General features: G+C 41.8%; 40 protein-coding genes. 6 read left to right on the top strand and 34 right to left on the bottom strand.

What is annotated here, in order from left to right:
- Positions 1 to 45: 45 nt before the first annotated feature.
- From U859_RS0119290 to U859_RS0119160, 26 genes are all read right to left on the bottom strand, one after another.
- Positions 46 to 345: a hypothetical protein gene (locus U859_RS0119290; RefSeq protein ID WP_025144960.1), complete on the bottom strand. Its 300-nt coding sequence runs from the start codon at positions 343 to 345 to the stop codon at positions 46 to 48.
- 11 nt (positions 346 to 356) lie between these two features.
- Complete coding sequence (locus U859_RS0119285; protein ID WP_025144959.1) at positions 357 to 617, bottom strand: DNA-binding protein; 261 nt, start codon at positions 615 to 617, stop codon at positions 357 to 359.
- Between the two features lie 58 nt (positions 618 to 675).
- A complete protein-coding gene (locus U859_RS0119280) occupies positions 676 to 987 on the bottom strand; it encodes a hypothetical protein (protein ID WP_162800000.1) in 312 nt (103 codons plus the stop codon).
- Complete coding sequence (locus tag U859_RS0119275; RefSeq protein ID WP_025144957.1) at positions 965 to 2,017, bottom strand: hypothetical protein; 1,053 nt, start codon at positions 2,015 to 2,017, stop codon at positions 965 to 967. Before U859_RS0119275 ends, U859_RS0119280 begins: the two co-directional genes overlap by 23 nt.
- A 26-nt stretch (positions 2,018 to 2,043) precedes the next feature.
- Positions 2,044 to 2,949, bottom strand: coding sequence for a hypothetical protein (locus tag U859_RS31255; protein ID WP_025144956.1), 906 nt, complete (start codon positions 2,947 to 2,949; stop codon positions 2,044 to 2,046).
- A 61-nt stretch (positions 2,950 to 3,010) separates the two neighbouring features.
- Positions 3,011 to 3,862, bottom strand: a complete 852-nt coding sequence (gene traN / locus U859_RS0119265) for a conjugative transposon protein TraN (protein WP_084153113.1) — start codon at positions 3,860 to 3,862, stop codon at positions 3,011 to 3,013.
- A 29-nt stretch (positions 3,863 to 3,891) separates the two neighbouring features.
- On the bottom strand, positions 3,892 to 5,178 hold the full coding sequence (gene traM / locus U859_RS0119260; protein WP_025144954.1) for a conjugative transposon protein TraM: 1,287 nt from the start codon (positions 5,176 to 5,178) through the stop codon (positions 3,892 to 3,894).
- A 2-nt stretch (positions 5,179 to 5,180) separates the two neighbouring features.
- Entirely contained in the window at positions 5,181 to 5,654 is a 474-nt protein-coding gene (locus U859_RS0119255) for a hypothetical protein (protein WP_025144953.1), read from the bottom strand.
- 2 nt (positions 5,655 to 5,656) lie between these two features.
- Positions 5,657 to 6,274, bottom strand: a complete 618-nt coding sequence (gene traK / locus U859_RS0119250; RefSeq protein WP_025144952.1) for a conjugative transposon protein TraK — start codon at positions 6,272 to 6,274, stop codon at positions 5,657 to 5,659.
- A gap of 37 nt (positions 6,275 to 6,311) precedes the next feature.
- The gene (traJ, locus tag U859_RS0119245) at positions 6,312 to 7,541 is read right to left on the bottom strand and encodes a conjugative transposon protein TraJ (protein ID WP_025144951.1); all 1,230 of its coding nucleotides are present in this window, start codon (positions 7,539 to 7,541) and stop codon (positions 6,312 to 6,314) included.
- Positions 7,542 to 7,550: 9 nt separating this feature from the next.
- On the bottom strand, positions 7,551 to 8,186 hold the full coding sequence (locus U859_RS0119240) for a hypothetical protein (protein ID WP_025144950.1): 636 nt from the start codon (positions 8,184 to 8,186) through the stop codon (positions 7,551 to 7,553).
- Position 8,187: 1 nt separating this feature from the next.
- Positions 8,188 to 8,838: a hypothetical protein gene (locus U859_RS0119235; RefSeq protein WP_025144949.1), complete on the bottom strand. Its 651-nt coding sequence runs from the start codon at positions 8,836 to 8,838 to the stop codon at positions 8,188 to 8,190.
- A gap of 20 nt (positions 8,839 to 8,858) precedes the next feature.
- On the bottom strand, positions 8,859 to 9,536 hold the full coding sequence (locus U859_RS0119230; RefSeq protein WP_025144948.1) for a hypothetical protein: 678 nt from the start codon (positions 9,534 to 9,536) through the stop codon (positions 8,859 to 8,861).
- A gap of 10 nt (positions 9,537 to 9,546) precedes the next feature.
- Positions 9,547 to 9,927, bottom strand: a complete 381-nt coding sequence (locus U859_RS0119225) for a hypothetical protein (RefSeq protein ID WP_025144947.1) — start codon at positions 9,925 to 9,927, stop codon at positions 9,547 to 9,549.
- Positions 9,928 to 9,932: 5 nt separating this feature from the next.
- On the bottom strand, positions 9,933 to 12,419 hold the full coding sequence (locus U859_RS0119220; protein ID WP_025144946.1) for a TraG family conjugative transposon ATPase: 2,487 nt from the start codon (positions 12,417 to 12,419) through the stop codon (positions 9,933 to 9,935).
- 34 nt (positions 12,420 to 12,453) lie between these two features.
- A complete protein-coding gene (locus U859_RS0119215; protein WP_025144945.1) occupies positions 12,454 to 13,680 on the bottom strand; it encodes a hypothetical protein in 1,227 nt (408 codons plus the stop codon).
- A gap of 17 nt (positions 13,681 to 13,697) precedes the next feature.
- The gene (locus tag U859_RS0119210; RefSeq protein ID WP_025144944.1) at positions 13,698 to 14,021 is read right to left on the bottom strand and encodes a DUF4133 domain-containing protein; all 324 of its coding nucleotides are present in this window, start codon (positions 14,019 to 14,021) and stop codon (positions 13,698 to 13,700) included.
- Positions 14,022 to 14,024: 3 nt separating this feature from the next.
- Positions 14,025 to 19,577 (bottom strand): helicase-related protein, encoded by a 5,553-nt coding sequence (locus tag U859_RS0119205; protein WP_025144943.1) that lies wholly within the window; start codon positions 19,575 to 19,577, stop codon positions 14,025 to 14,027.
- Positions 19,578 to 19,612: 35 nt separating this feature from the next.
- Complete coding sequence (locus U859_RS0119200; RefSeq protein WP_025144942.1) at positions 19,613 to 20,041, bottom strand: hypothetical protein; 429 nt, start codon at positions 20,039 to 20,041, stop codon at positions 19,613 to 19,615.
- Between the two features lie 13 nt (positions 20,042 to 20,054).
- On the bottom strand, positions 20,055 to 20,477 hold the full coding sequence (locus tag U859_RS0119195; protein ID WP_162799999.1) for a hypothetical protein: 423 nt from the start codon (positions 20,475 to 20,477) through the stop codon (positions 20,055 to 20,057).
- Between the two features lie 5 nt (positions 20,478 to 20,482).
- The gene (locus tag U859_RS0119190; protein ID WP_025144940.1) at positions 20,483 to 20,818 is read right to left on the bottom strand and encodes a DUF4134 domain-containing protein; all 336 of its coding nucleotides are present in this window, start codon (positions 20,816 to 20,818) and stop codon (positions 20,483 to 20,485) included.
- A 280-nt stretch (positions 20,819 to 21,098) separates the two neighbouring features.
- On the bottom strand, positions 21,099 to 21,548 hold the full coding sequence (locus U859_RS0119185; RefSeq protein ID WP_162799998.1) for a hypothetical protein: 450 nt from the start codon (positions 21,546 to 21,548) through the stop codon (positions 21,099 to 21,101).
- Between the two features lie 367 nt (positions 21,549 to 21,915).
- Positions 21,916 to 22,788 (bottom strand): RteC domain-containing protein, encoded by an 873-nt coding sequence (locus U859_RS0119175; RefSeq protein WP_025144938.1) that lies wholly within the window; start codon positions 22,786 to 22,788, stop codon positions 21,916 to 21,918.
- Between the two features lie 306 nt (positions 22,789 to 23,094).
- Positions 23,095 to 23,877 carry a hypothetical protein gene (locus tag U859_RS0119170; protein WP_025144937.1) on the bottom strand — a complete coding sequence of 261 codons (783 nt, stop codon included), beginning with the start codon at positions 23,875 to 23,877 and terminating at the stop codon, positions 23,095 to 23,097.
- A gap of 34 nt (positions 23,878 to 23,911) precedes the next feature.
- Entirely contained in the window at positions 23,912 to 24,619 is a 708-nt protein-coding gene (locus tag U859_RS0119165) for a LytR/AlgR family response regulator transcription factor (protein WP_025144936.1), read from the bottom strand.
- Positions 24,616 to 25,935 carry a sensor histidine kinase gene (locus U859_RS0119160; RefSeq protein ID WP_162799997.1) on the bottom strand — a complete coding sequence of 440 codons (1,320 nt, stop codon included), beginning with the start codon at positions 25,933 to 25,935 and terminating at the stop codon, positions 24,616 to 24,618. The genes U859_RS0119165 and U859_RS0119160 overlap by 4 nt, the downstream gene beginning before the upstream one ends.
- 291 nt (positions 25,936 to 26,226) lie before the next feature.
- On the opposite strand from U859_RS0119160, the gene U859_RS0119155 reads away from it, so the two are divergent.
- Positions 26,227 to 26,568, top strand: a complete 342-nt coding sequence (locus tag U859_RS0119155; RefSeq protein WP_025144934.1) for a hypothetical protein — start codon at positions 26,227 to 26,229, stop codon at positions 26,566 to 26,568.
- 36 nt (positions 26,569 to 26,604) lie between these two features.
- Here the strand turns inward: U859_RS0119155 and U859_RS0119150 are convergent, their stop codons facing one another.
- From U859_RS0119150 to U859_RS0119120, 6 genes are all read right to left on the bottom strand, one after another.
- Complete coding sequence (locus tag U859_RS0119150) at positions 26,605 to 28,107, bottom strand: TlpA family protein disulfide reductase (RefSeq protein ID WP_084153112.1); 1,503 nt, start codon at positions 28,105 to 28,107, stop codon at positions 26,605 to 26,607.
- 11 nt (positions 28,108 to 28,118) lie between these two features.
- Complete coding sequence (locus tag U859_RS0119145; RefSeq protein ID WP_162799996.1) at positions 28,119 to 29,519, bottom strand: RagB/SusD family nutrient uptake outer membrane protein; 1,401 nt, start codon at positions 29,517 to 29,519, stop codon at positions 28,119 to 28,121.
- Between the two features lie 10 nt (positions 29,520 to 29,529).
- Positions 29,530 to 33,150 carry a SusC/RagA family TonB-linked outer membrane protein gene (locus U859_RS0119140; RefSeq protein WP_025144931.1) on the bottom strand — a complete coding sequence of 1,207 codons (3,621 nt, stop codon included), beginning with the start codon at positions 33,148 to 33,150 and terminating at the stop codon, positions 29,530 to 29,532.
- A 178-nt stretch (positions 33,151 to 33,328) separates the two neighbouring features.
- A complete protein-coding gene (locus U859_RS0119130; protein WP_025144930.1) occupies positions 33,329 to 34,501 on the bottom strand; it encodes a FecR family protein in 1,173 nt (390 codons plus the stop codon).
- Positions 34,502 to 34,561: 60 nt separating this feature from the next.
- The gene (locus tag U859_RS0119125) at positions 34,562 to 35,212 is read right to left on the bottom strand and encodes an RNA polymerase sigma-70 factor (protein ID WP_051584736.1); all 651 of its coding nucleotides are present in this window, start codon (positions 35,210 to 35,212) and stop codon (positions 34,562 to 34,564) included.
- Between the two features lie 78 nt (positions 35,213 to 35,290).
- Entirely contained in the window at positions 35,291 to 35,662 is a 372-nt protein-coding gene (locus tag U859_RS0119120) for a hypothetical protein (RefSeq protein WP_025144928.1), read from the bottom strand.
- Positions 35,663 to 35,771: 109 nt separating this feature from the next.
- Here U859_RS0119120 and U859_RS31250 point away from each other — a divergent pair, with 109 nt between their 5' ends.
- The 5 genes from U859_RS31250 to U859_RS0119095 all read left to right on the top strand — a co-directional run bounded on the left by U859_RS31250 (position 35,772) and on the right by U859_RS0119095 (position 41,033).
- Positions 35,772 to 36,623: a LytTR family transcriptional regulator DNA-binding domain-containing protein gene (locus U859_RS31250; protein WP_025144927.1), complete on the top strand. Its 852-nt coding sequence runs from the start codon at positions 35,772 to 35,774 to the stop codon at positions 36,621 to 36,623.
- A gap of 553 nt (positions 36,624 to 37,176) precedes the next feature.
- A complete protein-coding gene (locus U859_RS0119110) occupies positions 37,177 to 38,568 on the top strand; it encodes a DASH family cryptochrome (RefSeq protein ID WP_029985963.1) in 1,392 nt (463 codons plus the stop codon).
- A 311-nt stretch (positions 38,569 to 38,879) separates the two neighbouring features.
- On the top strand, positions 38,880 to 39,890 hold the full coding sequence (locus U859_RS0119105; RefSeq protein WP_025144925.1) for a hypothetical protein: 1,011 nt from the start codon (positions 38,880 to 38,882) through the stop codon (positions 39,888 to 39,890).
- Positions 39,891 to 40,256: 366 nt separating this feature from the next.
- Entirely contained in the window at positions 40,257 to 40,517 is a 261-nt protein-coding gene (locus U859_RS0119100; protein ID WP_162799995.1) for a hypothetical protein, read from the top strand.
- A 78-nt stretch (positions 40,518 to 40,595) separates the two neighbouring features.
- Entirely contained in the window at positions 40,596 to 41,033 is a 438-nt protein-coding gene (locus tag U859_RS0119095; RefSeq protein ID WP_025144923.1) for a ferritin-like domain-containing protein, read from the top strand.
- Positions 41,034 to 41,152: 119 nt separating this feature from the next.
- Here the strand turns inward: U859_RS0119095 and U859_RS0119090 are convergent, their stop codons facing one another.
- Positions 41,153 to 41,746, bottom strand: coding sequence for a hypothetical protein (locus U859_RS0119090; protein WP_025144922.1), 594 nt, complete (start codon positions 41,744 to 41,746; stop codon positions 41,153 to 41,155).
- Positions 41,747 to 41,819: 73 nt separating this feature from the next.
- Positions 41,820 to 42,974 (bottom strand): RCC1 domain-containing protein, encoded by a 1,155-nt coding sequence (locus U859_RS0119085; RefSeq protein ID WP_025144921.1) that lies wholly within the window; start codon positions 42,972 to 42,974, stop codon positions 41,820 to 41,822.
- Positions 42,975 to 43,092: the final 118 nt, after the last annotated feature.

The raw sequence follows: 43,092 nt of genomic DNA, 5'->3' as shown, positions 1-43,092 counted from the left end.
GTTTTTTATTTTTTCAGTCATCAGTAACGTGTTACAGTTTTCAATTTACAGTATCAAATTTACCAGACTCCCATATCTTGGATGATAAGATGGCTGGTACCGGATATAACCCATCAGTATTAGTTCTTTTATATAACGGTGGTATGTTGCAATGCTATGAATATGCGCATGCTCCATTACCCGTTTTCGGCTAATGTTAATGGTCTTGACCATTCCTTCGGTAATACCGATTTGAAAAATGGCAAGGATCAATACCATATGTATTACCTTAATCTTTTTATCCCTGGTCATTATTGAAATGTACCTGAATAGTAAGGCTGTTTGATTTTCATTTCTTCCGCTCATCTCCTCCCGTATTAATCAAACAATTTTTCAATTTCTTTTATACTGTAATAATATACCCCAAGTATTTTCTTCGGCTTCACCGCACCGCTAATTCGGAGATTTTGAAGTGATCCAAATGAAATTTTGAGTAATTTCTTCACCTCTGCACTTTTTAACCATTGGTCGGCAATAGAAGTGGAAGGGTGGGCTACTGCTAAAAGCTCAGCTATATCCTGAACAATCTGCTGCCTGAATCTTTCCAGGTCTTCTTTGGTTATCGGTTCTCCGCACATAATCTCTTTCTCTATTTATAATTTCAAAATCTTGTAATCCACACTATCTATCAGAGATCTAATCCATTATAAAGCGGATCAAACTTGCTTTCCTTTTATAAAATGAAGGTTCATAGACCAGGTATCCATATTCATTTAATTCCCTTATCAGGCGGTGATAAGTATTACTGCTCGATATTTTGGCATACACCATTGCCTGCGCTGCAAAAATTTTCAACGTCTCCTCACCTCCCTGTTCCGACCATTTTTTTAACAGCACAGCAAATAATCCCAGATGCGCAATACAAATTCTTGGGTCATCCGATACCTTATCTAAAAAGCGGGAAAGAATATCTCCTGATACTATTTTAAGACTTGATTGCATGTCCATTTTTTCTACTACTTTTCTGTGCCTGGGATTTGCTCATATCCTGGTTGTGGGACTCTTTTATACTCTGAATATGTTTTCGAGGATTTAGCTCATTAGGTGAAATCTTTTTGTTACTGGCATTGTAAACTTCAATCTCCCTTTTCTGTGGATTTACCTGAAGCGAAAAAATTTGAGATGCATTTTGGATTATCACCTCGAACTCCAACCTTTCACCTTTTTGCAGACGTATCTTACAATCTTCAATATCCAATTTGGCTTCTTCCTTAAATGGAAGCTTCAATAGCGATTCTTTAAGATTAAAATGGCTATACTTGTCCGGGAAGGATTTAATTCTATAATTACCGTCAGCATCTTTATCCGTAAAATCAAGTGCCTGCCAACCGTTTACGGGATGACTGATATAGACTGCTCTTTCTGAAAGTAAGTGAAAAGCTTCTTCGCTATTGAACGTATAACCAGGTTCCACGTTAAAAGCATGTTCTTTTTTATCTTTTGTCTGCTCGTTGAAAAGTGTTGCCTTATACTGCTGGAAAATAAAGTTTTGATTTTCATCCTTACTGAATTGGAGCTGAAAATCCATCCTGTCCCGTTCATTAACATAAAAGGAAACAGGGAGGGAAAAATCTTTCCCCTCCTTCATTTTTGTTTCTGCTTCAGCAATAGAGTTTCCGAAGCCGGTTTTCGCCAGGGAGGTTCTCACCTCCTCTATGGCCATTTGTTTTGATTGGCTAACCCTGGCTTCTTCTTTCTGGAATTTAAATGAATTAATGATCCTGCCTATAAACCTGACAATTACATTAGGATACAGAATCCGCTCCAGATTTCTTCTTTCCTGTTTTAATAATTTCATCTGGAAAAGGTCATCCTCACTGAACCGGTTAAATCTTAAACTGATCCGATCCAGACTCGCAATTTGCTCCTTAATAAACAAAGAACTTTTAAGCACCTTTTCTGAAAAGATCCCCTCATTTGCATAACGGTGAGCCCTGCTCTGCCATTTCTTTAATTCTTTTTCCAGTAAATTTTCCATAGAAGTTGCTTAAATCAGTTAGTTGCTTAAACTTTAGGGCCAGACTTCTTTACTTTATTTTTCTTCTTGTGGCCTTCATCATCATCCGATGGTTCTCCGCTATCATCATTCTTTTTGGAAGCAGTATTTTTAGCCTTTGTTCCATCATCCGAAACCTCTCCTCTCTGGCTTTCAGATTGCTGCATATCCTTTCCGCTGGACTGTTGCCTTTTCATGTTCAGGCTAATTGGATTCATATTGGCATCGTAAAGATCAAGGGTCTTTGAGGCCGGGTTGGCTTTCACAGACATCTTTTCGGTTGTACCGTCCAGATGTTCATAGGTTACACTTTGAAGGTTTCCCCTGTAAAGTGAATCCACCAATTCTTTGGCATACTGCTCATTTTGCAGCTCCTTGATAGGGTATTGATCCAGCTCAGCTTTCATATCGAAACCGTAGATCTTTTTTATTGGGTAAGTTCCATCATCATTTGGGTTTTTAAAATCCAAAACCTGCCATGCATTATACTTTTGGTTCTTTAACTCATCATCTTTGTCTATTTTGACAAAGTTGTTATTGACAGCCCTTTCGCAGGCCATGTTGTAGGCTTCCTTAAGCGTGACCGTACTATTGATCCACTCGGGCTTCTGTTGATTATTGATGAACACAGGATCGGGATTTTTAACCTGGATTTTCATCCTGATCATTTCACCATTCTCTTTTTTGACTGCTACCTCATACGAATTGAAATAAAAGTCTTCTTTATGTTTCCGTAGGTAAGGTTTTGCAATAACCTCATCATTGCCGTATTTTTTCTGTAGCTCCATTGTAAAGTCAGGTTTCCCTTCTTTTACGGCATTCGCTATACCGGCCCGCAACTCTTCCTGTGGCAGATCGCCTAAGCCTGTGTATAAAAGCTTTTTTCCCAGTCTTGCTATTTTATGCTCTTCCATTTTTTAAATTTTACTTAGTGGACAATTCTTTCCTTAATTCCTATGATGAGTAGTTAAACCATTACTCGATTTTGCTGGATGCAAGGATGTGTTTGTTTTCGACCTTTAATTGCAGATGCCTTCCTCCTCCCTGCTCCATTAGCCTGATAGAAAGGAATTTTTTATCCGGAATGGTGAATTTGGATAGCGTGATCACAAAATTCTGATGGGACTTCCCTCTTATGATTTCCGCATTGCCGACCTGCTCTATTGGCTGGAGCTCTATTTCCTGGGAGGCGGTTCGCTTTGACTTCTTCTTATCCACAATAAAAAGACGTAAAGCATCCACATTGTAATCAATATTGGAATTATTGGTCAGGCCAAACTGGAAATACAGCTTGTCGTCTTTAATGTAAATGCCATCTACGGTGAAATCAAGATCGTAATCATACGTTTTGATATTTTTCATGATGGGCATTTTAGTGCTGAGCTGCTCCGTTATATCATATACCCTGGCCTCATTATCGCTCCTGTAGGTAAACAAAGCATCTGTTCCGGGATAGTTTTTATTACTGCCCACCTTAATATTCAATACCGGAGGCTGGTCTGAATAATTCAGCACATAGGAATAGAGTTTACCGTCCGCAGTAACCACCGTCAGGTTGGTTTCCGAAAAACCCTGTTTGGCAGCTTTTACCTGTAGCAGGTTTTCAACGCCCTTTGCAACCTGGACAAGCACATCTTTACTGCCCTTATCGACACTTTTAATAGCATAGGGAAAAAGCAGGTTGGTCGTTTTTGAATAGGTTACCAAAAGCGGCGAAGCCTGGATGGTATTTTGCTGTACACTAATAAGGGCCTGAGCCATTGCCTGCACATTTAAACATAAGAGGATAACTAACGATGTCCATACTGCACTTTTCTTTTTCATCATCGTTGTTTTTAAAGATTAAATAATTGATTTTACTGGTTGCCCTGTTTTTGCTTTTCATCACGGAGCAACACCTTATAGCCAGCTTTGAGCGTAACTTTAATAAGCCTGACTTTTTTACTGAAGAGTGATTTGGCGGCCTCTACCCCAGCTCCTGCAGCCTGCACACCAATGGAAGTACTCATCGAACCAAAGTTTACATCCTGGATGGCCCGGTCTGTAGATTCTTTAGCTACTTCCCTGGCAATAGCACCGGGTATATAGATCCCGTCAATACCATCAATATCTATTACGCTAAGGGCTACCGGGAATAAGGATTTTTTAAAACGGATACCGTCAATTTTAATCGCCAGCCGTTCCCCGTTGAGCGCTGCAGTGCCATAAATAAAATTGTTCTTTGGTATTAGCTTTCCGTTGATATAAATGTCGTCAAGAAGGCGCAACTTCACCGTTGATCCATTGACCAGGGTTTGATTTTCAGAAACCACCGCATCTATTGCATTCTGATCAATATCTGAATCCGGCTGTTCTTCGGTTGAGAAAAACCCATTACCTTCTGGCCCTGGTTTTACGGGAGCATTTTTCGGTCCTTCCAGCGAGGAAACAAATTGCCGTTTGCCGGGAAGCCCAACAGCAAATACCTGGCCTTTATGCTGCTCAGATGATTTCCTGATCTTTTCCTGCACCCGCTCGGGATATTGAAGATCAAGCACCTTTTCGAGCATCCCATCCAATTGCTGTGTTTCGGCATCTTCATCCGGGCTGCTTCCCTGCATCTGCTGCATCATTTTTTCCAACCGCTGCAGCGACTCATTGTCACCGGCAGGTGCGGCATTCCCATATTTATTTTGCGGTGCTGAAGCCATTTGCTGCTGATTCAGCAATTGGTCCAGTTGCTGCAACCTTTGATTGATCCTCATTTCATTCGGATCATTGTATCCGCCTCCAGCATACGGGCTGGTATTCATGGTAATTGATGATCCGGTACTTATCGGAGCCGGGAATGAAAGACCCACTGCTCCCGAATCGCTGCCGGAGGCTGATGTATTACCGCCATTATCCTGCTGGTCAGCTATCTTCAGGGAATCTTTTGCTGCCTGGTCATAAAAAGCCATTTTGTCCAGTCCCTTTTCTTCTTTCAGCCGGGCATCTGGCAATTTGTTATTGATACCCATATTCGCTTCTGTTGCTGCTGCCCGCTCCACCTTTCCCCCACCCATCGCCCAAAAGAACAGGGTAAGAAAAGGCAGTACCAGGACCGGCGCAATGAGCAGGAACTTTTTACGTTTTTCGGTTAACGCTTGTGTTTGATTTTCCATAATTATTGGTTTTTTAATTGTTGATAATACTTTTCTATCGTTACCAGGCTATCCATGAGGCCTGGCCTGGAGCGCAGCAGGCTGTCCCTTTTTAGCCGACCTTCAGCACTTGCGCCCAGGCTGTCCAGTGACATGCGAAATCCATGGATACGTTCATAGACTTTATCCGGTATCCCGCTTCTATGCTCTTCCCTGTAAATCCCTGAAGTCTGGGGAACTTTGATGGAATAGTTGGCGGGGGCAGCCTTTATATCGTTGGTAAAAGCTGAGATCGATACGTATCCAGATAACGCAACCATCAGTATCATAAAGCAGGTTAGCGCAATCCACCGGCTTTTTAAACCCATGCCATTGAACACATTGTTCATAACCCTCGCCCATCCTTGTTGGACCTGCTCCAGTTTCCTGGCAAGCAAGAGCGCAAGACGTCCCCCGCTAAGCGTGAGCTTTTCTTTTCTTTTTCGAGTCTTAAACATGATTATCGGCTTTGGGTGGTCAGGTCTTTATTTTCAAGGGTATGCCATTTCTCGATCAGGAATCCATGTGGATTATTATCACTCCTGGTGACGTTTCTCAAATAGCCTTCCGTGATCAGGGAGCGCAGGGTTGTTGTGGAGGGTCTTATGATTTCCTGTTTGCCATAAAAGCGGAAAGCAAAAGGATAGCTGTCTGTATTGACAGAAATACTATCCACAAGAACGCTTTGGCTAACATTGCCGGAAATGACGCTACTGTAGTAGTTACCTTCCTTTAAATTATCGTACTGTTTCTTCGCTGATTCGTCGGCCAGGTACAAGGCTTTGGTGACACCGGCAACAATAGCTTTTTCATCGGGTGCAAGGCTGAAAAAGAACTGATGGAAGGAACGGATGTGATCCCGGGCTTCTACCGGGATATTATCTTTCCGTTCCGCTCCATAGGCTTCGAGTGCCTTTCCATTAGCAAGCACGTAGATCCTGCTTTGCGCTTTGGTCACAATACGGTAACAGGTAAAGGACCAGTAAGCACCCAATGCAAGTACAATACCAAGCGCTATTATAAAAAAGCTGCGTGTCTGCCGGAAGGCAGTATCTATATTTTTTGTTTTGCTGAACATCATTATCACATTTTCTCTTCACTGTTGAAAAATTATTTTATTCTTTCGGTGCCGGGGTTCCGCTGAGCTTATCTGCCATGTAAGCACTGGTACGTCCAATGGCTGTTCCAACAGCTCCCGATTTACCTTCTGCGCTGGCACCTTCGTAGCCCCGTCCCATATCTTTACGAAAATTCCCTAATGCCTCTGCTGCACCTGCGGTTTTCTGAGCACCGTAATTGCCCATGCTGCTTGTTGATACCACAGCCAGGTTAGTTACTTTTTGCAGCATGGCACCGGCGCCCCCTGCGTTCACAATAGAATTGGCAACTGAAGGAACCGTGAAGTAGCCGATTATCCCGATAATCATAAATACCAGATAGCCGAGATCTGTGGAGCTAAAAAAGGTATCCCCGGTCTGATGAATCTGACTTAAATCCAGTTTGAGCATCTGCTCCTGTATTTTACCGATTATGGCCCCGAAAATGTTGGCTACGGGTAACCACAAAAACACATTCATATACCGGGCGATCCAGCTGGTGAGGGTGTGCTGGAAACCGTCGAAAACGGCAAGGCCAAACACAAGCGGCCCGAGTATTGCAAGTACAATAAGCTGGAAAGTCCGCAGGGTATTTATACATAATGCTGCTGCCTGGAAGAGGATCTGAAGGATTTCAGACATCCACTGTTTTACCGTATTGCGGAAATTATAGGATGCTTTTTCAAAGAAAAACTGCATGTCGCTTCCGATGGATTCAAATACGTTCTGGCTGGAAGGATCTTCATTCCCATGAGTGTATCGGTACCACCGGTCTTTATCACCTTCCTTATTTTCCCCTACATACATTTTCCAGGTTTCCGATTCCTTTACCTTTTTTTCTTTTTCCAGCAATAATGCAGCTACAGCCTGATCCGTGTTTTTAACCATAGCACTGGTCCCGGATACGGGCGGCTTCAAAATTCCATTGATAAGGCCCAGCACAGAGGGAAAGATCAATACACAAAAGCCCAAAACGAAAGGCCTGAATAAAGGATAAAAGTCTACAGGTTCTGCATTGGCGATATGTCGCCAGATGCGGGAAGCAATGTACCAGGTGGCGGCAAAACCTGCTATGCCTCGGCCAACACCTATCAGCTGACTGCAAAGGGGGATCATCTCATTGTACAGTTGGTCCAATACGTTTTGCAGACTTCCGATATTTTCGGCCATACCGCTCTGTGCGTGTCCGATCAGGGGCATGGCAATGCCCACTGCCACCATTAAGGCGGTTACAAATAAGTATTTCATAATGTTGCTCTATTTTATATCTGACATTTTACGAACACCCTCTATTTCTGAAAGTTGTTTCCGGCGCTGGATGACCAACATGGATGTGCTTGAATTAAAGCTCTTGAGAAAGGTGGTCTTATCTTCCATATCTGCATAGATCCGGTCAATTTCCCTGATCCTTTCGTCATCGCTCATCCTTAATTTATTCGCTGTCACCACATTGGCCAGGTCATCCAGGTTACGCAGGCTCTCTGAAGTCAGCCTGCCATAAACACCACTGATGTACTCAATCTCCTTCGGATTAAAGCATCCGGCAGTTTTAAAGCGGTTGAATGCGGACTTGTAAACTTTTACCAGCCGGACCTGGTAATTAATGATGCCTGCGACTTTATAATACTTCTGTACAGCCGGGCTAACCTGCAAAAGGCCGTCGAGAAAGAGTTCGTGCATATTAAAATTCCCCTCCGAAATATTTTTGATCGTCCCGTACCCATTACTGACAATAGTGTAACCCTTTTTCAGGTCTGTAAGAATGGATTTAAGCTGCGCCAATTTTTCAATGTTGAGCGCCAGCTGCGCTATCTCATCGGTCTGTGCATTGGCTTTTGAGATAAAACCCAAAAACATTATGACTACCCATAGCATGATTAAGTATTTTTTCATTTTAGTTTCCTTTTAAACCGTACCAGGTACGGATGTTATCAAGATCATTCTTTTCCTTGCTCCGTTGAACAGCAAGCGTGATAATAGAGGTGCTGAAGGCGTTTGCAAAATCAAGCTGACCAGTACTTTCCTTATACAATAGGTCTATGCGTTCGATCCGCTCATTGTCTTTCATCTCCAGCTGCCCGCTTTGTACTACCTGTTCCAGTTTTTCGACAGTCTGATTACAGTCTGCTTCCAGCCTTTGGAAAACACCATCAAAATATTTTTTTTCAAGGCTGCTGAAAATGCCGGACTGATTATATTCCCGCTTTATGCGATCTACCTTTTTTGCAATCAATTCCTGCTGCTCTAAAATATCCCGGCCTCTGGAATACCTGCCAACTTCCGGGTTAACCGTTTTCAAGGAATTGAAAAAATCAGAATGCAGACCGAAGTCGCCGTTTTTAATGGAGCTAATGGTATTCAGGCCTTTCTTTGAAATATCGTAACCCTTTTTCAGATAACCGCCATATACCTTTAGGGCAGCGATCTGTTCCAGCAGGTATTTTTTCTGGGTTTTCTTTTGCCGGAGCCATTCGTCGAATGTTTGTGCCCTGACCGCACCTGTACTCAAAAATACCAGGAGCAGTATTATTATTATTTTCTTCATTTCCTGTCGCCTAATATGGGTTATTGTAATCCGTACATTTTCTTGATCACTGCTATTTCTTCGGCCGACTTGCCCCGGCTTAGGCTAAGCATCGCGTTTTGCTTATTAAAAACCTGCAGGTCTGCATAATTCTGTTCCATTTTCTCAGCCGCCGCATTAATGATCTCAATGCGTTTCGCATCGGTCATCTGCGTTTTAAAGGAATTGGCTACAAGCATGATCTGGTCAATGTTTTTTAGGGTTTCACCCAAAATGCCATTAAAAACACTGCTCATGTATTCAATCTCCTTTAAAGTAAAGTGGCTATCGTTACGCAAAAGACCCCAGGCATGGTTATATTCCTTGATCAGCCGGCTTTGCTTGTTGGTAATATCTTTGATGCGCTGGTAATAGCTGATGATGCTTTTCACCTTTTTCAGTTCATCAAAGTACTTTTGATATAGCTCCTTTTGCTTATCGGTCCAGTCCGTGATCTGATCCAGCTTTAGTTTGGACATTTCATTTTCCAGTACCTTTTGGGTATTCTGCAACCAGATCACTTTGTTCTGCTGCCGCTGGATCTTTAGATCGATGGCTTTGATTACTTTTTTTGCTGCACCTTTTATCAGGTCCAGAATGGGGATCTGAGCCGATACTTTTACCGGCAGGAAAGCAACGATGAAGACAATTAGCGCAATCTTAAAAATTTTCTTTCTCATGGTTTTTGCTTTATTGTTCATCAAATTCTTCAACACGATAGCCGTAAGACATTTCCTGTTCTACAAAGATCTTTTTGCGTAAACTGTCGAAAATACAATACCGGTTACCACCTATCTCAATTAAATGCCCATTGGAATGCCAACCATAGGTCGCAAGCCAGGTGGCTTCAACAAAAGGGTCCTCATGTAAATAACCGCTTAGTGTTACCCGGTATAAGCTGCCCTCCTTCGTTATCTTTAAAGTCCTGACTCCTGAAGATGGCTCCAGTCCCCGGGAGACGTAAACGGTTTCTTTTTTTATGGAGTTTAATGCTGCTAAGTGGCCTGTAAAAAAAAGATTAACGATCTTGAGCACCTGCACAGCCCTTTCGATTAAATTTGGCTTTTTCATTGTTATTAAATTTGAGTGAATAATGGTTTTTGCGTTTTCATATCAGCGACCAACGCTGCTATACCTTTTTGAATACTTCCATATTTCTTAGTGTACTGCGCTACCAATACCTTTTCTTTCTCTTCTGTTGAATAAGCATAATACTCTTCAGGAGAAACTTCGGTGCGGTAGACCCTGCTTTGAATACCGGCAAGGCTGATGAAGACTTCTTTATATTTCAGACGGGGATCGTTGGCCTTATTTACAGAAAGAACCAGCGCCTTTTCCTTATCGGTCAAGCCGAGCAGCTCCTGTATCTGGTCGAACTTATTCTGGTACTTGCTTTGATCGAGCAGGATCTTACAATCTGAATTATTAATGATAGCCTGCTTAACTACAGGAGAAGAAATTATATCTTCTATATCCTGAGTGACTACCATTGCTTCCCCAAAGAACTTCCGGACCGTTTTAAAAAGGTATTTTATATATTCTGCAAACCCCTCCTTCATCAAAGCCTTCCAGGCCTCTTCGATAAGGATCAGCTTGCGTACACCTTTCAGCTTCCTCATCTTGTTAATGAAGACCTGCATTATGATAATCGTACAGACCGGAAAAAGAATTTTGTGCTCCTTTATCGCATCAATTTCAAATATTACCAGGCGCTCCTGTAACAGGTTCAGATTCTCTTTTGCGTTGAGCAAATAATCAAACTCACCTCCTTTGTAATAAGGGCGGAGGACATAAAGGAAATTATTTACATCAAAATCTTTCTCTTTTACGCCGTCTTTTTCCAGCGCCGGAACAAAGTCTTCTTTCAGGAACTCATAGAAGGTATCGAATCCCGGAAACAGGTCCGCATTATGATCCAGCTTTTCGTAGTAAAGCTGGATGGCATTACTGAGCGCTACATATTCACTCCTTTTGAAAGCCTCGTCCTCACTTTTCCAAAGCGCGACAAGTAAGGTCTTGATACTTTCTTTTGTTTCGGTATCCAGGCTGTCACCCTCACCAATAAAAAACGGATTAAATTTTATAGGGTTATCTTCAGAATAGGTGAAATAATAGCCCCCTACCAAATCACAGAGTCCTTTATAGCTATGACCGACATCTACAATAACAATATGGGTACCCTGTTCGTAATAGCTCCTGCAAAAATGGTTTGTCCAAAATGATTTCCCGGAGCCACTGGGGCCAATCAGAAATTTATTCCTGTTCGTGGTGATTCCCCGGAGCATCGGTTCATCACTAATATCCACATGTACAGGTTTTCCGGTAGGCCTGTCCCCTAAGCGAATGCCTACAGGACTGAGTGATGTACGGGAACCGGTTTCCTGATTGAAAAAGCAGGTAGCCTGTTCGGTAAACGTATCAAAGGAATCGTTCATCGGAAAATCGGCTTCGTTCCCGGGTATGCCAGCCCAGAATATCTGCGCTGCACCTGCAGTTTCCTGTTTGGCAACGGCATCCATTTTGGCAAGTGCCGAGCTGACCTGGTTTTTCAGGTCTTTCAGCTGGTCTTTGTCTTTGGTCCAGACCAGGATATTGAAATGCGCTTTTACCGGAAGCCTTTGTTCTCCTATGGCCTCGTTTAAAAAATCATTTGTTGCATCCCGGGATATACTATTTTCCCGGCTGTAAGCAGATAAAGACTGAAGCCTTAATCTTTTGCTTTCCAGTTTTTTGATGGTTTTCTGGGCATCATCAATAAATACATATTGATTGTAAATGTGGTTGCAGGGCAAAAGCTGCCCGAGCGGACTGGCAAAGCCAACGGAGAATTTTGTCTTATCCGTACTGTATTTATCGTAGTTGATCCTGCTGCCGCAAAGGGCAGGAAGATCTGCTGCGTCTCCCAAGGTATATAGCTGGCAATGTTGGTCACCCACCTGTATGTCACCTTTATTGAACTGGGTATCCTTAACAATAAATTGATCTGTTTCTTCAGCAAGAAAGCAATACCGTTCAATAATGCCCATTGTCCGTTCATCGCTGTAAAAATCGGCATCCTTCAGCCGTTTCATTTCCACAAAACCGCTATCCTGCATGATCTGCCGGAACTGTCCGCAGGCATCCAAAAAATCCTGAAGCATGGCAGCCTTAAGCGTCTGCTCAGGAACGATGCTCCGGCGCAGCAGGTTTGAAAACAACGAGCTGCCGTTTTTACGGCCTGCCGGTTTTTTGGTCAGGAAGATATAACAGCTGTGATCAAGGTAAGGGCGCTCGTTAAAAAAGCGGTCACTGCTCCTGGATAGAAAGCTGGTGTCTTCTTTTTTAAAATCGGGTTTGAATTTGGCGTCTATAAACCAGTCCTGTTTATGCAGTATGCTGTGTTTAGGTAATACCTTGATGGCTTTTACCCACGCCTGGTGGAACGCCTCATATTCACCATTCGATAAGGAAAATAGTTCCGGCAGCTCAACTTTAAAGCCTACCGTGATATCTCCCTGTTTGCTGAGCACACAATCGTGCTCGATGCCCATCATGGGCATTAAATCATCAATCCACTTTTCCATCTCACAATTCCTTAAATGATTTTCTTTTTGGACCTTATAATTTTGGCCCCTTATTTTTCTTTTCTTTAGCAGGCAGTTTTTCTTGTTCTATATCTATATCCAGCTTTTTCTCTTTCCGGTTAAACTCGATAATTTCCGGGATTGAAGTTTCAGACCAGGGTACTTCCCTGGCAATTGAATGTTGCGTGAGTCCATAACGCATTATTGTTTCCTCCAAATCCCAACCACCCATCCTTGCGTATCCCACCGGATCAAGGTACTCTTCCATGGGGATCTCGATAATGACAATATTGTTAGGTAACTCTATGATTTCCCTTAGATCAAGCTCACGGTATTCATGATTTACAGGATCATAAGAAACCCAATAGTACTTCCCATCCGCGGTGCTGTCATACGCTATATCGGGGAACTTTATTCCTTCAGAAAGGAAATCATCTTTTGGACGCAGGGCATCCATTTTTAAATCAACATAAAAAGGATGGCCCTTAATCTCAATGACCGGAAGAATTCCACTAAGCCGCTGCGCTAACGCATCCCTGTTTACTATTAACTCAAAATCGGTTTTATCCTTTATTTCTTCTATTGTCTTCCCGGTCTTCAGGGACATGCCTACCGGGTCAGAATCACCCATTGAAGGAATTTTTACTTCCTTTACATTATCACTATCGTCGCTTTCGATATTTTTTGTATCTAAATCAAAATCCAGAATATAATGGCTTCCCCTATAATACATTTCGCTATACTGGATTGAATTATTGGGTTTGTAGGCTTGCCGGATTTCTTCCTTCATCACATCCACGATAAATTCTGTTCTTTCTATATTGATCCTGGGCAATGTTCTCGGAAGCTGATTAATGGAGTCCGAAATATTATTTTCGGCAATATCAAGTCCCAGGATAGAGCTTTCAATGGGGATAATTTGTGCTACATGATACGTTATACCCGGGTCGATATTCTCAGGGTCACCATTATCTCCATGGAGTTGCTGCCAGGCCACTTCATCCAGATCGCGGTAAGCCGGAAGTACAAATTCTACAATATGTTCCGGTGGAAGATTTACCGTATTGTCCGGAAAAACAACCTGCTCCCGTTTTTCGAGATCATAATGTCCAACATACTCCCATTCATCATCCATCATAATCCTACAATCTTTGAGATCCACAATCTTAAGACCTTCTTCAACCGGGTGCAATAGCTGGTTTTTCAAATCTACCAGGTACACCGTTCCTGCTATATCAACTTTTACCTTTTCACGTTCCATCCTCACAAAAAATTACTTTATCTTTTATTCGCCGGTTTCCTAAAAACCTTTCTACTGTTACACTTCACTACTTTGGGTATGCTACGGGATGCCATAAGCTTCATCATCCCATGCTCGCCGTATTTATTGCTCATTCCGTAAACTTTATAAACCAGTCCAGACCCGGCGGTCAGGATGATCGCAATACAGATATACTGGTTGACGCCAATAATGTAAAGCGTGGCAAAGAGAACCAGCAGCCCAAGGATTCCGGCACCCAGATACCATATATATTGAGCCTTAAGCCCTTTAAACTCGATACTTTTGTTGATCCCTTTATTGATCGCATATACACTGGCCATCGGCTATAATTTTAGTTTTACTTTTCTTTCGTTTTTAATTGCCGGAACCTGTTCCTGTTCAAATTCCAACTCTTCATCAAGTTGATAATCCATAACTGGTAGAAACACGCCGGGCCCAATTTCCAACCCTTCATCCCATACAGCTTCTACATCAATTGGCGCCAGATTATCGTCAACTTTCACCATTGCATCTGCTTTTTGTTTCTCCCTTATATTTTCTTCAATTTCTTTGGAAAGTACAAGCAGCTGGGCTTTCATTTCTTTGAGCTCATCTTCTCTTTCAAAAGGCTTAGCAACGATTTCCTCTAGCATCGGAAGATTGCGCTCAGCATCGTCAATTTTCTTTTGGTATTGCTCTTTAATATTACTTACCCTGTCAATCGCATTGAGAAAATAACGGGCTGCCAGCTTTGGATTATCCAAATTAGGTATACCGTAATTATAGGTGTATTTGATACCGGATTTGGGGTTTTCTGCATACAGTGAATTTTCGTATTTACCATAAGTATTTTCCCTTTTAATAATCAGGTCAAAGCCATATAGGGTGCCTATTTTTTCGATCTTCGTTGCGACATCTACCTCAAGAATTCCGAATTGCTGATACAGCCGCAAGACCTGCTTGCCGATATCTTCGGATTCAGTGCTTTTTACCCCGATGATCCGGACCGGGTTGAGCTTTATACCATCTTTATCGAATTGAAGTGCCTTTTTGTATTGTACCTCATCGGCAGTAAGCAACTCGAGAGTCCTCGCATTTTTCTCCTGCTCCTGCATTAGAAAATCTATCTGATAGCGTGACCGGGAAACATCCCTGAAATGAGCAGTTTTAAGGCTTTCCATAACAGCTACTTTTTTCTCCAGCTTGCTTTTCTCCAACAAGGAAGTGTCGCCGGAAAGAATAGCTATATATTCCGAAAAATTCATTCCGCTCTTTTCATCCATAGAGCCTTCATCGATGCTCCTTACATTCAGCTCGCTGTTCTTCATCTGTGAAATAAAAAGCTGTTTGTTCTTTAGCAGGTTGAACTTATAATTATCCAGGCTCTGTTCCACGGCATAGATATAGTTCATGACCTTATTGCCGTAAAAATTCTTAGCAATCCTGTTGCCCTGCCTTGCTCCCCGGCCGTTGCGCTGCTCCAGCTCTGATGGTTTCCAGGGAATATCCATATGGTGCATGGCTACGATACGTTCTTGTACATTCAAGCCGGTCCCTGCCTTCTCCGTGCTTCCGATCAGGATACGGATCTCGCCCCTGTTCATTTTTCGGAACAGCTCAGGTTTCCTTTTCTCTGACCAGTTATGGATAAAGGTGATTTCCTTTGCAGGTATATTAAAATCCTTAACCAGCTTATCCTTTAAAGCGTCATAGATATTGAACTGGCCGGGCTTCGGTGTTCCGATATCAGAAAATACAATCTGGGTTCCTTTATGGACCTGGCTTTTGGCATACCATTCGGCAACATTCCTGGCACATACATTTACCTTATTATCCGGGTGATCGCCATACCGGTGGGGATGCACCAGCCGAAGATCCGCAGACATTTTTTTTGCATAGTTGGTAGCAATAAGCATCCTTGCCTTATCTTCCGAAGATGAAAGCTTGGGCCTGCCCAAAACAGTTGCATCACCGTTTTTGGCAAATACCATTAAGCGCTTTATAAAATCCTGCTGGTCGGGTGTAGGTTTTATATTGACAAGCACCTCATCCAGGGCAGGTTTATCCAGGCTTATATGTTGTGCTGTCTTATAATCCGTGATCTCATTATAAAACATAGCCAGCTCCGGAACCTTGATAAAATGGCGGAACCGCTCTTTAGCAATGATCTGGTTAGTAACAGAAAATTCAAAGTCCGTGGTTTTACGGGCAAATACCGCCGCCCAGCCATCGAAGTTTTCAATGCCCTGCCGGGCCATTTCTTTCGGACGCAGGTATTTGAAAATAAGGTACAGCTCGGTCAGGCTATTGGAGATCGGTGTACCGCTTAAGAAGGTAACACAGAGATCGGAATCAAACTTTTGTTGCAGCGTGCGCACGGCAAAAAGCATATTGAGCGCCTTCTGACTGCCCTCTACATTGCCAAGCCCGGCGACCCGGTTATGCCTGGTGGTAAACGTCAGGTTCTTGAATTTGTGGGATTCATCAATGAATAAATGATCAATGCCAGTCTGGCGAAAATCTATACCCTCATCTTTCCGGTCCGCTATCCTGTGCTGTATGTCCCGTAACTTGCCTTCAAGATTGCTCTTCCTGATCTCCAGTCCTTTTAGCATCGATTTGGAAATATCCCCGTCGAGCGATCGAAGAGTATCCATGTCCATTTCGACACAATCCATTTCGGCGGATAGAATTTCCTGCTGCACTTCGGCAGCCTGGGGAATTTTTCCAAACTGATCATGGGTCAGTATAATACAGTCCCAGTTATTGTTTTTGATTTCGTGAAACAGCCTGAGCCTTTTAGAAGGCTCATAATCGTTTTCATCGGGTGCCAGTACCTTTGCATTAGGGTAGGCCAGCCGGTAAGTATTCCGGATCTGGTCCACATTGGCTTTGAGCGCGAGGATCATCGGTTTGGATACAATGCCCAGTCTTTTCATTTCCTGCGCAGCAATGATCATGGTAAGTGTCTTACCAAGGCCGACTTCATGATCAATCAGTCCACCCTTGTTCTGTACGACACGCCATGCAGCATCCTTTTGCGAGTCATACAAATCAGATATGCCCAGTGCGTGCCTGTCCAGGCCGGGAAAAGTCAGGTGGCTTCCGTTGTACTCCCGGAGCCGGTAACAGTTGAACTTTTCGTTATATAGGTTTTCGAGGTTTTTCTGCTCTGCTGCTGGCAATTCCTGGAGCCAGTTGATAAAACCGGTCCTGATGCTTTCAATTTTTTGGTGGGCAAGTTGTGTGGCCTCGTTATCCGGAAGCCTGATCTTCTCACCATCAATTGTTGTTTCATAAGTAAAATAGGGCGCTGTATTTTCCAGAGCATTTTCCAACAGGGTATATCCATATACTTTCCGCCCGTTTTTGGGCTCAATGGCATATTCCTGCTCGATCTTTGCATTACGGGAAACTGGCGTTACCTTGAATGCATCCAGGGACGGCAGGTAGTTGATTTTTGTTTCAACGGCAAAAAGCTGCGTTGCAAATTCTTCATAATACCGTACCGGTATCCACCTTTCCCCCAGATTGAAGTCCAACAGTTCAAACGGGATATTTTCCGGCTGCGCCTTTTCAAGGGCTTCAAGGCTTTTTTGATATTGTAAAGCATTTTCGGCATCAGGTGTCAGGCCCTGTATTTTCTTCAATCGGTCTACAACGTTCCCACTCAGAAAAGCATCAGCGGTCTGCCAAACACCCAATACCGGATTTTGAAAAACATGGTTCCCCAGTTCTGCTATGGTTTCAGCCTCACTTTTATGGATCAATTCTGAAATAAAGTCCAAATCAACTTTGCCCTTTACGTTAAGGCAATGTGCCAGCGCATCAACAGCATCCTCTGTTTCAAAACTGGATTGCGGTTTATTCAGGTTTATCGAAAAAATATCGGATTTGATATACTGGTCTTTTTCGCGCCGCTCCAGTGAAGAAAGCATGGTAATACCTAAAGTTGCATCGGCCAGCAAAAGTCTTTGGTTGCTTTTAGTATTGAGCTGTCCATATTGTTTTACCAGCCGGTCATAATTTTCGTTCAATTGCTTCCTTAATTGATCCGCCTCGTTCTGGGAACCGCCTCCGGCTTCAACAGTAAACAATTCCTGATAGACATCTCTTGTCTGGATGTACTGATTATAAAAATCCTGGTGGTCATTTTCAGCTAACGGCTTAAATAAAGGTTCTGCCTTTTCCCGGTCTGCAAATACCAGGTTTCCGATCTGGCTGCCTGATAGGACAAGCATTCCCTCCGTATAAAAAGGCTTCATATCCTGGAAAGGAATTGTGGCGCTACGATCTATGCCTAATGCATCTTCAAAATTCTTGTCCCCTTCATAGATATAATCATAAGCATATTGCTGAAGATCCTGGTTAAGCTTCTTTAATTCAAATCCAAGCTGGGAAGCATTCATCCACTGCGCGGATAAATCGATCTCTGCGAGGTTGGAATACAGTTTATAGGTATAATAATTTCCCTTAGCCGTTTTGCCCGTCAATAGCAATATGCTCTCATGCTCCGGGCGTTCCGTTGTCTTTACCGTGCTGATGATCCTTACGCTCTGTTTTTGAATATAGTTATGATCCTCTTCCTGCAGGTAGGAAAATGCTCTGTTGATCGTATCAGCTGGCATTGCCTCAAAAAGCCCTAATTGTACGGGAGCTTCCAGCTGTTTTGTTTCCGGTACGGGCAAAAAGGTGAGCTTTTTACCCGGGGCACTGATTTCTTTTGCCTCCTTTAAGGAAGGAAAATTCTTTTGTTTGAAATTGACAGAAAAATCAGTACTCAGCTGCTCCAGAAGGGGCTGCCGCAATAACTCCAAAGAGCCGGATTGGCATACCATTTCATGGGCCTTACCATATTGATTAAAGCCAGGACTAACCTCACCAAGATAAATGTGCTCATTGCCCGGTTTTGCTATATAAGTATTCAGGTTATAATCGCCGAACTGGTTTGCTGATTGAACGGTTCTAACCAATAATTGCTCGTTGGCAGAAAGCCCCTGCTTCGAAGCATTTTTTTGAACGATCAGCAAATGGCTTGGCGCTTCGGTATTTCCGGTATCTTTCATCAGGTTATCCGGCATGACCATAAGACTTACGAAATCCGCATGGTCAAATAAAAATTGCCGGGCAGCTTCGTTGGATGGGCTGTTTAAAAAGCCGTTTGTTGTAATATAGGCCAGCAGACCGCCATCGGCGAGTTTATCCAGCCCCTTCGCAAAAAAGTAATTATGGATTTTGCCCGTCAGCTGGGGGTTCCTGATCTCCGGATCATAAACCGAGAAATTGCCGAAAGGAATATTACTGATCACCAGGTCATAGTTCCCATTATCAGCAGCACCGGTTTGCTCCAGCCCGGTAACATGCACTTCTATTTCATTTGGGATAGTACTGCAGAGCGCTTGTAAAACCTTGCCTGTTAATAAATCCTTTTCAATTGCGGTGATCCTGGCATCCGGATAATTTGCCGCGGCTTCGGTTACAAAGACACCGGCTCCGGCGCTGGTTTCCAAAATATGCCGAGGTTCTATCCCATTTTCCTTTAAGACCTTGAATATGGTCTGGGGGATCAATTCCGGAGTATAAAAGGCGGAAAGGATGCTGTTCTTAAGGGAGGCAACTACAGTTTTAAATTCACCTTCTCCAAAATGATCCTTAAGCAGCGAATACAAAACTTCAACTTCACCGTAATATCTAAAATCCGAATCCGTTGCACCACGTGAAGTCCACTCAGGTCTGGTGCCCGGCCCCAGCAGAACACTTTTTATTCCGCCAAAACCTGAATACTTTTTAAGGTTGGCAATCTGGCTTTGATCCAGCACCTGGCCTTCGCGGTAATCCAGGGCTATCCGGATTGCCGCTATATTATCGTAAAGTTTATCTGCTGTATTATATGCCATCGTTCACACCTTTTCCGCCTCACCCGGGCATTGCTTTAATTCAAATACTCATGCACTTTGCCGATCACTGCATAGCGTAGAAACCGGTTATCTTCATTTGCTTCACTGAAATCAAAATCTTCGAAAGTTTCGCTGCAGCTTTTAATGAGGTTGAGCACCTCATACCGCAGCACACCTATTTCCCGGAAGTTTTCAAAGTCCTGTTGGAATTCTGTTTCAAGAATTTCAAGCAGGTAGTTATACCGGGAGGGCTTTAGCGCGACGGTCATCTCGTTAAGTGCCAACTCCTCGATGATGTAAGCTGGTTTCTCTTCTCCCATGAGCCTGAGCACAAGGGGCATCACCTGGCTTACCTTGTCTTCCAGATAAGTACCGGTCGTAAGATCACCTTCCAGCCTTATGAGCAGGTCCGGGTTATTGATCAGGATAAAAGCCTTCAGTTTTTCTTTAAGAATGTTTAGCATAGCAGTATTTTTTTTAGAGCCGTTGGCCTTTCTTTTTTGTTCTCATGCCCTGGATTTTCAGGCATTTTAACTCACGCACTTTTGGCGGCAGTAATTGCCCGGTATAGGTTGTTCCCTGCCGCTGCGACAGCCCCACAGGGTCCAGCACTTTTAGGGCTGGAACATAAACCTCTCTTACGGTCGAAGGATATTGAGCATGGATGCTATAATTCCCCAGATAGATATTTTTTGTAACGGTATCGTAAAAGAACCTGGTTAAACCTTCCTGTTCTCCGATGTCACCAAGGGTCATCCTGTTGTATGGGTTATCCACTTGGCGGAATTCATGCTTTTGTATATCCACAAAAAACTCGGTGCCCTTGATATCGACAATGGGCAGTTCCCGTTCTAAGGGATCAACCTGCCCGGCAGGTTTATATCCCATATATTTTTCCATGCCCATTATATCCCGAAGAATGATTTGATGATCGTTGCCACCACCACCAGGAAAATGCAGCTACCGAACCATGCAGAGGCTACCTTTGAGGTATCCGGGTCACCGGCGTTCCATTTCTGATATACCTTTACTGCTCCTATAAGTCCAAGCAGTGCACCGATTGCATACATCAGGTTACATCCTGAATCGAAATATCCACGTACCTTTTGGTTGGCTTCATTGATGCCGGCAACTCCATCCTGGGCCGTGGCACACATACTTGCGGCAACCAATACAAGGGTGATTAAACCCGGTTTTACTCTTTGGGAGATCTTGATCAATCCCTGCTTCACCTTTTCCATCTTCAATGATTTTATCGCTCCACTTGATAGCTTTTGCTATCCTTCTTTTTCTCAAATCCTTTCCCATGGCTCCCCGGCTGTCCCGCCAGGGAGCGGGGAAAGTTGCTGCCGGTTTCCACCTCATCCTCAAATCAAACCAACCACACCGGCAGCGGTAACTTTGCGGGCAAACCTTCCCCAACATCCTCCATTTCCATCCGCTGAAGGCTGCCCGCAATTCCTGTATGTTTTTATTTTGTACAGCCCTCAGAAACGAGCAGCTGTAATTTGTGTTGGCGTTTTATACAAAACGGGGCAACGCTCTCCACCGCTTATCCAATTCTTCCTCACTGAACGTTACCCCGCAAATACTTTCCGCATGTTGTATAATGAAATTATTAAGAGCGATCCTGTAGGCAGGTCTGCGTAACCCGCTATAGTTGTCCAGTCGTTGACTAAGCTGCTCCAGCAGTTCGTCCTTGCTGATTTCTTTTCCTGCCTGCTCCAGGATGCGCTCTTTTATATCGTCTATGATTTCTTCCAGTTCTTCAAAAGGATCAATATCCTGCCCACGGTCATCTTCATGGGTTTGCTCTTCTACGCGGTCGGCTTGTTTATTTCTTCTACCAGTTAAATTGTTTATGATCTTTTTCCTGTAATAGAGCAGGCCGATCAATGCGTAATAAACCAGAACAGCTATTATTACCGCCGTCCCATATTGCTTCCAGGTTATTGCTTCGAACATTTTCATATCTTTTGGTTTATAAATGACCGGGTTTATTCCCGTTGTTTACGATAGCAAAAGTGCAGCAGATTGGAAGGCATCTTTTACAACCTGTACCAAGGTTGTCCAGATTTATTTTTCGGAAGATTTTTATAAAAATTTGGTGGTTGACGAGCAGGCCGGAAGGATAACCTTTGTTAATCTTATCTGAGAGCTAGCAGACCGATTGTAAATAACTCATTTTACCGGTTTAGCTTTACAATTTTGGTAAAGGTTGAAAGCCTTTTTATACTGCTAATAATTCGTAAATTATCTTGCAACAGGATAAATTTTGGGCACAAAAAAAACCGCCTTGAACAGGCGGCTTAATAGGAACAACAAAAGTCTGACTAAATTATTCATCTTTTTGGTCCAGCATTCTATCTAGCGATACTGTGAGATCATCAAGGAAAGGATGCCGGCTCTTTTTCCGGATCAACATTCCGTGAAACACACGGTATGGATTCCCCACGTTCACATTAAAAGCAGCTTCAAGAACATTTACTACCTGGATCACATCGCCTTTACCAAAGTTGATAGCACCCCTTGCCTGCAGGGCATATGCCAATTCGATCAATGCCGACTTGGTATCAGTCCAGGTTAATTGGTTTTTGTTAGAAAATGAAGTTTGATTTTGGATATTGGTAGCTATTGGAGGATTAATCTGCTGATTCAGGTGAGCGCACAATTTTTCGTAAGCCTGCAGCTTTGATAGAATAAAGCTTTTAGGCGTTGTAAAGGTCAGGTCCATATCCAGCATATAGACAGGAACTTCAGAAGCATGAAGGTTTTTACGGAGAAACCACAGTTCATCAAGATTGCTGATACCTCTACGGTAATAATTATAAACATGCTTATTACGGTCAAAATAGGTTGCTTTAGCTTCAAGGATTTTAATATAATAATGCTTCAGCTCCTCTTCGGATCCGATCGGCTTATGGGCTTCCGTTTCGTAAAGTTCATTGTAAAAAATTAACTCACGCAGAAACATCGGCTTTATCTCCTTAAAAAAAATGATCTCTTCCTTTTCATCCTGAAATTTATAGGTTATGAAAAATTCCTTAAGTTTTTTCAAGATACTATCCATAAGATAAAATGACTGTTCGGCCTGTTGCAAGTGATTTTCCGTTTCAATAAAGATCCTTTGCAGTTCGGTATCCATTTTCGTTAACAGCGCTCTCGAAAACTTGTCCATATTTGTGGTGTTTGGTGCCTGGATTGATTCCATGTTTATATGATCAGTTATAATTGACTGAACGAAACTACATTGGAATAGACCCCATAGGATAGCGTCCAAGGGCCTTTATATCATGAAGTAGGTAAAGTAGAGGGTGAAATACTTCGTGAAATGATGAAGTATAAAAAACCAACCGATGCAAATTATTTTAAATTGGAATCTTTGGATAGAGTAGATGTATATCTGTCGGTGATATGTGGAAAATTGTAAGTTTATCGAGCAGATTCGCTTACGGTTTTTATGCAACAGGATGTAAACCTGGAATAAGTTACAGGCTAATACCTTAAATTCAAACCGCTACTTTCTGAAGTGTCTTATATGCTCACTTAAGACAAAGAAAACATAATCTTCTATGGCTTCTTCTTCAATAGAACTGACACCTTTCTGAAATATTCCTTTATTACGCAATTCGAACTGGTCATTAGGAAGAGTTTTAAAAAACTCCCGAAGAGAATCATTAATTAATGGGTTATAATATGCCATAGTTTTGGTAATCAAAACGTTCGTCCCAACCATATCAATAATGCATAATACCTCATTTAAATTAACCTGCATCAAAATTTCATGCTGCCAAACGAGAATTGGCAGGTTATTTTTATACTTGGTATTTTTCAAACGCGGTGTAACGATGAGATAGCACAAGAATAGAATAATGTTGAAAATGACCAGCGTCTCATTGATTAACGCCACCGAGATTTTGCCTTGACTCAAATGTCCTTCCCAAAAATTACCATAAGTAATACCAAACAGCCCCGTAATTTGCCATATCAAAATCCGTGGCGCAACCACACCAAGAAAAAATTGATGTATTCCGACTTTCAAGTTATTGGCTTCTATTCCATAATGTTTCGTGCACCATATATGAATCTGGTAAATATACTCCAGCACTAAAAATGTTAGGAAAGTGGTAAGCCCTTTTCCAAGCCAGTAATTATTTTCAGCAAAGTTTTTTCCGGTCGCTATCGAGTCGAAATCCAATACGGTTAATGAAACGAGTAAAGAAAAAAGGAATCTGCTAAACCGTGAAGGGTAATACTTTTTGTTATGTGCCTTACTTATGAAAATGGTAAATAATTTCATTACTTAAAATTTAATGATAATCTAGAATGCTCATCTATCTTTGTTTAACCCTATTTAAAAATTCCACCTTGTAAATTTTCCCAATGCCAATCAGCTTGCCGCCACCAATGTAGATATGCAAAGTATCATATCGCTCCATAAAATCCAGATTTATAATGTAAGACTTTTGCACCCTTATGAACTGCCGGTCGTCAATCAGCAGCTTATCTATTTCTTTTAAAAGTATGAAGCTTAAATATTTCCTGCTTTCGGTATATACTTCAACATAATTTGATGACCCTTTTATATACCTGACCTCTGCTTTCGGTATTTGAAAGGACGAGGCTCTTCCATCACCAGGAATAATTAGGAATTGTTTTTTTCCCTTTTCCTGCTCTTCCAATTTAACACGTACACGATTTATGGCCTTTAGGAACCTTTCATAGCCGAATGGTTTCATAACATAATCGACAACCCCATGTTCATAGGCTTCAGGACCATGATCTTTGTGCGCGGTAACGAACACAATTAAAGTAATGTTTTTTAATTCATTTGCCATCTCTGTACCTTTCAAGACTGGCATTTCAATATCTAAAAAGACTAGATCAGGTTTGATTTTTCTCGAAAGTATTTCTTCTAAAGCTATTTCGGGATGTGTTTGGGAACCTACAAGATGGGTTCCTGGCGTATTTTTTATATATAGGGAAAGAAGCGAAATGGCAGCTTCACTATCATCAACAATGTAAATTCCAATGTTTATCATATCATGATTCTTACCTCAACAAAGTATTCATTATCCTGGATCCCAAAATTGATTGAATGTTTGCCTGGAAAATATTTATCCAGTCGCTTGGTAATATTGTCGTGCCCTGAATTTTTACCTTGCTTACGCACACTCCTATTTACTTTATTGCTGGACATAAAATAAATTTGCTGATCAGCATAGCCAAATCGCACTAGCGCAGGACGGCTCGAATCCTTAAGATCACCATACTTAAAAATATTTGTTATAAAATCGACAAATAACATTGAGGGAATATTAACTTCTAGATGATCGGTAGCTTGGTCAGCAATAAAAGAAATTTCAAGTTCGTCGTTATGAATCAACTTGTGCAAGCTGATGACGTTTTCCATATTTTCAGCTTCCCGTTTTAATGTGGACATATCTGATTCTTTTTCTGATACCATTGCATACGCCATGATTTCAGCCAGCTGAAATATAGATTCTGATTCTCTGGGTGCTACCTCGTGGATTCTTAGGTATAGTGCATTTAAAGAATTATAAAGTAGATGAGGATTTACCTGTGACCGTAAAAAAGCAATCTCAAGATTGTTTTCCCGGCTCATCGATTCGCGCTTTAATTGCTCCACTTCAACCAACCTATCTGCTTTTTCCCGGTAAAATCTTGCATACCAATATGATAATGCCAGCGTGAAAATGTAGCTGCTTCTGGTTATAGAGCTTAAGCTATCATCTATCGTTAATCTGATCGAAAACTTGCCATTTATCCAGGATTCCAGTATTTCGTTTACTATAAATAAAACCATCGCATAAACCGGAATAATAAATATCGCAATGCAAATTCTGATTCCTTTTGATACTGAAAATCGCAATACCCAAGGCAGGAAAATCCAGGTAACTAAAAAGAAATAGGAAATGTCGAAAGCATAGAAAATGGTAAAAATTCCAATTGTAGCACTGGTACCGTTGATTAATACTTTGCCTGCATCACAAATGATGAATACAATCACTCCAAAGATCTGCCAGGCAATTACCTGGAAATTCTTAGGTAAAATTTTGGGTTGATAGGTGTTTTCCATAACTCTTGAGTATTTCACATCGTGAAAGCATGCTTTCACATAATAAATTTTGAACCGGGGCAATGTTGCCATTACCTTTATTAAAAGAGAAACGATAAATGATTTAAACCGAAAAAACCAGGAATCCATGAACACGAAAACAACACCACACCAGCCTGTCTTGACTAAAAGGACTAGCTTTATTTTCAAGAAAAGTAATAAAGCGAATGATGCAGCAGCCAGCACTTTGCATCCAACAACAACAAATACCGTTAGCACAACGGTAAGCTTTAACTGCCCTTAATACTTCTAAGCCGGTAACAACCGGCTTAAGATCTCCATAAAGTTAAAACCTAATCAGATAGCTATTTCATGTTTATCTAAAAATAAGCAGGTTAAAACCTTTCGGTTTTTAAGGTATTTAAAAGTAAACCTTATTTTCATTGATGTTTGGTGAATGATGCTTGGTTCTATGTAAGACTACACTGTTCTATTCGCCGTACTGTTTCAATGCTTCTTTGGACCTAATCTTATCTAAACCAAAATCCTCCAAATCTAAAACGCATCAAGATGAAACGTTTTAAATTAGTGCTCAGCGCGGCCGTATTGGTTGCTGCATGTTCTTCCACCGCCATGGCAGGAACTCCTAAAGTCGAAACTAAAGACGCTAAAAGTGAAGCGCCTGTAGAAACGTCTGTTAAAGCGAAACAATCGCATACCTATTGGATTCAAAGCCGTGATGGTAGCGATTATGTATTGACTAATACGCCATCGCCGCAATGTGGCCAGGCTACTGTAGATCCGTGTAAGATCACAACTGACGATGATTTCTCCGGCACAATGAGAATTGATCAGGATAAAGTCGATTCCGAAAACGGAGTAACTATTGACGAGCTGCGGCCGGCATTGTAGTAATAAAGGTGCTGGGGAAATAAATATCCCCAGCATCTATTTTGCTTTTTTGATTTCTTCGATCAGTGTTTGGATCTTAAAAAGATCCGTTGTATTTGCCTTAACAATACGGTTATTTGAATCCGCCAATATAACCGCAGGAGCACCAGTGATGTTATTGTTCTTAATGAAAGGATGATTCAGGTTAAGCACTCCGGTGTAAAAATTGTATGGGTTATCCCTATCCGTATAAATACCACTATTGATACTTTTCACCCATCTCTTTCTTGATGTATCAATGGAAATTGTCACAAAAACCACCTGACTGTCACCTTTGAAATATTGCTCCACTTTGGACAACACATCATTATAATATATTGAACAAGCACTACAGCCAGTGAACCAGATGTCGAATAATATCACTTTCCCTTTCAATACGGAAAGATCAAAATCTCTACCGGAAGTATCAACAAAATTATAGTTTCCCAGAGGTTTACTCTGATACAAATTTCGCAAAGAACTCAGATAGGCAGAAACCTTTTTTGACCTGATGGTGTACTTTGCATCTTTATAAATGCTGTCGGCACTATTATCCGCCTTTTCAAAGGCGAATTGATAACCTATAAGTTCGTCCCTTAAGATTCCCGAATATCTTTTTTTTATCTCTCCATATATCCATGACGCACGCTCATCGCGAAATCTAAGCCTGGACTCCGTTTTCAGTGCATAAAAAAGGTATTTAATTGCAGCAGGGCTAAGTGATAGAGTCGTTGTGTCAAATGGCAGTATGTAATTTGTAGCATAAATGTCCTTCGACTTATTGATCAAAGACTCTATGATTTGGTCATCCAATTTTTTTCCTGCTATACTGTCTCTAAAAGATGCATAAATTCCAAATGCATTAACAAAGCATGCATCGGCCGTTAAAATTCGTCTTGAAAGGGAAGACATTCCAATAGAATTATCTTCAAGGACCTTCAGCCTGGCATTTATGATCGTTTTATTAGGGGAATTGAAAGTGGGATGAATAATAGTGTCCAAAACCTGTTTTGGTGGCAAAAATGTGAAAACCTTTTGACGACACTCATATTTTTCACGTCCTTTGCCATAAAATTTAGCCTGTACATTTCGCCCGATCATTTTACCAAAAGTATCTAACTCCATTAAAATCGAATCCCCCTGTTCCCACATAAAAGGTATAGTTAAAGTCTTAAAGTTTACCTCGCGTCCCTTTGCATTTGCTTTGTGCAGATCCCAATAACCAAATGTATCGTCGGTAGTGACTTTGAAATCAAAAGTTCCGTTTTCGCTCAATGTACTTTTGTATTGTACAACACCAAAGGCATTCCTATTATCTAAACTTTTCGGGCCGACAACCAGAATCAACGTATCATTTTCCGTTGCATTTTTACAACGGATGGATAATTGAAAGGACACCTTTGACTGGATTCGTTTTGATGGGGTATTCATTATATAATTTGGCTTTGCGAGCATCATTTGGACGCTGGACAGCAAAACTATAATCACGTATATGGATTGTTTTATTTTTAACTTTTTCATGCGCAATATATTTATCTATTGTTTTGTTGAATACCGGTAATTTGAATTTCACTGTCCGGAATAGGCAAGGTATATTTCGGGTCATTTGGAGGCAAAGAAAAGGTCTGTCCATTTATTGTTCTAAATAACGTTTTTGCAAATTTTGGATCTTTATTTAATCTCCTCAAATCTTCCCATCTGAAAATCCCGGTAAAGGCGAGCTCTTTTCTTCTTTCTGCAAGGACAATTTGTAATGCAACGTCTGCACTTTGGGCAGTCAGCAGTTTGAAAGTCCCGGTTTTAAACCTGTTTACCAAAAGCGTGTTTATATCCTGCATCGCTTCAGATGTCTTACCTGATCGCGCATAACACTCCGCACGTATTAAATAAGCTTCGTTAATGGATATTCCACTAAATGCTACGCTACTTCCAGAATAAGTTCCCCGGATCTTCCATAATCCGGTGGATGTATCTTTAGCATAAAAAAATATTTTCCTCAGATCATTATTATCATAACTGTTGTAGAGTTCCTGGTCAACAAAACCAGTATTTAAGGTAGTTGGCAGTATAGAAACATATCCATTACCAAATGCCAGGAATAATACTTCAGGATTACCTAATCCATTAGCTGGAAATCTGTAGGTGGTATTTAAGTTTACAACGCCATTATTAAAGTCTAAGAGTACCCCTGATTCCCGGATCGCCTGATCAGCATATTTTGATGCCATTTCAAAATTGTCCATATTCAACAATATTCTTGCTACCAAAATCATTGCCGCCGATTTTATTGGCCGGGTTTGATACTTCGCAACACTTGGAAGCAACGTTATAGCCTGCGACACATCATCTATAATCTGATTGTAGGTATCCTGAACGGTTGCGCGGCCGTAGATTACATTCACATCAGAGGTTATGCGTAATGGTATTCCCAGGTCATTTGATGCGTTGTTAAGGGAATACGGTTTTGCAAAGGTCTGAGCCAGATAATAAAATGCGTAAGCTCGCCAAAACAATGCCTGACCTTTAATGAAATTATATTCATTGGAGCCGGATTTAAGTTTTCCAAGTCCATCCAGAACTATGTTTGCATATTCGACAATAGTATAAAAATTATTCCATCCCTGACTAACATTTGTACTCCAAATGGACTGTTTCCATTGGTACAAATTCTTTTCTTCTTCTGGAGCTGCCGCCAAATTCACATCGTTTATATATATGTCATCCGTTCCAACGGCTCCAGCAAGATTAAAAACGCTAGTCAAAGTAGTTGTGTTGTCCAGGATAGCCTGGAAGTCTGCAAGTGTTTGAGGCACAACGTCGGCTTTGTTCCGTTTTACATCTAGCCATTCATCCTGTTTCTTACAATTGAAATGAGGGAGCATTATTATTAAAACTGCCAAGGCAGTAAAGAATTTCATTGTAAATCTTTTCATAATTATTTTATTAGAAGTTTGTATTAACACCGAATGCAATTGTAAATGGATTAGGTAGGGTATGCGTAACATTTGAGCCTATTTTATCCGGATCGATGCCCTCCTTGTTTGCCCTCCAGATAATCCCGATGTTATTAGCATAGGCATACAGTTGCAGCGCCCGGATCACTTTACTTTTGAGCACAGAACTGGTAAAGTCATAGCTTAACCTGACATCTTGCAGGCGTATATGATCTCCCTTTTCAACGAGTGCGTCTGAAAATTGGTAGAACGTATTGCGGTTGCTGTTGTTTGGATATACCAAAGAAGGTACTGAGGTAATTAATTCATCTCCGGGCTGCTTCCATCTTTGACTGAAATCACTACTGGCATTGCTCCCCAGGACATCCTGATAGTTTAGCGTGGTTGATGGCTTTCTAAAATAATAATTCAGCTTGTAACTGATGTTAAGAGATAGTCCAAAGCCTTTATAATAAAAGTCGTTCCGTAAGCTCCCGAACATGCCCGGCCTGTAGGAGCCATTGTATTTTAAGCTGTCCGGATTAAAGTTCCGGATTATACCTGCATAATCCTTACTTACCTTACCATTCAAATAACCCTGGGGATCACCACTAGTGGGATCTAATCCTGCCCATTGATAACTGAATAGACTAAACAATGACTTTCCTACAATTCCAAGTCCGGTCTGCATCGTACTTGAAGTTTGCAGTACATCATAACGCAACAACTTATCCGTGATACCGCTTAATAAAAGCGTTGATGACCAGCTAAAATGCCCGCGGATATTTTGGCTTTGCAAAGTCAGATCATAGCCTAAGGTTCTTGTCGCCGCCGCATTACTGGTAAAATTGGTAAAGCCCGTTTGCGGAGCCAGGGGAGTTCTTTGCAATAAATCCTTACCCTCTTTTTTGAATAATTCCAGAGAGCCGGAAATTCTGTTTTGGAAGGCGGAAAAGTCAAGGCCTAAATTCAAATTCTCTACCTTCTCCCATCTTAGTTCCGGATTTGGTGCAGTGGTAATTGCCAGCCTGCGGGCGCCAGTTATCAGGGCCGTCGTATACGTTCCGGTCAGATAGGCGCTTCCATTGTAAACATTACCATTAAATCCGTAAGTAGCCCGCAATTTTAAATAAGGTAACCAAGCCACCTTATAAAAATGCTCTTTGCTTATATCCCAACCTAATCCTGTTGACCACAGGGGTGTAATTTTATCATTGGTATTTGCTCCGAAAATGTTCGAGCCGTCTTTGCGTCCACTCAGGTTCAGGGTGTAACGGCTTTTGTAACTATATCCAACATTTGCAAAATGAGAGAGATAGCGTAATGTGGCGCCGGATACGCTTCCGTCAGGGCTAGTGATCATATTGGTCCCGGATGGATTAACCGCATAGGATGTATTGTAATTCAGATTTGTAACGGCTGTACCAAACTGGTCGTTGTACCCATAGGATGTCCTTGAGATTCCTTCTGAAGATACCTCCCTGATCTCTGCCCCGGCGAGAGCATTAACCTGGTGATCCTTTATTGTTTGGTTATAATTCAGCTGAGCACGTAGGTTATAAGTACTCAGCTCACTATTACCAATGGTCAAAATATCCCCCACAGGGAAAATGTAATTGAATGTATTAGATGATGGGGTATATTGGCTATAACGGTTGATCAGGTCCCGGGTATAGTAGGTGTCTTTACTTCTAAAGTCTGTATTTTTAATCGTTTCCTTTTCATTTTGATAATTTATCTCCGTACTTAATTGGGGTATGATCTGGTATTTAGCGCCGACTTTAAAAAGCACATCGGTAATTTTAGTAGTATTGTTTCCGTTTTTGATCTCGTCCAATGGCCTGTAATTCCAATCCAAAAAGCCTTGTTGCAATGTGGTTTGCAGGTAGGACGGTTTAAAGCCCTTTACGATCGGTAACGCATTGCCGTCAGGACCGGCAAACTGTGCGTAGGGATAAATGTTCTGGTATTTGCCACCAATCCCATAATCGCTTCCATACCGGTTGGCTAGGTTGTTATTTAAAATGTTGTTGATACTATAATTCAAACCACCAGTGATTTCCAGATTCTTTATTGGCCGGTAAGTATTGAATATATTTATTGTAGTCCGGTTAAATCCATTTCGCACCTCATTGCTTCGGTTATCATCCTTCCCAATAGAAACGGCATAAGTGAATTCCTTTGTTCCACCTCTGAGGCCAAGGGAATACTGCTGGTTGACTGACTTTTGATAAACATATTTCTCGTAGTCATTGCGCACATCAATATTTTTCAAAAGATCCAGTTGCCGCTCCGCTTCAGTACTTGTTATTGCTCCCGATCTTTGTTGCGTAAGGATGTCTATCACTGGCGATACAGGTGTCTGGGCAGTTGTATTGGTAATGTCCGCATTGAAAAAACCTGCATTAAATAAGATTTTTTCCACTTCGATATATTCAGGAGCAGAAAGGTAATTTTTATCATAAAATAAATCAGGCTTGTTTCCGATGGTCACATTGGTATTCAGCTCTACCTGCATTTTTTGATTCAGCTTCCCTTTTTTGGTGGTAATGACAATTACCCCATTGCCGGCACGGGCACCCCAGATAGAAGCAGCAGCTGCATCTTTTAAAATGGTAATACTTTCTATGTCATTGGGATTGATATTGCTGATCTCGCCCTCATAGGGAAAATTATCTAAGACAATCAATGGATCGGTACCCGCCAGAATTGTACTTCGTCCGCGAATGTTTAACCCCGGATTTCTTGATGAGGCAGCAGAGCTTCTTAAAACAGAAGAGCCTTGCCCGTTGAAATAAACACCGGGTGCTATGCCGTCAATACGTTCGAGGATATTTGTGGAAATCCTTCGGTTGAGCAAAGTATTATCGAGCTGTACAAAGGAACCCGTTGCGCGCTCTTTAGGCAAGGTCTGGTAGCCCGTACTGACAACACTCACCTCTTCCAGCTGTGCCTGACCCTCTTTCAGCGTAATGAGCAGTGTGGTGTTACTACCGACCTGCTGCTCTAAATTGGCGTAGCCTACATAAGAGAACTGGAGCACGACACTTCCATCCGGCACTTCGATCTGAAACCTTCCGTCTTTATCAGTTATTGTTACCTGGTCTGTACCTTTAAGTCGCACAGTAACCGCAGGGATGGGTTGACCTTTTTCATTCTGTACCTGACCGGTAATGGGAAAAGCTTTTTCATTATTTCTATTGCTTTTACGCGACTGGACTTTTACTTTTACAACAATTGTTTTGCCTTTGAGCACATAAATGAGATCCTGATCTTTGAGGCACGCATCCATGGCTTGTGTTAAAGTCGAATTATTAAGCGACAAATCAACAGGCTTGGCATCTTTTAAAATATCTTTTTCGTACCAAAACAGATAGCCGCTTTGCTTTTCAATAAGCGAAAGTACCTTTTCAAGCGGTGCATTTTTTACGGATAGGGTTATGTTTTGACCGTATACCGAAGCGCTGGTCTTCAGACAAAATAATGCGAGAAAAAAAACGACGAGGTTTGTCCGCATAATGATCGCAATTGGGTACCTGCTTTTGGTTTCCGGTTGGGTACCGGTAAAGCCCGTGCAGGTACGCTTCCGCTTTTTGCCAAAGGCATAGCGAAAGCATGTGTAAAATTTCATACTTTTGGGTTTGGTTGGTTGATAAAATGTTGGTCGCGCTGACATGAATTAACCCCAAATTTGCCGGCACCGTCTACAACTCGTTGCCGGCTTTTTATTTCAGGGGAATCATTAACTAAAACTTTCTTTTCTACTGCTTCATACATGTGGGTTTAAGTGCAACATTTGGTTTGTTATCTCAGGGACGAACGGTGAGTATTTTTTTCCCTTTTGCCGGCTCGCTTAATTTAAAGTGAATATTGCTTTCCTCTAAAATCTCGAGCACCGCTGCCAGATTTGAATTTCTGTAAATACCGCCATTGTATAATTTTCCAGGAAACTTTCCTTCAAATACAACATCTACATTGTACCATCTGGAAACCTGCCGCATGATGCTTCGGATATCAGCATTTTTAAAATAGATCTTTCCGTTTTTCCAGGCCAGTGCGCTTTCCAGGTCGGCAGGCTGCAGCTGCATATTTCCAGCCGAAGAAAGTACGGTACGCTGTCCTGGGGCTATGGTAAGAGCGTTACCGCCAGATGTAACCTTAACCCGGCCTTCTTCCAAAGTGGTAATTACGTTAGCCTCGTCTGTATAGCTGTTGATATTAAAATGGGTACCCAATACGGTAACTTCCTGTTGCCGGGTTTTTACAATAAAAGGATGGGCTTTATCTTTTGCTACTTCAAAGTATCCTTCCCCGGTCAGTTCAACGGTACGCTCTTTTTGATCGGCAAACGAAGTAGGGTATTTTAGCGTCGATGCGGCATTCAACCATACATTGGTGCCGTCGGCCAGCTTGACCTGATATTGACCGCCTTTAGGTACACTGATTGTGTTGAAAGCTATTTCGACTTGTTCACTATTTATACCGGGCTCATAAGTAATACGTCCATGTTCATCTTTCCGAACTTCAGTACCGGCCTGGGCTGCGATAGTCCCCGCTTTGATTTGATCAAGGCTAATTGTTTTTCCATTTGCAAGGGTCAGGGTTGCTCTATTTGTTCCCGGTGGTACAGAGGATGCCGCAATTTGTGGTATTTCTGTATGAGGAGCAGTTGGCCTGTTTAAATAAAGCAGTGTTCCGCAAAGGATAACGAATAGGGCTGCAGCAGCAGTAAGCTTAATCCATAAGGGTAGCCTTCGGATATTCTTATGCTCTTTCGCTACTATCCTGGCTTTTAGCTTTTGGTGCATCCGGTCCCGGATCACGAGCGGATTTGCGGCATAGCCTTCCGGAAGTTCCAGCAGGCTGTCCTCAAAATGCTCATACCACTGATCATAGTAGGCTTGTTCGGCAATGGTCTGCTTCCTGTTCCTGATCTTATGGGCAATTTCCAATAATAATTCCCAGTTGTATCCGCTTTGCATAAGGTGGTCTTTACCTTATAGTCAGCATTTTTTAACACAACCCTTGCCCGAAATGTTTTTTTATTTGGATAGCAAATCTGATCCGGTAAGAAAAAGCAAAAGGCCCGGTACGGCAACGCCAAGGCTACCCCGCAGCTCTTTAAGCGCTTTGCTCATATGCCCCTCTACTGTCTTTTCCGAAATATCAAGTTCTGCTGCAATCTGCTTATTGCTCAAATGCTGCTCCCGGCTCAACCGGAAAACGATCTTGCATTTTTCCGGCAGGCGTTTTATAACTCCTTCGATCTGTTCCCTCAGTTCTCTTTCAAAAGCATAATCTTCCGGTGACGGGGAAAGCAATAGCGTGTAGTCCGGCAGTTGTGCATCCCGGCTCTGTTTGCGGTAAAGGCGATCCATGAGATTAATTACCCTGTATTTTACGGCAACAGCGAGATAAGCAGATAGCGAATGTTTTAATTCAAGGGTGAGCCTATTTTCCCATAAACGGAAAAAGATATCCTGGACAAGCTCTTCCGCTTCTTCAGGGGCATTCAGGCGCTGGCAGGCTTTGGAGAGTAGTTTGTCCCAGTAACGGAGATAAAGTGCAGATAATGCCTTTTCATCATCCTGTTTAAGAAGATCGACCAGGGCGGTATCAGAAAGGGCTTTGTAATTATCCACGGGATTTAAACCAGTTATGCAAACTTTAATTTGTTTAACTAATATAAGCATTTTTTTACGCTTAATAAAATCTTGTGCTTGCTGGTATTAAATTTACGGCCCATTCCAGGGCCGTAGTCTTTAATGGTTTTATTGGTAAAAAATTCTGATCTGAAGCTGGCCTGTCACTTTCACGCCATTGTTAGGCTCAAATGTGTATATTAGAGCATTACCCTTTTCCAAAAACTTCGCGCCGATTGTCTGCAATGGAAATTCGATTTTAATAGGTAGCTGATTTTCGATACTGTCTGCAACTTCGGTTGAAATGCTGTCGATAAACTTAGGGTCGATAAGCTGAAGATAGCTGGCCTGGTTACTGTCCAGTGCGAAATTATCGGCAATCCAGTTTTTAAACGCTGACCGGATCAGTGCAGTCTCAATTTTAAGGTTCGTGTCGGGAAGGGCATATAATTCTGATTCTTTAGCGGCTACGCCATCTTCGGTAAAGGGTTTTTTGATCATAAGTAAAATGTTTTAGTGAAATAATTCTTAACTAATATCGTTTTTTAAAGAATCAAACATGGCCGTGTAATTTACGTTTTACATTTGGCTGGAAAGACCGGAAACCCTCATGAGTGAACTCGCCCTAACCAGGAATCAAACTGTTAAATACAAAGACCTGTATTTACGGTTTGCCTTATGTCTTATAGCTTCCCATATCCTGATCGTTTACGGAGAGCGGTTGACTGCATTTGAGATGATGCTGCTTCCACAATACTATTATGCCGTATTGAGCAGTGCTGCAATCGCCCTGTTTATTTTCAGTATCATAAGATGGATCGTGATAAAACTTGACGGTAAATTTGCCTGGAACGACTTGCCGCTGCAACGTTTTGGCATGCAGCTATTTTTCGGCCTTCTGCTCCCGGCCATAGGTGTGTTTCTATTAGTTGCTTTTTATTTCAAGGTCAGAGGGTATGATGTAATGAAAACAAATTACCTCCGTTATGATTTCCAGGTAGTAATAATGCAGCTGATCCTGATCAACCTCTACTATGTTGCCTACTACTTTTTTGAACAGCTGTCGCACACGCGCAGGATTTTATCCGATGTACTTCAAAATAAGGCTGAATCCGGATCGGATAGAAAGGAAACTTTTATGGTGAATAAGGCAGACGCTAACCTTATTATCCATATCGATGAAATAGCTTATTTTTTTCGGGATGAGGATACCAATTATCTGCGCACAATTACAGGGGAAGATTATTTTGTGAACAACTCCCTGGATGAAGTACAGCAACAACTTTCCACTGAAAAATTTTTTAGGGCAAACCGACAGCTTATCCTGCATCGCCAGTCTTTGAAAGGTTTTAACCTCTTGGAATTTGGCAAATTGCAAGCTGACCTCACCCCTGCTTTGAAAGGTGAGGCTATCATAAGCCAAAAGCGGGCACGGGATTTTAAAGTCTGGCTGGATAAATAGCTTCCGACTTGCTCAATCTGGTTTAGATTGAGAAATCAATCCAGCAATATCTGCTACGACCTTTTGAACAAACCGGTTTAAATTCTGTTCCTATATAGCGGATTGGGTTTGAAAGCCCCAAGTCGCAATCTTAGTTCTCTGAGCGTTGAGCCGGGTTTCTACCCGGCTTTTATCATAACTAAATAACTTGATTCAGCCTCGAAATACAAATTATCGGTCTGCACAGGTATATATAGAGGTGATTAAGTTCAACTTGATTGTGCATATTGGAACCATTCGTTTAGAGATGATTTAGAAAAATTACAAGCAAAACAGGGGTATTCTGTGGGGAAAACGCGAAAATTGACCCCTCCTATCCAGAAGAAAATGGGTCAATAATATTGGTTACCGCTGACATTTTAGCTAAAGTCATTTTTCAGTCCTAAGCGATAATCTAACTTATTTATAGAATGTTTGTTATATGTTAGCAATGCAATTTATTACATTGATCATTGGGATAATGTAGTAAAGTTGGGTAGCCTGCAATGATGACATTAAAAATAAAATTCTTAAAATGGTGAAACGTGGATTGGTCTGGTTCAAAAATGATCTGAGGGTGCATGATAACGAGGCCTTGGTTAGGGCGCATGAGGAGTGCAGCGAACTGCTTTGCTGCTACTGTATCGAAAGTTCAGATTTCGAGACACTCGAGCTGGGTTTTAGGAAAATGGATATCAATAGATTCGTGTTTTTGAAACAGTCCATCGCTGATCTGAAGCATAACCTGAAACTATTGGGCGGGCAATTATTTATCGGATCGGATTCAGCGCTTATTACCTTACCTGAGCTCGTAAGCAAATATGGCATTACCGACATTTATGCGGAAACACAATATGCCAGTTATGAGCTAGACCTTGTTGATAAGGTAATTGCAGCATTGCCGGAAATCGAATTCCATTTTTATTGGGGCAAGACCCTTTATCATAAAGACGATATTCCGTTTGAAATTTCCAAAATCCCATTATCCAGCAAGGCTTACAGGATACCTGCGGCAAAGAAGTCTGAACCCCGAAAGGTTTTTGGAATATCTAAGAAGATAACTCCGGTGAAAAATGTAAAGAGCCATGCCTTTCCTTCTTATAGTAAATATGGTTTCGATAAATCAGAATACGACCAGGCTGCACCATTTCTGAAAGGCGGTGAATCCGCCGCGCTAGAAAGGCTGCAATACTATACTTTCAAATCCGAACTTTTAACTGGCTACAGGTGGAGCAGGAACAGGTCAGACGGACTGGACTATAGTTCAAAACTCTCTCCATACCTGGCACTGGGCTGCATTTCGCCCAGGGAAATATATGAGAAAGTGGAAGCCTACGAAAAGGAAATTAAAAAGAACCAGAGTACCTGGTGGCTCATTTTTGAACTGGTCTGGAGAGACTACTTTACTTTCAAGGCAATGCGCCTGGGAACTTCGATCTTTAAGACAGCAGGCTTTAAAAATAAGGATAGGGAATGGGAAAATGATCCAAAGAAATTTGAGCGATGGTGCTCGGGAACTACCGGCATTCCTTTCATCGATGCCCATATGCGGCAATTAAACCAAACGGGTTTCATGAGCAACCGCGGTAGGGTGAACTGTGCAAGCTATTTCGTTTATGATCTTAAACTGGACTGGACCTGGGGTGCAGCTTATTTCGAATCAAAACTTATAGATTATGACGTTACCTCCAACTGGATGAACTGGCACATGCAGGCTTTCGAAATATGGTATACCAATCCCGTCCATCAATCCAACAAGTATAAGGCGCAGGATTTCATCCGCCGATGGATACCTGAACTTTCATCTTGCAACGACATCGAGGTTTTAATCCCCTGGGAATTCGAGGTTCCCCAATATCCCAAACCGATAGAAATTTTTAGTAAGTGGATCCGTGCCATCAACCTGATCATGAAAAATAAAAGCTGATCATGCGGGATAATGCAGGATACAATATCTGATTTAGATCCAATATTTTCCTACGCTCCCATCCCGTAAGCTGATTCTACATTCCCGAAAGCTCACCTGCATCTGATACTAAGACGAATTCTATATAAATTCTTCAATAAAGATGTCATTCCTGAGCGACGTTTATTACTAATTAATCAATAAAATTTTCAGTAAATACTTGAATATCTGGATTTAATATTTTACATTTAATTAGGGACGAGTGACGACAGCATAGAAATAGCTCTCCGCCTAACCAAACAATTTTAAATTAAACCTCAAAACCAAAACTTATGGATCAGCCAACCAATGCAGACCAACAATCATCTATTCCAGCAGGCTGGGTAGGTGGTTTTTCACAAAATCCTCCCGATCAGCCTTATCCGGAACCGGATCTCCTTTCCTCATTGAAATTTCAGGACAATCTTGACAACATTTCCAAAATTAATCGGATGCTCAGGGCAAGGTGGCCTGAATTTAGCTGGGAGGTTAAAAATGGCGATTCTTCCACAAGAATGTACCAAATGTTCGCACCGGATATTTCAAGGCTCGGCTACGATAATTATGGCCAGGTATGGTCTATCATTTGCCCTCAGCAAGGGGTTTATTTCCCATCTGCAGGCGTTACCATGAATATCGAAGTTACGGTAACCGGTAACAGGGGCTGGATTGACGAGATGGCGCCTAAGAATGAATTATTTGCAGCCGATATTAAAGTCAAACCGACAATCTGGTTTAGTTCAGATGATACTGAAGGCTTCTTATGGCGACAGCTGTTAAAGCTTAACAACCTATGGTCAGAACAATTGCCTTTAAGTAAAGCCCAGGGAGTAAGGATTACTACGACTGGTGAAAACGGGCAGGATGATTTTGTGCGGGTTACTATGGGAACATATCCGCAGTGGCCATTTCCTGCGAGGGCAGATCACACCAGTGATTATGCTTGGGCTGTGGCGCACCTGGCAGTCATTATAGGCGGCATTGTCCCATCTTCTGATTTAAAGGTACACGAATTCAATACCAAAGTTATGGAACTGTTCAACCTGGGATCAGGTAACCTGCTACAGGAAAACACTAGCCTGATATGGAATCTTTGGGCAGGATCTCCCGAATTGGTAGATCAGCAGGAATGGCAGAACCATGCAACTTACTGGCGCAATTCTATTGATGTAAACCATCAACCTGCTGAAGGTGCAGGAACTGCAATTACAGACATCAACGGCAATTTATTTATACCCGATCAGGTAGCCCTGGATTTGAAAATTGCTGAATTTGGAGCCTGGATCGCTTACCAGTTGTTATAGACATCTTGTTATGAATACTTTGAACTAATAAATTTTATTATTGTTGCTACTATACCAATGAGATGATGTAGTCATTCATCGGTATGTAAATTTCTGTGATGATTAGCCGGGTTTCTACCCGGCTATTATCTTTACATCAGTTTATTGGTTTCATTTCCTATGTCAAAGCAATTATGGACACCGCGTTGTTTTTTATTGTAAAACTCCTGTAATGCTGTTCCCCCATACATGCAATATCCCTGCTTGCAAATCAAAAATCATGAAGTAAAATAGTGTACCGCGGATAGTTGGTTCAATTATTTACCCTTGCACTTTGTATATAAATTGACTAAAATTGCTGTTATTGTTAACATCAACTATCGGTTCGTGGAAAAAGTGAAAGTAAAACGGGTATTCGGCAACGCGGAGTTTGTTGGCCCGGCTAAGAAGTATGGTTTAAAATTGGGTCACCGTTATCAGATACGGATTGCTTACCTGGTAGATTCTGGAAGCCTGCAGCTACATCTCGATACCCAGGAAACTTTATTCTTTATTGATTACTTAACGCAACATGCCTTCGATAAAGAATGGATAGATTTTAAAAAGATATCCAAGAAAGCCTATGAAGAAAGCTCGTCTAATTATTGATTTGAATGCAGGTTAAATATAAATGAAATACAAACTTTTTCTGCGGTAACTGGTTTATTCTGTACTTAATCTCATAAAATGGAAAACGATAAAGAAATTGTCAGCGACCTAAAAGGTCTTGTAAACATCCTCAACGATGGTAAAGAAGGCTATGAATCCGCCGCAGAAGCAACGGATAATGTAGCGCTTAAAGCACTGTTTGGTAAATTTGCAGCTCAAAGAGCAGAGTATGCCCAGGAATTAAAAAGTCATATTGTTATACATGGCGGAGATTCCGATAATACAGATGGCGGCATATTAGGGGCCCTTCACCGTACCTGGATCGATATCAAACAGGCCTTGAGCAGTAAAGAAGATACTGCGATTCTGGAAGCTATCACTACAGGTGAAAAAGCGGCATTGGAAAAATATGATAATGCCCTGCAGAATTATCAGGAACATGCAGACCACTTTGCCCTGCTTGAAAAACAAAGAGCTGGTATTGCTGAAGCTTTGGCAGAGATAGAATCACATTAAATACTACGAAACAATAAAGCCGGTCAAGCCGGCTTTATTGTTATATCAGTAGTTTGTTATTGCGATCAAGAGTGCTAAAACACTTCTGCATTTTAAAAAAATGAATTTTTATTTACGCGCTACTCTTCTTTGTAAATGTCAAACCTGGCAAATGGAACCTTGCCAAAATCCTTCATCGTTTTGACATCAGTCTTTGTTTGCTCTGGCTCCGTAGCATGAAAACTTTCTCCTCCATCTTTGTAAAGAAAAAAATTATTATCAGCAGGTGAATATTTAAATGTGACGATCCTGGTCCAGCGCCAGCCGCTGCCTCCATAATGTTCGACAGAAAAATAACCGTTCTTGATCGTGATGCCGGTAAAGGGATCTCCCATCTGACCTCCGCAGTCTACACAGTACACAGCATTGTCACTTCGGGCTAAAAGTTTGTAAGCATTATTTTTTTGACCGGTAAGAATCAGCAGCGGTCGTCTTTCCGGATGCCCGGAAACATCTGAAGTATTTTCTTCGCCGATTTTGTACAGCACCAGAATGGCATCCAGATAATTATCCCTGTTGAGGTCACCTTTGGTAAGGTCAAGTGCTTTATATCCTTTGGGAATAAATTGCTTTAGTGCTGCAGGGACTACGATCTCTTCTTTGGGGGCTTGGGCATTGGCCCTGAAGCCAATCGCTACCAGCAGACAGGCCAGGCAATAAGTAAAATGTTTCATTCAATAAAAATAGTGTTATTATATGCAGCGGACAGGTTAACTTTAACTAATTGATCTTAAAGTGTTATTGAGGTTATCGGGACAGGTTTATTATGGTAAAAATTGCGATGTCATCTTTGCCGGCTATACCCAGTTCTCCGTATCGCGTACTTCCTGATCCCCACATTGTGCCATCGGTTTTAATGATGAGCGAATGATAATCACCGGCAGTAACCTGGGCCACATTGTCTGCTACCCTGGTGAAGCTGGTCTTATCCGGGCCTTCGACACCAAAGGTTCCGTAGCTATTGTAACCGGACGCCCACAGGCTGTTATCCGTCTTGATGACCAATGAAAAAAAGCGGCCGCCCGCAAGCCCTGTTACGTTGTCCATCACTTTGGTAAAGGTAGTGCGCTGCAGTTTATCGCCCAGCCCTAGCTCGCCATAATCATTGCTGCCTGCAGCCCATAAACTATTATCCGTTTTTATGATCAGGGAATGATATTCCAAAGCCTTTACCGCTTTTACACCATCCATGATTTTTATAAAACCGTCCTGGTCGGTCGTATTTCCGGTACCGAGTTCCCCTTCGATATTTCGGCCTAATGCCCAAAGACTGTTGTCAGTCTTTAGAAGCAATATATGACCCATTCCAGCAGATATTGAAAGAACATTATCCGCAATCTTTGTGTAGGCGGAGATGACATCAGCTTTTGAAAAGCCTGTGCCAAACAGGTTCCGGTGGTTAAAGCCCACTGCCCATAGTGAATGATCAGCTTTGATAATAAAACCGTTTTCTGTGCCCGCCTCGATCTGCACAGCATTGTCAAATACTTTGATAAAGCGCCCATTCGGTTCAACATTGCCGGTACCCAGCTCTCCAAATCCATTGCTGCCGGAAGTCCAGACGCTGTTATCATTTTTTAAAATAAGAGCCCTGGAATCTTTTATCGAGATATCTTTCGCCTGGTCCGATACCTGCACAAACGATTTCTGCACACCACTTGCACCGGTTCCCAAAACCATGCTGCTGTTCTGCCCCGTCGCCCAAACGTTGCCTTTATCATCCAGGCTTAAAGTGTTGGTCAATGTAGTAGACACCTTTTGAAAATGGGAGTCGGCAACAGGTAAAGGATCATCTTCCACGTTTGTTTTTTTGCAGGAAGAAAGCGCGGCTATAATGGTTATAAAAAAAAGGACATTGTAAGTGTGGGGATATTTATGGATGCGGGACAGATTAGATAGCATTACATCTTGAATTTAAGTTCCCTTATAAACCTTTCCGGTGTATCTTTTGTTTGGGATGAACGCCAATATAATTTTGGGAAAAGAGTTTTGCTAGCAGTGTAAATATTGATTCCGATAA

This window comes from Pedobacter jeongneungensis (genome assembly GCF_000633455.1).
Classification (GTDB): Bacteria; Bacteroidota; Bacteroidia; order Sphingobacteriales; family Sphingobacteriaceae; genus Pedobacter; species Pedobacter jeongneungensis_A.
This window is presented reverse-complemented; position numbering and strand designations above follow the sequence as displayed.

Excerpts from the sequence above, each read along its gene's own strand:
- U859_RS0119290 (WP_025144960.1), bottom strand. The coding sequence starts at position 345 with ATGAGCGGAAGAAATGAAAATCAAACAGCCTTACTATTCAGGTACATT.
- U859_RS0119285 (WP_025144959.1), bottom strand. The coding sequence starts at position 617 with ATGTGCGGAGAACCGATAACCAAAGAAGACCTGGAAAGATTCAGGCAG.
- U859_RS0119280 (WP_162800000.1), bottom strand. The coding sequence starts at position 987 with ATGGACATGCAATCAAGTCTTAAAATAGTATCAGGAGATATTCTTTCC.
- U859_RS0119275 (WP_025144957.1), bottom strand. The coding sequence starts at position 2,017 with ATGGAAAATTTACTGGAAAAAGAATTAAAGAAATGGCAGAGCAGGGCT.
- U859_RS31255 (WP_025144956.1), bottom strand. The coding sequence starts at position 2,949 with ATGGAAGAGCATAAAATAGCAAGACTGGGAAAAAAGCTTTTATACACA.
- traN (WP_084153113.1), bottom strand. The coding sequence starts at position 3,862 with ATGATGAAAAAGAAAAGTGCAGTATGGACATCGTTAGTTATCCTCTTA.
- traM (WP_025144954.1), bottom strand. The coding sequence starts at position 5,178 with ATGGAAAATCAAACACAAGCGTTAACCGAAAAACGTAAAAAGTTCCTG.
- U859_RS0119255 (WP_025144953.1), bottom strand. The coding sequence starts at position 5,654 with ATGTTTAAGACTCGAAAAAGAAAAGAAAAGCTCACGCTTAGCGGGGGA.
- traK (WP_025144952.1), bottom strand. The coding sequence starts at position 6,274 with ATGTTCAGCAAAACAAAAAATATAGATACTGCCTTCCGGCAGACACGC.
- traJ (WP_025144951.1), bottom strand. The coding sequence starts at position 7,541 with ATGAAATACTTATTTGTAACCGCCTTAATGGTGGCAGTGGGCATTGCC.
- U859_RS0119240 (WP_025144950.1), bottom strand. The coding sequence starts at position 8,186 with ATGAAAAAATACTTAATCATGCTATGGGTAGTCATAATGTTTTTGGGT.
- U859_RS0119235 (WP_025144949.1), bottom strand. The coding sequence starts at position 8,838 with ATGAAGAAAATAATAATAATACTGCTCCTGGTATTTTTGAGTACAGGT.
- U859_RS0119230 (WP_025144948.1), bottom strand. The coding sequence starts at position 9,536 with ATGAGAAAGAAAATTTTTAAGATTGCGCTAATTGTCTTCATCGTTGCT.
- U859_RS0119225 (WP_025144947.1), bottom strand. The coding sequence starts at position 9,927 with ATGAAAAAGCCAAATTTAATCGAAAGGGCTGTGCAGGTGCTCAAGATC.
- U859_RS0119220 (WP_025144946.1), bottom strand. The coding sequence starts at position 12,419 with ATGGAAAAGTGGATTGATGATTTAATGCCCATGATGGGCATCGAGCAC.
- U859_RS0119215 (WP_025144945.1), bottom strand. The coding sequence starts at position 13,680 with ATGGAACGTGAAAAGGTAAAAGTTGATATAGCAGGAACGGTGTACCTG.
- U859_RS0119210 (WP_025144944.1), bottom strand. The coding sequence starts at position 14,021 with ATGGCCAGTGTATATGCGATCAATAAAGGGATCAACAAAAGTATCGAG.
- U859_RS0119205 (WP_025144943.1), bottom strand. The coding sequence starts at position 19,577 with ATGGCATATAATACAGCAGATAAACTTTACGATAATATAGCGGCAATC.
- U859_RS0119200 (WP_025144942.1), bottom strand. The coding sequence starts at position 20,041 with ATGCTAAACATTCTTAAAGAAAAACTGAAGGCTTTTATCCTGATCAAT.
- U859_RS0119195 (WP_162799999.1), bottom strand. The coding sequence starts at position 20,477 with ATGGAAAAATATATGGGATATAAACCTGCCGGGCAGGTTGATCCCTTA.
- U859_RS0119190 (WP_025144940.1), bottom strand. The coding sequence starts at position 20,818 with ATGGAAAAGGTGAAGCAGGGATTGATCAAGATCTCCCAAAGAGTAAAA.
- U859_RS0119185 (WP_162799998.1), bottom strand. The coding sequence starts at position 21,548 with ATGAAAATGTTCGAAGCAATAACCTGGAAGCAATATGGGACGGCGGTA.
- U859_RS0119175 (WP_025144938.1), bottom strand. The coding sequence starts at position 22,788 with ATGGAATCAATCCAGGCACCAAACACCACAAATATGGACAAGTTTTCG.
- U859_RS0119170 (WP_025144937.1), bottom strand. The coding sequence starts at position 23,877 with ATGAAATTATTTACCATTTTCATAAGTAAGGCACATAACAAAAAGTAT.
- U859_RS0119165 (WP_025144936.1), bottom strand. The coding sequence starts at position 24,619 with ATGATAAACATTGGAATTTACATTGTTGATGATAGTGAAGCTGCCATT.
- U859_RS0119155 (WP_025144934.1), top strand. The coding sequence starts at position 26,227 with ATGAAACGTTTTAAATTAGTGCTCAGCGCGGCCGTATTGGTTGCTGCA.
- U859_RS0119150 (WP_084153112.1), bottom strand. The coding sequence starts at position 28,107 with ATGAAAAAGTTAAAAATAAAACAATCCATATACGTGATTATAGTTTTG.
- U859_RS0119145 (WP_162799996.1), bottom strand. The coding sequence starts at position 29,519 with ATGAAAAGATTTACAATGAAATTCTTTACTGCCTTGGCAGTTTTAATA.
- U859_RS0119140 (WP_025144931.1), bottom strand. The coding sequence starts at position 33,150 with ATGAAATTTTACACATGCTTTCGCTATGCCTTTGGCAAAAAGCGGAAG.
- U859_RS0119130 (WP_025144930.1), bottom strand. The coding sequence starts at position 34,501 with ATGCAAAGCGGATACAACTGGGAATTATTATTGGAAATTGCCCATAAG.
- U859_RS0119125 (WP_051584736.1), bottom strand. The coding sequence starts at position 35,212 with ATGCTTATATTAGTTAAACAAATTAAAGTTTGCATAACTGGTTTAAAT.
- U859_RS0119120 (WP_025144928.1), bottom strand. The coding sequence starts at position 35,662 with ATGATCAAAAAACCCTTTACCGAAGATGGCGTAGCCGCTAAAGAATCA.
- U859_RS31250 (WP_025144927.1), top strand. The coding sequence starts at position 35,772 with ATGAGTGAACTCGCCCTAACCAGGAATCAAACTGTTAAATACAAAGAC.
- U859_RS0119110 (WP_029985963.1), top strand. The coding sequence starts at position 37,177 with ATGGTGAAACGTGGATTGGTCTGGTTCAAAAATGATCTGAGGGTGCAT.
- U859_RS0119105 (WP_025144925.1), top strand. The coding sequence starts at position 38,880 with ATGGATCAGCCAACCAATGCAGACCAACAATCATCTATTCCAGCAGGC.
- U859_RS0119095 (WP_025144923.1), top strand. The coding sequence starts at position 40,596 with ATGGAAAACGATAAAGAAATTGTCAGCGACCTAAAAGGTCTTGTAAAC.
- U859_RS0119090 (WP_025144922.1), bottom strand. The coding sequence starts at position 41,746 with ATGAAACATTTTACTTATTGCCTGGCCTGTCTGCTGGTAGCGATTGGC.
- U859_RS0119085 (WP_025144921.1), bottom strand. The coding sequence starts at position 42,974 with ATGCTATCTAATCTGTCCCGCATCCATAAATATCCCCACACTTACAAT.